Below are 57,671 nucleotides of genomic sequence, written 5' to 3'. Positions count from 1 at the left end.
TAAGATTATCGTACAAATGATTATCGCAAGCACCGCGCTTAAGTCCCACATGATGATCGAAGCTTTGACGTAGGGTATTTTGTGATGTGAGGAGTAAGGCCGCAAGACTTATACCTAGTTCTCTGTTTAGTTGGTCATAATTTTCCCAATCCCGCAGCAAATAACGCGGGGATTGCGGATTAGCTTCTATCTCTGCTACTTGGCGAGCGAGTGAGCAGAGCTCAGTGCGACAAGCGAGAGGAACACTTTGCTTAAATCGAGCTAATTCATGTTGCTCAAGAATTTTGAGCATTTCTTCAAAGCAGGTTTGAGTTTGCTCTTTAGCGATATATAAAACAGATAGCCATTGGTCGCGACTTGCTAATAAGTCACTGAACAAACTTAATAACTTATCTTGACGATTATCAAGGTGCTTTAGTAAATGCTTCAGTGGTTGATGAAATGCCTCATCAGCAAGTGCGTGGGCAAGACAAGAGCGCGCAGCAGTTTGGTAATGAACCTGGGGATTATCAGCAATTTGAGCATAAGGAATTTGTTTTTCTTGGAGAGGTATTGTGTGGCTAATTGTTTGGCATAAAGCATCCAAGGTCATTATTCGTAGGCGACCAGGTTGCTTTAAAAGTTGCCAATTTAGTTCTTGGCTGCGAGCCAAAGCTTCCTGGGCATAAAGAAAAGTTTGTTGTTGATGGGGTGAGGCAGGCTTTATGCCGCTAACAGCTTGTTTTAAAGCCAATAAAATTCGTTCGCGCATCTCGCTGGCTGCTTTGCGGGTAAATGTCAGGGCGATAATTTGTTCTGGCGCTGTAACGGTGCTTAATAGTCGAAGATAGCGTTGAGTTAATATTTCCGTTTTACCAGAGCCCGCCGGTGCTTGTACGATAAAAGATCGGCGGGGATCGGTTGCTTGTATGCGTTGTTGACTGTCCTTAAGCATGTGTTGTTAATCCAATGTAATTTCTTGCGCGGGAGCTCTGAGATTATAATGAGAACTCATGCAACGACCATAAGCACCTGTACTAGCAATTAAGATAACATCATTTTCATGGGTCTTTGGAAATAAACGATCGTAGCCCAGAGTATCTCCTGATTCACATATGGGGCCAACAACATGGGCAAATCCAGTTTTTTCATCATTTAAACGACTTAAATTTACAATTTCATGATAGGCACCATAAAGGGCAGGACGAACCAAAGAATTCATCCCTGTTTCAATGCCAATAAAACGGACTTTCCCTTTCTCTTTGCATTGAGTTACCTTAGCGAGAATAACGCCACTTTCAGCTACGAAAAAACGACCTGGTTCAAGCCAAAATGACAGTTGAGGATGTCCTGATTTTACTGCCAGGAGTGATTCATCCAAGGCCTCTAGATTCAAAGGTTGTTGACCTGGTTTTTCAACCACACCTAAGCCACCCCCAAGGTTGATGATTTTTACATCTGGGAAGCGACTGAACAAAGCTGTCAGCATTAAAGCAGTTTGTTGCCAAAGTTCAGGAGTTAAAATACCACTGCCAGAATGAGCATGTAAACCAATCACTTTGATTTGATGCTTTTCTATTAATTGGCTGACTTGAGGTAAGTCGCTTTGGGGGATACCAAATTTAGACTCATTGCCTCCTGTACAGACATATTTGTGGTGACCAGCACCGCAGCCTGGATCAATTCGTAATAAAATGGTCTGGTATTTAAAAATTTCCGGCCAATTTTCCAATGGATATAAATTATCAATCGTAATATAACAACCAATTGATAGGGCAAATTCATATTCCGTTCTTGCTGCAAAATTAGGGGTAAACAATAAACGATGTTTATCAATATCAGGAAATAGAGTTAAAACATGTTGCAATTCGTCAATCGACACACACTCAAATCCTACCCCTTTATTACAAAGATTTTTTAAGATATCTGGATGAGAATTTGCTTTAACAGCGTAATACAGTTGATCAATTGATTTCATTGCCAAAAGTTCATCAGTTTTGCGTGACTGAGTTGGAAGGTGATAAACGTAACAAGGTGAATTTGTTGCTGCGAGATCGAGAAGTTTGTCTCGTTCTTGCTCCCACCAGGGAGTATTTTTTAATCCTGGGTTTCCGAATTCTTCTTGCCAGCTTTTCGAGTAGTAAAAACTTTGAGGATTATTTTCAATGAGTAAATTATGCAGTTTTTGACATAATTTATCAGCCTGAGATTCATTGACCACGAAAGTTAGGTTCAAATCATTAGAAGCAAGAGACATTAAATAAACTTGTTGGGCATCAAATACTTCTAAAGTAGGGCCCAATTGTGGAAGTACGGTGCGGATGTGATGTCCAACTAAACTAACCGCACTGCAAGGCTCAATTAATTTAGCTCGACCAAAGCGATTTAAATCAGCTAATAACGCATCAAGAGTCCGACGATCACGGAGTTTAGCATTGCTATCTAAAGAAAGTGTTACGTTTGATTCTGAAGATGACAACAAATCAACAGAGAAGCCGTGTAGTTTAAAGGCGGCAAAAACATCGGCCAAAAAACCTACTTGTTGCCACATGTTAATGGTGTCAATCGAAATTAAGATAATACTATGTTTTACCTGAATCGATTTAATAGGGGGGGCGTTATCATCACTTTCTTTAGAAATTCTTGTCCCAGAATGCTCAGGCATTTGCGTGAATTTAACCACCATTGGAATTCCTGCACGGCGCACAGGTGGTAAACAATTCGGATGTAGAACTTTAGCACCCATGGATGCAATTTCTTGGGCTTCATCGTAGTTGAGTTGCTTTAATAAACGGGCATGAGGTATTAAATGGGGATTTGCCGTATATATGCCGGGAACATCTGTCCATATTTCGCAAGTTTTAGCTTGTAAAATAGCTGCCAGCAAAGCTGCCGAAGTATCTGAGCCACCTCGTCCTAATAAGACGGTATTTCCTTGCGGATCGGCTGCAAAAAAACCCTGGGTAATAATTGCTTGAGAACTATTGCTTGCAAGTTTTCTGCTAAGTTCGGGATTGGCTTCACTATTACAACGTGCAGCAAGAAAATTAACCGTGTCACCCCCAGGAATAGGCGTGGAAACCAAAGCTTCACGGACATCAAACCACAAGCAATTAATCCCCTGATTGCGTAAAAATGCATGACCTAAACGAGTCATCATTAATTCGCCAAGGCTTAAAATTTGCGCACGTGTTCTTGGAGAGGCTTCTTTTAAAAGCGCAATGCCAGTAAGCCATTGCTGCAATTGTGACAACTCTGCGGTGATAAGCTCCGCTGATACCTGCAAAGCTTTTGCCAATACCAGGTGGCTATCTCGAATGTCTGCTTCTATGTTTTCATGTTGATTAATGAGAGCGGCTTCAATTGCTTTTTCTAGCTTATTGGAGGCTTGTGTTAAAGCGGAACAGACAAGAACAGGTTGTACACCATTTGCAATATGCTGCTTGGTAATTGCAGCAATATTTTCCCATGTTTTCAGAGAAGAAACACTGGTTCCACCAAATTTAGTGACGACTTGTTGCATGATTAGTCCCGTGCAAAAAAAGTACACCTTATCATGGACTCGATAGATTTTACAAGCAAGCACCAGGAATAAAGAGTTGTCAATAATGACTCATAGTGTATTTTTTGAAATCACACTGGATTTCTGGTGGCTAGTTTATGATTATATGGAGAATTTTTTTGCGAGAGGCGTTTGAAATCCTCTTTAATTCATTTATTATCACTTGGTTTGCAATGTCTTGGGATGCATTTTAACGTAAGGAGTGTGAAGAGTATGCAAAAACCCATTAAAACACTAGTCAGCGTAGCAATATTTGCGTTGATGGCGGGTACCGCCAATGCAGGGAGTTTTTCCCTATACACAGAAAGCAATGGATCTGCCGTGGGCAATTTTGCTGCCGGTATCGCTGCTGAAGCCGCTGATGCATCAATTGGTTGGTATAATCCTGCCGGACTTGCATTGATTCGTAATCAACAGGTTGTTTTCGGTGGAGTTGGAGTATTCCCAACTTCTAAAATAACCGGTACAAGCACTTTTAGAACGACAGGAATTCCGTTTCCCTATGTTCAAACTTTTAATGATTTAGATGGTGCTCATGATGCGTTTGTTCCATCGTTTCATTATGCATTACCCCTAGGCGAAAGTGCTACCTTCGGTTTCAGTCTTGTATCTCCCTTTGGATTGAAGACAATATGGGGAGAAAGAAGTCCTGTGCGCTACGCTGCAACGTTAAGTGAATTGCAAACTATCACTGCTTCTCCTGAAATTGGCGGTAAGCTAAGTGACAATTTTGCATTAGGTGCTGGTATTGATTTTCAATATGCGCGTGTGAAGTTTAATCGCATGCTTGGTGCTCCGACCTTAATGCAATTTTATAATCTTTTTGGCGTCCCTGTGACTCCTAACTTTGTCGACTCAGAAAGCTATAACAAAGGTGATTCATTCGGGGTTGGTTTCCATGCTGGTATCATGGCTATGTTTAATGATAACCACACTCGCATTGGTTTAAATTACCAATCTGAGATGAGACAGAAATTCCATGGCTTTAGTCGCTTAAATGGCCGTTTAGCTTCACCTGGTCTGGATATTACTGACCCATTTTCTGTCCTTTTAGCAAATCCAAATGCTTTAGTGAAAACTAATACGTTATCGAGCAATAGTATTGATTTTCCTGATATCGTAACATTAAGTGGTTATCAAGATATTAATGAGAAACTCGCTCTGCTGGCATCTGTGGTTTATACCGGTTGGAACAGCATAAAAACAATCGAACTAAACAATGCACTGGCTTACGCTCCTCCTTCTGCAACATTTGCAGGTGGGCAGGTGCTTGTTAATTCAGTGTCTACAGAAAACTACAGTGACACTTGGCGTTTTGCTATAGGAGCTAACTATCGCTTTAACGAGCAGTGGATGTTGCGAGTCGGTGGTGGTTATGATGAGACACCAACAAACAATACCTTCAGAAGTATTCGTATACCTGATGCCAACCGTTGGGCACTTGCTATCGGTGGCCATTATCAAATGAGGCCAAATATTGGTATCGATGCAGGTTATACTCATCTATTTGCAGCTGAAGATCCGACCATTAATAGGACTGAGGTTGCTGGTAGTACGAGTACTTATAATGTTACTGCGCGTGGTAATGCTCATGCAGATTTAGTAGGTGTACAACTCACGTGGCTTATTGATCAACCTGTTCCCGTTCCAACGAAGTAAACAAGAAGTAAAGATAAGCCACGCTATGCGTGGCTTTTTTTCAGTTAATTTTTTGTCAGTGTTGCTTCACCTGGACCATTCACAGTCAGTGTATAGCCATTTCCAGTGACTTGCTTAGGTTGTATATCACCATTTTCTACATCCATGGAGACAGTACCTAATTCGATAGGTTTGTCGGTATTAGTTGCCATCTTAATTACCGCATGACAACGGCCACTCTTATCAACATGACCATAGCAAGCCATTCTGACAACCAGCCAGGATACTTTGCCGTCACTATTTGGTGCAGTAGGATGCGGGGCAGCGACTCCAGCAACGTAGGCATTCGATTCTACATTTGTTTTATTATGTGTAACTAAATAGGCTGGACTTGCTAAGGCAGTAGTAGTTGCCAAAGCTAAAGCAGAGGCAGTCAAGCTTTTAAACAATTGATTCATATAAATTTCACTCCATAATTAAGAAAAGTTGGTATGTAAGCCAGAATAATTTAGGAGTCCATTCCAACCGGTATTTACTATAGGATAATGCTCTCCTCGAGACAACCCCTCACTAATTTAAGCCGTGTTATCAAGGTTTCTTTCTGCGGCATATGAAAGGGGCATTGGTTTCTGGATCCCGCGGTTCGGGAATGCAGGTGCACTCTTACAGCGAAGATTGCTATAATATAATATTTAGGGTTTATAGTCTTCGATAACTATATAATCGTATGAGGAGCACCGTTAAAACCCGCTCCAATTTCTCCAGAAACGTAAGGATGAAATCTTTGCTTAAATGTAGTTAGGATTTTACCCGTTAACATTAAGCGTTTACTTTGAATTTTGTAACGATAACTAAAATTATCAAACTCAGAAATAGAAAATTGCCAGACATGACCTTGAGTTTTTATTTGAGTATTTCCATAAGCATTGTAATCCCCTCTAATTTAGCTTGGTACTAAAAAGGGAGGGTTTACAACCCTATTTTTGATTGATTTATGGTTTGCTTATAATTCTTATAGTACTCATTTAAACAAAAGCAGTATGCTGTTTAAGATGACAAACGGTTGAAGATCAAGAAGTCTAGATAGTTAGGAAGTAACGAATGATAACATGTTATTGGGTTTATATTTTACTTTGCGAGAATAATACCTATTACACAGGTATTACGAATGATCTGGAAAAACGTTATAAGTCCCATATTGACGGGACAAGTAAATGCAAATACACGCGCAGTTTTAGGCCGGTTAAAATTGCTCAGGCTTGGGAAATTCCAGAAGGTAAAGCAGCAGCCATGAAAGTTGAGCGCTATATTAAAAAATTATCTCGGTGCGAAAAAGAAAATATGATTGCAGAGCCATTGTCACTGCAATATCACACTATTCTCATTGATATAGCATGATTTTATTATTTTCCTAAACGAACTCCTGTGGCTCCTGCTTCCGAATCTGATCCAGCTTCTGGTGCTTTATGCACGTCTCCTGGTGGTTTTTTATATTTATCTTTAATAATTCCTAGTTTACTTAAATAGCGCTCTCTTACTATCCGTCCATGTTCTTGCTGCATTGCTGGATTGCTTACAGAAGGAGAAGATCCTGAACCAACTTTAGCTTTCGGGAGAGGGCCTTCTACTGCAGTTGCTGCTAAAGCGACTTTTTCTGCTTTTAGCGCCATAAGGGTATTTACTTGATTTGTTGTAGGGAATTGTTTTTTATCCTGTACTGAAAATGCCGTAACGTATCCAGCTGCAACTTTTGTTGTAACAGTTTCCATCGATGTAGCAAGAATGGCTTGGTCTGGAACTACCTCACCGGAATATTGTATGCCATTAAATGGGATTGGATCTTTTGATGAAGGTATAGGTGGAAAATCTACTGGTATAATTGCTGCTACAGTAAGAGCTTTTATAAATTCTTTTGTTGATTCTGCAGCCATAATTTCTTGACGAAGCAGGGGATACTTGTCCCAATCACCGCCGCCTAAAGAACAAGAAAGAGCCAGAGCCTCATCATTACCCATTCTGCGTATGAAGTTATCTGCATTACTACCCAGGTGTTTTCTAATTATCCCTTGAGCCTCCTCTGAAATCGTGGACGGGGTTGGCTTAACCATGTAGATCTGATTATTAAACGATGGGTTTGTTTTGTGTAATGGATGATGCTCGAAATAGCCCATCCATGGTGACCAGGTTTGATCGCTTTTGCTGTTACGTCCGGATGATTTGTAGAAGGGATAGACAACCCCGGAATTCCCTTGTATTACAACAAGATCTCGAGCTGGATTTGCATACACAGTAAGTCTGTTTGGATCATTTAACCGCAACATAAATCCTTCCCTGGTCTTTATGGTAGCTTCATTATAGTTCTAGACCAAAAAATAACTTTTTGTTTAATAATTGATTAGAAAAAGATTAAAAATGAACAAACTACAAATGTGCATTCTGGGGGCTGGGACTCCCCGAGAATGCATTTGTCAATGAGATAGGTTAATAGTCTTTGATGTGCAGAAAAGATCTTATTTTAAGATATTCTCAGGGCTCATGCTTTTATAAAAATCTGGCCAAAACCTAACAAAAAGCTCTAGATTCTCATTGTGAATAAGATCCATTTTCCCTATTGTTATATTAGGGTTTAAAGGATCGGCAGCCACAGGCTCCATGAGTCCTATTTTTTTGGAGTTGATATATTTGGTTATTTCTCTTTTTGAAAAAGAATTACCGCTTGGAGATATTACTGCATTATCAAAATGCTCAAAACTAAGTGAGTCAATGAGCTCTTCATCTATTTTATCCAACTCAATAGGTGATTGTTTTTGTGAGACGAGGTGACTAATAATATTTCTTAATACGATATTACTGTAATAATGCACTCCCTCTTTTAAATCAATATCCAATTCTTTGTATTGTGCAACTAAAACTTCGCGCTCATATGTTCTTCCATCATCTTTTAAAACAACTGGATCTTTCATAAGTGGTAAGGTTTTATGTAACCCTGTTTCTAGTTTCTTCTCTTTAGTCAATGGGCAAATTAAAAGATTGGCTATATAACTGGGCAATGAAAAATCCTCTCCTTTCTCTTTATGACAATCTTGTGCCACAACTTTTTTCTTCTCTTCCCAAAAAGGAGTAATGTGATTCTCAAAACTACAATTTTTCGTCTCAAGTATGTGTATTACTAAGCTCTCAATTAGCACGCTATCAATGCCTTCCTTTCCACCAGACCTCTCTACTATTTGAGCAAATTCAACTGACTGAGAAGATTTATTATTGATTACCCAACCTTGCTTCGAATTCATATAGCGAGTAGGGGTTTGAATTACCCATTGATCACTTGATTTATTGTAAACAATCGATTCAAAAGTAATTAGACCAGGAACACTACTATCCCGTAATAACCATAATTTATGCTTATCAGGAAGGTTTTCACCCTGTTGTTTAGCTGCTTTTTCTGCACAGGCTACTAGTAAAATTTTAGCCTGCTGTTCGTTCATTTTCTTATGAATGTAAATTACATTTTCCTGTTCTTGAGGTTGTTCGAATTTTTCGAGCATTTTTTTGTTACTCTCACTTAAGTTAAAGAATTAGGTACTGCTTTTACCTTGGGAGATAAGAGCAAAGGTTTTGAAAGATAAAATATTATCTAGTCTTTATGATAGATAATTCTTCTTTTTGAGCAGTTTAGCAACAATTTCTTAGGGAATTATTAAGTTTTTGTGGAAAAGGAATATTTCAGGTTTATGAGTGTATGAGTGGAAATGCAGAAGAGGCTAAGAGAATAGCTTGCCAATTAAGTTATAAGGCTACAATTAGGTAACCAAAGAAGTTAACAGTTTTATTATTCAAGGCCCTGTTTGCAAATATAAACTTGCTCTAAAGAGTTAACTGAAAACTAAGATAAAGCAAGATGTTCTAATACGGGCAACTAGAAGGGGCTGCAACAGGTTCAGGGATTATTATATCTAAATCCGCTAGGAAATGGTTTAACTGAGGTTTTTTAAAATCATTTAAGGCATTCAGTGTTTGATAGTAAGTAAATTCACCTGAGCATAAGTTACCTAAAATATTCAACAATTCTTTTAGGCTATTTATTTTTGAATGTTCTCCCGAAATATCCAACTGATCTGTAGAGCTGCTCGGAGGTAAGAGAAATGAAAGAGAACGTCTTCGTTTAGTAATTTCAGGGGGGTGTAAAAAACGAGGCATAACAAATGACAAGAAAATAAATTTTCAACAATGCAACATAATCAATCATCTTGGTCAAAATATTATTATCCGTTGAATGAATGGTTCGCTAAACGGTTTCATTTAGTGACTGAAAAAGTGAAGGAATTTCAAGATTCAGCAAATTAGAGATATCAGTCATGCGAAAAACCAGGGGTCGAATACGATTCTTGTTCAGGATCATCCTCTATCAAATTTTTTCCAAATGTAAAATCACTAACCAAAATTTTTGCGAACCTATACTCATCTGGGGTAATTGTCAGGGATTCTGTTACTCTTTGTATTTTGGGATTAAATGGAGAAATTATATTGGGAGAAAAAGACCTAGAATAAAAAGTTGCCTTATTATTTACTGAATAAAAGCTAATTGCGTCGATAACATTTTTTTTGTTTGCATCAAAAAAATAGTGATTATTCCATGGGTCAATATAGATAAATTGCAAAGAGTTATCGATTAAAAATTCAGCTTTCAAAAATACGTGATTGCCGGGCTCTACTTTACAAAAAGTAACTTTAGTTGCATCGGAATTTTCAAAAATCATATCCATTAAAACAGAGCACAATTCTCCACAATGAGCCACCTTTAGTTGCTTGGCAATAAAGGATATTATTATTTTTGTACAAACATCATGCATATGCTGATCTATGTAAATATGTTGTTCGCTTAAAAATAAGTTAAAGTCTCTCAAAGCTTTATCGATTTTGCCTCGACTATTGGCTAATTCTAAATTTAGGTCTTCGTCATTAATTTTTGCTACCTTATTAGGAATTAAAAATGCAAAGGAATTAATACGATCTAAAAACTCAATAGCCATCGAGCGTATATCTGTTTTTTTACCTTCATTACTTGGTTTAAATATCCTTAAATAAAAAACTTCATTTACAACTAGTGCTAGTTTGTTTGGAATTAAAAAAGATAAGGAGTTAAGCCACGCTAAGAGCATGCCAGCAAAAGAGAATATGGCAGGAGGTGAATTTCCAGAAGGGGGTAACTCAGCCTCAGTTTCTTTACTAAATGGCAGTTTTGCTAATTCGATTAGGAGGGATAAGGTTCTATCATGTTTTATTGTGTAATCAGGATTTACATATTCTTGAGAAATTTCATATAAGTGTACAGGTATTTTTCCCTCATTGTTTCGACGTTTACTTGATTCAATAACGATTTTTTTGCTGTTCTCTATTAAGAAATCAACTAAAGTCTTATAACCAAATTTGCAGGCTAAATGTAAAATTGTATTGCCGTCTTCATCTTTTTTTCTCACTAAAGAATCAAATGTTTTTTGATCTACGGAAGCTAGCAGTTTTTCAAAAAATGCTAGAGTAGTTTTTTCAGGAAGTTCTCTATCACTTAATTGCTTGATGACGGTGTGTAACATCCTGAGCTTTATTTTTTCACTATCGGACTGTCCCTTTAGAAACTCAACGAACTTATTGATATCGGGAGGATTTAAACAATCAAGCAAATTTATCTCGGGCATATTTATCACCAATTAAATTGGTTTAATAATTAGACATTATAGGCTATGTACAAGGTACTAAGTATTACAAACTCCTAGAAACTCCAAGCAGGTTCATAAACTATCGCTGGTAGTTTGGTATGCAAGGCATCTTTTGTTGCTCACTTAAGCAAATAAATCTTATTTGTAATAATCCAGGGTTATGGGAAAATCGCCAGCCACTATGGTTTTTTCGTCAGTTGGCATCGATCTAGGCAAAGAAATTTAGGATTTTTCTGTGTTTGAGCCTTTTTTCTTCTAAACTTTAACTAATTGACTTTATTTTCCTAAAGACAGGGTTTATTAGACTCATGTATTACCTACATAGGGATGGGAAATGCATTTTAAAAACAAGAGTTATGCTGATATAGCCTATGCTAATATCAGACCCTATTACTTAATTTATTCTATATCAATTGAGCTTCTTATTGTTTGTGTTTTTATCACCTCTTTCTACCTATTTAGCGAACTGTATTACTTAACTGCAGTTATTGGTGCTGCGGGAATCATTGCATTGTTAAATTTATATCTTCTTCATCGCAGTAAAAATACCTATTTATGCGGACACATAATTGCTTTAGTCCTGTTTTTAACAGTACTCGTCTCTAACTACTTGACTCGAGGAATAGGGACGTCATTTTCAGTTTCAGTATGGTTTTATGTAATCCCCGTTTTAAGTGTGGTATTAGTGGGGCGTGATGGGCTCTTTTTCTATGCCAGCTTATCGTTAATTGTCATAGTTGGTTGTAAATTGATTTCAATCCCAGCCTATTATTCCCTCCCTGCAAATCAGTTGATTATTATTGACTGGGTTAATCATTTATTTGCGTTTTTAATTATCATCAGCACATTGAATAGTTTTAAAAAGATGAGCGACCAATATGAACGGTTGTTAATCAGTAAAAATTATTCCCTGAAATGTGAAAAAGACAGATATAATCATTTAGCCCATTTTGATGCATTAACTCATTTACCCAATCGTAAATATTTTTTATTAAATTTAGAAGCTGCAATGGCTACCTTACCTAATGATCAGCGCTTAACTCTTTTCTTTATGGATCTAGACAACTTCAAGTTTATAAATGACTCTCTAGGGCACAGTGCAGGCGACGACTTACTAATAGAAACAGCAAAGCGTTTAAAAACCTGTTTTCGTGAGCAGGATTTTGTTGCCCGTTTGGGTGGCGATGAGTTTACAGCCTTTGTTAAACACTCAAGAGACGAAGATATTTCTCAAGAAATTATTAAACGCATTGAGCTAGCTTTTCAGCAAACATTTCATTTCAAAAATCAAGACTATCTTAGCTCTATCAGTGTCGGGCTAGCTAGTTACCCCGAACAGGTGAAAACGTTGGATGAGTTAATGGCCTTAGCTGATATATCCATGTATACGGCTAAAAAACAGAAAAATAAAGACAATCACGTTAAATTAATTTAGCGGCAAAATTAACTAGATAAGATTCACTGCATAGGCCCTATGGATCCAATAACCTGATTCCAGGATATTATCGTTTGTTAAGTAATCTTGCGATGTCTTTAGCAAAGTAGGAAATGATTAAGTCCGCTCCGGCACGTCGTATGGCCAATAAACTTTCTACCATAGCCTGCTCCTCATTAAGCAAACCCTGTGCGGCAGCATTTTTGAGCATGGAGTATTCGCCACTCACTTGATAAGCACCTAAAGGTATTTCAGGAAACTGTTGTTTAATCCTAAAAATAATGTCCAAATAATTCATGGCAGGTTTGACCATTAACATATCGGCACCTTCGGCAACATCAAGCGCTGCTTCCCTAAAAGCCTCATTGCCATTACTTGGGTCCATTTGATAAGTTTTTCTGTCGCCAAATTGAGGCGCACCTTGTGCTGCTTCCCTGAAAGGGCCATAGAAACTGGAGCTATATTTCACCGCATAACTCAAAATAGCGGTGTTAATATAACCTGCCTCATCTAAAGCCTGACGAATAGCAGTGACCATACCATCCGTCATGCTGCTGGGAGCTACCCAATCGGCACCGGCTTGTGCATGACTAACCGCCTGCTGTGCTAATGATGCTAATGTTTTGTCGTTATCGATGTGTTTGCCTTTTAAAATTCCGCAATGTCCATGACTAGTGTATTCACAAAAACAAACATCGGTAATAATTAACATATCGGGGTTAATATTACGTATTTTGCGGATGGCTTGCTGGATGATTCCCTCTGAATGTAAAGAGGCGCTTCCTTCGGTATCTTTGTGAGCAGGAATACCAAAGAGCAGTACAGCAGGGATACCTAATGCTGAAAGTTCATCTATTTCTGCAGGTAAGCATTCCAAACTTAATTGAAATTGTCCCGGCATGCTTTTGATTTCTTGTTTATCTGTCAAAACTTCGCTAATGAACACAGGCGCAATAAATTGCTGCGCATGCAAACGGGTTTCCTGCAGCATCAATCTAGCAGTTGACGTTCGGCGCAACCGTTTCAAACGCAGAGGAAGATCGTAATTTGTCATTGGCTATTCCTTCCGATGAGTATAGAGCAAATCAATGCCACTGCCTGCAAGACTGGAGTTGACTTGAACACTAAAAAATTTATTGAGCAAATAAGTTAGGGTAACCACATTGCTGTCTGTTTTTGCCAAACCATAATTATAACTTACATATAAACGTTTAGATAAAGATTTTCCAACTACTACTGAGGTTTGATCTGTTATTTGATTACTTTTCTCATCAAATTTAGGTGTGGTTTCCATACCTACATCTACACCAAGTGTTTGCTTTAGCTGTTCTACTAATTGCGTTCCATTAGCCCCTGAACCGAGATTCATGGAGGAAATGGCTGCAAGCAATAATTGTCCGCCTGCTTTATTTGCTTGGCGTGCTGGTCTACCAAGCAATAACATCGACAAAATATCAGCTTGGGATAAGGTGCTAGGAATGGAAAATAATTCCACTTTAGGGGCAGTTAAACGACCAGTGACGTCTATGCCGACAGTTGTTTTAGTGCCAAAATCAAGGGTTTGTAAATTCGCATTATTAAAATCTAGTAATTGATTTGAGCCAGCAAAGCTATTGGTTGCGTTTTTAAATTGACGAACCGCACGAACACGAATCCCAGGATTCAACACAGAGCCACCAGTAAATAAAAGCTGTCCTTGCTCAATTGCCAGATCTTGCCCATAAGCCTGATATTTTCCATCTTTAACATTGAGCTCTCCCGTGGCATTGAGAGGCTCTTGTGGTAATTGGTGTATTCGAATAGCGCCCGTCAAAAAGCCCTTCAGTCCTTTGACATCGAGTGATACATCATCCCCCATTTCCAAACGGACATCTGTATTTACATGCAAGGGGTTCACAGGACGTTCATTACCCTCAAAAACTACATCCTCTGATAGGCTTACAGAATTAGTGAATGATTGAGGTTTGATCTGTGCTTTAGGAATAACAATGGTACCTTTTACCGTAACTGCAGTAGGGTTAAATTCAACGAGCAATTTGGGTGAGATATGAACCAAATACTCAGGGGTGTTGAGTAAAGTAAAATTATTACCATCTAAATGGATTAATCCTGTTATTTGTGGCGCAAAAATTCCTTGACCTTCAAGCGCTAATGTATCGTTATTTGAAGCCAAAGAGCCATGAGCTTGCCATTCCTTATTACGACTTTGCATTTCGAATTGAATATTATGAAAATCAAGACCCCAGTTGGTCAGAGAAACTTGGCCCTTTTTAAGGGTAATGTTGCCTTCAACAATTGGTTTAGCGATGGTACCTTTGGTTTGAAGAATAGCGCTTAATTGCCCCTCGGGCTTGCTAATTTCTGGACTAAAACTTTGCAGAAAATTTAAAGAATTGACATCAAAACGCAAACCTCCTTGAATATCTTGATTCGCCAAACCTTTTTGCAATTGTAAATGAGGTAGCTTGAATGCCAGAGTCAGGCTTTTATCTTTATCGATAGTAAGCAAGCCATTTAAAACCAAATCCTCAGGTGTTAATGACGCATGCAGCTGGCCTCCTGCAAATTTTAAACGAGAAGTGTTCTCTTCCTCAAGCTGGTATTGTCCTGGTTTGATAAGTAAATTGGCCTTTCCTTTCATCGCATTGCTTAAGGTGAGATCTGCAGTGATTAACGTGTCTAATCCAGCCAGCGAAGGATAGAGTATGGCTGGCTTGGGGATAGTTGCTTTAGCTTGCCATCGATAGGGAAGGGTACCATTAATTTCTAATTGGTTGCTTCCTAAGCTAACCCGCCCTTTGAGATGCTGTTGCTGATAGTTAATATTGGCAAGCAAAGGATTATCAAAATAACGGGCATTTAAATGAGTGTCCAGCACGAGGCCAAGCAGAGAGTCTCCGGCAAATTGGGTATCGAATTTTAAGTCTTTGAGAGTAGGGTGCAATTCTTGAGAGTGAGTTGATTCTGCATGCAGGTTTCCTTTAATTTTTGGAGAAATTGCATTATCAAAATTAAAATTAAAGTTTAAATTAGCTTCACTCAGTTTAACTGTACCTGCAGCAGTAACTCCTTGTGCTAAAGTTTGTGCTTTAACGGCAATTTCGGATTGTAGGGGAGACGTCGTGTTTGAATAAAATCCAATAGTAATATTGGGGATAAAGCCGTCCGCTGTAATTTGACCTTTGGAGCTTGCCAGTTTGTTTTCTTTATCGATAGGCCATATAAATTCTTGCCACTGTGCTTGAGTATGAAGTTCATGCCCTTGTTTAAGTACACCATTTAAACTAAGACGACTTGGAGCTGTTAGTTCTCCTTGCCAATGATAGAGGAAAAAATTACCGCCTAACTTTAAAAGGCCATGCAGTTGGGAGTCATGGTTAATCTTACCTTTTAGCTTAACTTCTGCTGATAAAGCGAAAGGAATAACAGGCTGTGCGTTAAGAGTCGTGGCAAAATTAATATTGCCACTATCAAAATTTAACTGTTTGATTTGCCATTGCTGATTAGTAAGTTTTGCTTGAGCCTTAATATTTTGGATTTCGTAAGTAGTATTATCTTGGGTAAGTTGAGCTTGATTGATAAATGCTTTTTGCAGAGAAATTTCGAAAGGGAGTCTCGGAATCTCCATAGTAGTTTTGGTCTTGTCTACGCTATTGTTAGAGAACTTGACTTGATCAACGGTTAAAGCTTCAATAGCTAATCTATGCCGAAACAGCTCTGTAAGTTGCCATTCTAGTTCTACATTTTTCAGGATTATTGTAGTTGTTTTATCGCGATAGCTAAAATCACCTAATGAACAGTGACTTAATAATCGCCCATTAACATTGCTAACTTGTAGGTTGCCTGGTAATAAATAACTCGCTAATTTAAGTGTCAGAAACAAACCTGGTGTCGTGGTTGTACAAAAAATAGCGATGCTGGCCAATAGGATAAATGCCAGAAGCAGGCTATACATGACTGATTTAAGAATTTTAATAAGAAATCGCATTTATAAATCAGGACCCATATTAATGACGAGTTTTGGTTTTTTCTCGCTGCGATTGAAATGGTTATCCATTGCTTGCGCAACACCAACTTTAATAGGACCCACTGGGGATACCCACATTAGACCAATACCAGCGTCATACTTTAAATCCTTGGATATTGGCACGTAAACATCTCCACTGTCAAAAAAACTAACAAAATACCAGTGTTCGACAGTCTCTTTTTGAATTTCAAGGCCGTTATAAGTCAAAACTTTACCTGGACCAAGCGAATTGTAACTATATGCTTTTAGGTTATCAGACCCTCCGAGTAATAAAGCTAAAGATAAAGGCATTTGGTTAATGTCCTGGATGGCTGTGATGCCCTGAATAGAATGGAAGTAAAAACGAGTACGTAGTGGTTCAATAGTTAGCGCGGCTTTAATATTAATCGAAGCTTGCGCAAAATTAACCTCTGATAAAATTTTTCTGCTAGCGCCTAAGCCACTGATGGTTATATTATATCCAGAGCGAGAAAAAAGTTTATCTTCGGCGTTTAGCCAGGTAAAACTGGCTTTAGGGAATAACGTAGTTTTTTCTTCCCTGGGTTGTGCAGCATAAGTGTAGCGTTCATACAATCCGTTTAATGATAAGCTACGTTGGAATCGTGTATTGGTGTGTTGTTGAGCAACAGAGGTTAATACAGAATTACTTGAACCACTGTCATAATTTAAATGGGCGAGATTAGCGGTGATGTTGTATTGATCGGTAACCGGATTAGTTCCTGGTATCACGTATTGCGCTTGCAGTGCATTTTCTCTGAAGGAACCAAGGGCGACAGCGTTAAATTTATCACCCGCCGGATTAACAGGGACGATGTGGTAGCCAAGACGGCCACGTGGTCCTGTATCAGTACCAAACCCAAGTCCAAATGAATAATTAAATCTTGGAGCACGCTGCAAATGAACATCAACGGGGATATGGCGAGAACTATCTAGCTGTGGTTTTACGGAAACATTATTGAAATATCCACTAAATGCTAATTGATTATTTAACGCTAAAATTTGGTCAGTAGAGTAGGGTTGACCATATTTAAATGGCACATAGCGATGCAACAATTTAGGTGAAATAAAGGTAGGATCAAATCTTACCTGTCCGAAATAAAATTGGGGGCCTGTATCAAGGATGAGGCTAATTGATGCAGTGTCATTGTCCGGGTGAATAAGAATTTCTGCTTTTTCAAAAGCGGCTCGCATGAAACCTTGGTGTTCTGCCGTATTTAATAAATTTTGTTTGATTTCTTCGTATTTAACAGTGTTAAGAGGATCGCCTTTTTTGACAGGTAGAGGTTCTAAGACACGTTTGATAACAGGATTATTGGCTCCTTCTCCTTTAATTTTGATGCGAACATCTGAGATCAGCACTTGTGGCCCTGGAGCGATAGCAATCCGTAAAGGCTGATGACTCAAGAGAGTGATTTGTGGTTTAAAATAACCGTAGGGTTGCATTGCTTTAGCGATTTGCAGGCTAAGTTCGTCATCAGACACACTACTCAAAAGTTTGTCTTTGGCAAGTTCAGTTAGCCGTGCCTCAATATTAGCAGCAATCATTTTTTTCACACCTGTAATCTGAATAGTGGGGGTCGTTGCTGCAACAAGCAAGACAGAACTAATCATGATTAGTAGGAGGCGTAATTTCTTTTTCATATCATAAGGTTTACAGTTTTAGCCCAGGCGAAGGCGATGCGATATCCTGGGAAACTAGTTACAATTCGATCACTCATAGCGTTATTCGACCGCATGACTGGCTTCTATTGTTTTTAAGCGATAAACCAATTCTAGGGCTTCTCGGGGTGACAAATTATCAGCATTAATTTTTGCCAACTCCGTAAGTACTGGCGAACTCAATTTTGCAACTTGAACTGCAGATTGCTGCTTTTCTGATTGCTGCACAAGATTTAAGTGTGCAGAGGCAATCGTTAATACCTCGTGAGGAATGCCTGCCAATTGGGCAACTTCTAAGCCATAGCTGCGATTAGCGGCACCTTCTTCAATTCGATAGAGAAAGACAATCCGTCCTGTTGTTAAAGTTGCTTGCAAGTGAATATTCTTTATACAGGGAAATTGTGTAGGTAAATTTGTTAATTCAAAATAATGAGTGGAGAATAGCGTATAGGCTTGGATAGTGTTTGCCAAATAAGCACAGGTAGCATAAGCGAGAGCCATACCATCATAGGTGCTGGTCCCTCGGCCAATTTCATCAATAAGTACCAAACTTTGATTGGTTGCCTGTCGCAAAATATGTGCTGTTTCAGTCATTTCCACCATAAAAGTTGAACGACCAGAAGCGAGATCATCGCTTGCCCCAATGCGGGTGAAAATTTTATCAACGGGCCCTATGCGTGCTTGATTCGCTGGAACATAACTTCCAATATAGGCTAGAAGTACAATCAATGCATTTTGGCGCATGTAAGTCGATTTACCACCCATATTAGGGCCGGTAATCAATAAGATATTTTGAGTCTTATTCAAATTTAAATCGTTGGCGATAAACTGCTCTTGCAAAACCTGCTCAACTACTGGATGGCGACCTGCTTTTACATCGATACCAGGGGTTGAAATTAACTGCGGACGGCACCAATTTAAACATTGCGCGCGTTCTGCAAAAGTAATTAACACATCAAGCTCAGCAATGGCTTGGGCTAGTTGTGTTAAGGGGATAATAAATTGCAGGACTTCCTCTAATAAATTTTCATAAAGCCATTTTTCCCTCGCCAAGGCTTTCACTTGTGCTGATAGAACTTTTTCCTCAAAGACTTTTAATTCAGGTGTGATATAGCGCTCTACATTCTTTAAGGTTTGTTTGCGTTGATAATTGATAGGGGCTTTTTCAGCTTGGGCACGTGATAATTCAATGTAATAGCCCTGGACGCGATTATAGCCAAATTTTAAAGAGGAAAGACCAGAGCGTTGCTTTTCGGCGCTTTCCAGCTCGATGAGCTTTTCTGTAGCATTGTCATTTAGTCCTCTTAGCTCATCAAGTTCTTCATCAAAACCAGGTGCAATAACGCCTCCATCGCGAATTAGCATGGGTGGATTATCAACGAGAGCAGCGGCTAAAAGATCATATAAAACAGGTTGTGGTATAAGTTTACTGGCTAATTTTGTAAGCAAAGAAACCTTATTGTTACTGAGTGCCGCATTGAGAGCAGGTAGAAGAAATAAAGTCTCACGTAGTTGAACCAAGTCACGTGGCCGAGCAGATTTTAAAGCGACTCGGGAGGCAATGCGCTCAATATCACACATTTGTCGCAGTAATGCATAAAGAGTAGCATCCTGCTTTTTCTCGATTAATTCAGAAACAGCTTGCTGTCTTTCTTCAATTAATTTATGTTGACTTAGTGGTCTGCCCAGCCATCTTTTCAAGAGACGGCTTCCCATGGCACAGGCTGTGTGATCAAGAACCGCGAGTAGGCTATTTTCACGTCCGCCCTGATAGTTTTCAAATAGCTCTAAATGTTTTTGTGTTGCTGCATCAAGTTGCAGATAATCGGCATTTTGCTCCAAAGTAAGTTGGGTCAAGTGGGGGAGTGATTGACGTTGGGTGGTTTGTAAATAAGTTAATAAGCAGCCTGCCGCAGGGAAGGCTATTGCATAGTTCTTCTCACCGAATCCGGCTAAATTACTGACAGAAAATTGCTCACAGAGTAATTGGCGAGAGCGTTGGCGCTCAAATTCCCAGTCGGGACGAATTTTAACGGCATAATTTTCGCGTAAAACAGGTAGAAGTAAAGAGTTAGGCAGTAAAATTTCTGCAGGTTGCAAGCGATTAATTTCCGCAATTAGCTGGGCATCTTCCTCTACCTGTAATAGATGGAAACGTCCACCGCTTAAATCAACCCATGCCAAACCATATTGTTTTTGCTGGGAATGAATAGCAAGTAAGATATTATCGCGCCTTGCATCTAGCAAAGCTTCATCTGTTACCGTGCCTGGAGTTATTATACGCGTGACCTGACGTTCGACAGGACCTTTACTGGTTGCAGGATCACCAATTTGCTCACAAATAGCAACAGATTCTCCTTTTTTTAGTAGGCGTGCTAAATAGTTTTCTACAGCATGGTAGGGAACACCGGCCATTGGTATTGGTTTATCAGCAGACTGTCCTCGATGTGTTAGGGTAAGATCGAGCAATTGTGCTGCCCGTTTAGCATCATCATAAAAAAGTTCATAAAAATCCCCCATCCGATAGAAAAGAAGCATATCGGGGTATTCTGATTTAATGCGCAGATATTGCTGCATCATAGGAGTATGCGTTACAGACATAGCGTTCTAGTTCTAAAGGAATAAATTTTTAGGGATTCTAACAAATGCATCTAACCAAGTCAGTAAACTAGTTATCTTTCTCGTAACGCTTCTTGCTTGGCTTTAATCAGAGGTTTTAGCAGGTATTGGAGAAGGGTTTTTTCCCCTGTTTTAATATGCACTGTTGCTGTCATGCCTGGCATGATATAAAGCTTCTGTTGTTTGTTTCCTAAATAATTTTGATCAGTTCGGACATGGACAAGAAAATAATAATCTTGTCGAGCTTCTGGCGTTAGTTGTTCCTCTTTGATGGCATCAGCACTAATGTATTCCACTTTGCCGGACAGTCCACCGTAGATAGAGTAATCATATGCGGTAATCTTAACGGTAGCATGCTGTCCGAGCTGAACAAAGCCAATATCTTGCGGTCGAATTTTTGCTTGGATTAATAATTTGTCCTCTAAAGGAACAATTTCCATGATCACATCGCCAGGTTTGACGACACCACCCATGGTGACAAAATTTAGTTTTTTTACAATACCATTAACTGGTGAAACAAGTTGAGTACGTACCATCTTATCTCTAAGTGAGTTTAATTGTTCAACAACAATAGAAAGCTCTGCCTTATGATTATTTAAATTTGTTAAGGCTTCCTCACGAAATTTATCTTTTTGGTTTTCCATTTGAATTTTAATTTCATTCGCTGCTCGCACGCTACGAATGTATTCAATTTTTGAAGCATATCCTTTTTGCATTAGAGGAATGTACATTTGAATTTCTTGATTGATTAGATCATGGCTATGTTGCAATAAATTGAGTTGCTCTTGCAGCGCTTTTTTTCTAGCAGTAAAAAGATTAACTTCACGAGACTTTAGTTCGGGATTTTTGTTTAAACTCTCTGGAAAAATGATTGTATCCTGGTTGTTTACCTCAGCGTTAAAACGAGCAACCATTGCCGATAATGCTAAATATTTCTCAAAAGCCTGCGAAAAATCTGCTTTATAACGCACGTCATCGAGTTCCAGAAGAGGTTGGTCTTTTTTGACCATGTCCCCTTCTTTGATCATGATTTTTTCAATGATGCCGCCGTCTAGGCTTTGTATATTTTTAATCTGCGAAGAAGGGATAACCTTACCTTCCCCAACGGTAATCTCCTCAATCTCACCAAAATAGGCCCAGATTAATGCTGATAGAATCAATAGGATAGTAATGATTAGAACCCCATGAGCGAGAGGTGTGGATTTATTCAATAACGCTGATTTGCTATCTGTTATGAATTCTTCCTCTTCTTGAGACGGTGTAGTTCGTTTAAAAATTTTATTAAATACATTTTTCCATTTCATAATGCCTGCTTTTTAGATTGGATCTTCATAAGGGTGGCTAAGACTTTTTCTTTAGACCCATCAAGAACAATACGCCCATTGTCAATTAAGATAATGCGCGTTGCCAAAGCAAGCATTGAAAATCTATGAGTCACAAGAATCAAGGTCTTAGTCTGTAAATAAGGATTTATATTATTAATAAGTTCTTGTTCCGCCGCATCATCCATAGCGCTGCTTGGTTCATCCATTAGAATGAGGGGAGGGTCTCCAATTAAAGCACGAGAAATACTAATGAGTTGCCGTTGCCCCCCTGACAACCCTTCGCCACGCTCACCAATCTTTAAATTAAATCCTTCAGGATGTTGATCAATAAATTTAATTGCTCCGGAGATTTCGCTTGCGCGAATAATGGCGTTATCATTACTCCAGGGCATTGAGATGGCAATATTATCTCGTAATGTGCCTGAGAATAAGATTGTCTCCTGGGGAATATAGCCAATATTTCTGCGGATTTCTGCAGGATCAAGTTGATTAATGTCAACCCCGTCAATATAGATAGATCCTCTTTGTGGTTGATAAAGTTTTAGTAATAATTTTTGGATGGTGGTTTTTCCTGAGCCAATATGACCGAGTAAGGCAACACGCTCACCGGGGGTTATTTTAAAGTTAATGTTGTTTAAAGCTGGTGAAGATTGTTCAGAATATGAAAAAGTGACATCTTTAAATTCTATTTCGCCTTTGATAAAGGGACGAGATATAAAAGAGCGCACCTCATCAAATTCTGATTCAGTATTCATTAATTTATTTAAATCATGCAATGCTGTTTTTGCTTGCTGAAAGCGAGTAATGATATTGGCGAATTGTCCTAGAGGGGCAATTACTCTTCCTGCCAACATACTGCAGGCAATGAGTCCTCCTAATGACAGGAGCCCTTTTTCAATTTGATAAACGCCAACAACCACTGTAAGAATAATCACTAATTGTTGAATAAAATACGTGATATTGACCATGGAGCCGGATAGAAAACGAGATTTTAAATTTAAACGTGAGCTTATAGCGACGATATTCTCCCATTTTCCTTGAGCAACACCTTGGGCATTGAGACTTTTAATAGTTTCAAGACCTGATAAATTCTCAAATAAGATGCCGTTTTTTTTTGCTGAGGCATAGTTTGCTTCTTTGACAACTCGGCTAAGAGGCTTTTCAATAATCCAGGCTAGTGCAAATAAAATGGGTACAGCAATTAATGAGACTAAAGCTACGGGAAAAGAAAGGTAGCAGATAAACGCAAGGAAGATGAGTATAAACGGTACATCAATCAAGGTGGTTAAAGTCGAGGAAGTAATAAAATCACGTATGAATTCAAACTCTTTTAAAGTGTTGACCAGCTCACCTGTGGACTTAGGTTTTTTTATGAGCTGTAGGTTTAAGACCTGAGTAAATAGTTTGCTAGTAATAACAATGTCTGTTTTTTTCCCGTTAACATCAATTAAATAGGCCCTCATAAAACGGAGTATTAGGTCAAAAAATAAGAGGACTAGAATGCCAATGGTCAATACCCATAATGTTAAAATTGCATTATTAGGTACAACCCGATCATAAATATTCATTACAAATAAAGGGCTGGCTAGAGTAAACACGTTAATTATTAATGCGCCTGCTAAAACATCATAGTAGGTAGAGCGATATTCCCATAATGTTCCCCAGAACCAGGAACGGGTATGGTTGAGGGTAGGCCTCTCATAGTTAGCAACACGTTGGATGAATATTGTAAATCCAGTATATTGCTGTTCTAACTCAGTCAGCGGGATTGTTTGTAAGTGTTCTGGCATTTCTGATGAATAAATTTCAGCTGTTTTATCCGTTCGCTTCATTAGAATACAGGCGTTAGAATCCTTTAATAATAAGATAACGGGTAAAACCAAAGGAGATATTTTGTAGAGATTTTTATCCTTAATCTTTGCAACAAATCCACTACGCTCAGCTGCCCGAACAAATAATTGGGGACTAAGACGATTGTTAACTAATGGCAAACCCGCAATTAAGTTTTGCGAGGAAGCTGGTATGTGATTCAGCTCGCATAATTTCAGCAGGATTGTTAATAAATGATCGGTGTTGTCCATATTATTCCCAATTGTATTTAGTATTGTCGCAATCCTGCGAGATTTGGTTCCTTTATATTATTCAATTTGATAAATACTTAGGCAAATCTATCACTATTATAGTGGATATATGGAACAACGATTGTGACTGGGTGAACTCAGTGCGAGAAGTAGCGGAAATTGTTTTTTCAAGAACAGCATCATAGATGCCGTGCATAAAACACGGCACGTCGATATAAAAATGAGAATGCTTACCTTAGCTGGGCGAGTTTCATTCAATAGGGAATGAAACTCTTACTCTAATTGAGAAGATTATTTTGCAATTGCCTATCCAGTTCTTCAGCTGTCGTCACAGCAACGGCAGGTTTTATTGAGAAAAATCCCTGACTATAGCCCAAACTGAATCCATAGACGATTGTGTTAGCAATATGTTTAGCAAGATTTGTTAAATAATCTCCCCAACCTAAATCTTTTTGAAGGATTGGTTTTGCCTTATTAATTAAACGATTTGCTTCCAAGGCAAATTGCTGCATTTTTACTGAGTCAGGGGCAATAAACGCAAATATCATCGCATCCACCAAAGACAGGTGTAACTTTTCAGCTTCCTCCTTTGCTTTTGGGGAGTACTGCCCAATATTATCAATCTCTTTTTTAAATTCGGATAAAATCCTCTCAATCTGTTCTAGTTTAACTTTAAAAGCTTCCTTCTTATCTTCAGTATTTGGAGGTCGATGTCCCATTGAAGCCCCATTTTTTGCTTTTAGATAAACTTCCTCTGGTATCCCATGATGCGGACAACGATCAGTTTCTATCGATAAATAGGGGTCTAAAATTTCAATGTTTAATCTAACTTTTTCAGCTTCAAGAAAAGGAATGCAATATTCTATATTCGATGGGTAGGTGTAAATTTTTTCAATCTTATGAAGTTTGCATACATTCTTTAATGTATTAAAAAGATTAGCATCTGCCCAGGTTTGAGCAATGATTGTTGTATGTCTAATGATCGATAAAACATAATCAAGTCCATGCTTATCTATCAAAGTTGACATAAATGTAACTGGATTTTGATTTTCATATACAATGTTAGGCATATACTCATTAAGAGCATTGTCTTCAATTTCAAGATATAATTCTTTGTTTGTCGATAAAAGCATTTCAAAATTAGCAAGAAAATGTGCTTTGTTGTCAAAATTAGACTTTTCAACAAGTGCGCGAAGTTTTCTCCAGAACTTGATAACGTTGTCACTGTTGTCAATAATGATGAGTTTAGGTGTGTTTTCTTTGTTCCCCAGTTCAGCTATTAAGTCTATTGAGCGTAAGCCTGAAGTACCAATTAAGGTAATTTTACCTTCTTTAGTTTTATGCTCTTCTGATAAGTGTATCTTAGGGTCATTTCCTACTAAAAATGTTTTGTATTCAGTCAATTCTTTTGTCGAGGTTTGCTGGAATCGATAATTTTTTCTGGTTTGCTTTCCTCTCCAAAGGCGCTGTGCCAGAATGACTGCTTCTTCTTGAGTGTATGACTTGACCATTTAATCCACCATCGCTAACAAAAAGTGACTAAATTTTATCTATCAAATCTTAAGGGCATATTAGCTTTTCAAATTTTATTTAATTTTTTTCTTACTGAAAAAGCGTAGACAATCGCATAGAAAAAAGGACAGTATTATTTAAAGCGATAGTGAAGCTACTAAAAAGTTGCAAAAAAAATAGTTGTTGCGCTCTTAATTTGAACTGCCGAAGAGTTTATTTGCATCTATCTTTTGTAAGTCCTTCACTTAAGGTAAATTTTTGCTAGACTAATGAAGGGAAGTTAAAAACCTATGAACAATTACGGAGAATGATTATGAAACGTCTGGCTCTTCTAGCTGTAACCGCATTCGTGGCAGTATTACTGTCTGCTTGTGGTGAGAACGCAGAAAAAAAAGCTGAGAACAATGCTGCAACTACTGTAGAGCAACAGGATCAAAGCAAACCTGCAGATACTACTGGCACTACTCCTGATACTACTAAGACTGAACAAACAGGCCAGTAATTCAGAGTAAGAGTTTTAAACCCCGCGGTATGCGGGGTTTTTTTTGCAGTTCTTATTTAGGCAAAATATGAATAACCTGGCGATTTTAGTTCGTAAAGTAACGGGTAGTTTGCGGGCACTGCATTTGCAAATTGCCACAGCTGAGTCATGTACTGGTGGCTTAATAGCTGGACTATTAACAGATTTGTCAGGTAGCTCTAATTGGTTTGAAAGGGGTTTTGTAACCTATAGTAATTTAGCTAAAGAAGAAATGTTAGGAATTAAATCAGAATTGATCCAATTACACGGTGCTGTAAGTGAGCAAGTAGCAGAAGCCATGGTACTTGGGGCTTTGGAGTATAGTGCGGCTGACGTTGCCCTTGCTGTGACAGGGATTGCTGGTCCTAACGGCGGTAGTGATGAAAAACCTGTGGGTACGGTTTGGTTCGCTTGGGCTATGCGTGATCAACCTGCCGTAACAAAAGGTTGTTATTTTTCCGGGGTATCTCGAAAAAAAGTACGTCAATTGGCTTGTACCCGTGCCTTAGAAGGAGTACTTTCCTTATTAAAACCATCTTCCAAGTAATTCTGATTAGGAATACTTGTCATATTAACCATAAATCCCCCAATCTTCTTGCTCCAGAAATAAAAACTTGCGTCTTCATAAAAAGAAACCCTTTGATATTATTCTTGTTTGGACAACCAGGATTATTGCTCTATTTTTAGCGAATTCTTTAGCAAGCTCTAAGTTTGCTGCAGGCTCATATCTGTGTGATAATTTGCCCTTTGCACAAACGTGGGTGAATAATGGAAGACAATAAACAAAAAGCATTAAGTGCGGCACTCGCTCAAATCGAACGCCAATTTGGCAAAGGTTCTGTCATGCGCATGGGCGATAACCAGGCAGTGCGTGATATTGAAGCAATTTCAACAGGTTCTTTAGGTCTTGATATTGCTCTTGGCATTGGTGGATTACCAAGAGGAAGAATTGTTGAAATTTATGGTCCTGAATCATCAGGTAAGACAACGCTGACTCTGCAAGTCATTGCTGAATGTCAGAAAAAAGGTGGTACTGCAGCATTTGTCGATGCAGAGCACGCTCTTGATCCAAGTTATGCAGCTAAGCTTGGAGTGAATGTTGATGAATTATTAGTTTCACAACCTGACACTGGTGAGCAAGCTTTAGAAATTACAGATATGCTTGTCCGTTCTGCTGCGGTGGATGTGATCATTGTTGACTCAGTAGCTGCCTTGACACCGAAAGCTGAGATTGAAGGTGAAATGGGTGATACACATGTTGGTCTACAAGCCCGATTAATGTCGCAAGCACTCCGTAAATTAACAGCAAACATCAAACGTTCGAATACACTGGTAATTTTTATTAACCAAATCCGTATGAAAATTGGCGTGATGTTTGGTAATCCTGAAACAACCACGGGTGGTAATGCATTGAAATTTTATGCTTCGGTGCGCCTGGATATTCGTCGTGTCGGTTCAATCAAGAAGGGTGATGAGATTTTAGGTAGTGAAACACGCGTTAAAGTTGTTAAGAACAAAGTTGCACCGCCCTTTAAGACAACAGATTTTGATATTCTTTATAATGAAGGCATCTCTAGAGAAAGCGAAATTATCAACCTGGGTTCTCAATTAGGTCTCATTGAAAAATCAGGTGCCTGGTATAGCTACAACCAAGAAAAGATTGGTCAGGGCAAAGATAACGTTCGTTTATATTTGAAAGAAAATCCACAAATAGCTCAGACGCTAGAGCAGCAAATTAGAGCTGAGTTATTAGTGAAAAAATTAACAAATACTGAAAACATGGAAGAAGTATTAGAGAGTATAGATGACTAAAGCGTTTGACTGTGCAATGCGCCTGCTTACCAGGCGCGAGCACGGTGCTCAGGAGTTAGCTGACAAATTAGCGCAAAAAGGCTATGACCAAATGGAAATAGCTGAAGCAGTCGTTAAATGTCAGAATCTTGGTTTGCAAAGTGATGTGCGTTTTGTTGAATCTGTATGTGCCGTACGTATTCGTCAGGGGTATGGTCCTCTAAAGATCTTTCAGGAATTGCAAGCAAAACAAATTGCTCGGGAATTGATTGATGATGTCCTCAAACAGGAACAGAATAACTGGCTCAATTATGCACAAGCTGTTTGGGATAAAAAATATAAAAATCAAGAAACCTTATCCTATACGGAACTGCAAAAGGGACAGCGTTTTTTATTATATCGTGGTTTTCCGAGCGACATCATTGTCAAGGTTGTGAAGGAAGTTGATGTTATTCAATAATGGGTAGCACTCATGTAGAAAAATTCAGCAATAGTCTAACTTTATCCTGACAGGAAAGCTTAGTGGGTTACAAAAATTTTTCTATGGAAATGTTACAATTCGATGTTAAAAGGGCTTGATTTATCAAAATTGGCTCAAAACTAAAATGATAAGTGATGAATGATAAAATCATGAAAAGTTCAGAAATTAGACAGGCATTTATTGACTATTTTGCTCAAAAAGGACACCAAGTTGTTGAGTCCAGTTCCCTTGTACCGGGCAATGATCCTACTTTGCTGTTCACAAATGCGGGAATGGTACAGTTTAAGGATATTTTTCTTGGATTAGAGACTCGTCCTTATACGCGAGCAGTAAGTTCCCAACGCTGTGTTCGTGCAGGGGGCAAGCACAATGATTTGGAAAATGTGGGCTATACGGCAAGACACCATACATTTTTTGAGATGCTTGGTAATTTCAGCTTTGGTGATTATTTTAAACGTGAAGCAATTCGTTATGCTTGGGAATTTTTGACTGTTGTATTGAAACTGCCAGTCGAGCGTCTTTGGGTGACTGTGTATACAGAAGACGATGAGGCTGCTGATATTTGGTTAAATGAAATAGGCGTTTCAGCTCAACGCTTTTCACGTTGTGGGGAAAAGGATAATTTTTGGTCTATGGGGGATACAGGTCCCTGCGGCCCCTGCACGGAAATTTTTTACGACCATGGATCAGATATTGCCGGTGGACCTCCAGGAAGTCCAGATGCAGATGGCGATCGCTATATTGAAATCTGGAATCTGGTATTTATGCAGTTTAACCGCGATAAAGAGGGGCGTTTGCACCCTTTGCCCAAACCTTCTGTTGATACCGGTATGGGGCTTGAACGAATTTCAGCAGTGGTACAGGGGGTGCATAATAACTATGATATTGATAGTTTCCAGCATTTAATCCGTGGCATCTGTGAACTTGTTCCCAATGTTGATCCTCATCATGCTTCCTTAAAGGTGATTGCTGATCATATTCGCGCCTGTTCTTTTTTAATTGTTGATGGTGTAATGCCTGGTAATGAAGGAAGGGGTTATGTATTACGTCGCATTATTCGCCGAGCAATACGTCATGGGAATAAGCTTGGATTACCTACACCTTTCTTTTATAAGTTAGTAAAACCTCTAATTGATATAATGGGGGAAGCTTATCCAGAGCTTGCTACAAATCAGTCACAACTAGAGCGCATTTTAATTCAGGAGGAAAATCAATTCGCGCGGACTCTTGAACAAGGTCTACGTTTGCTACAAGAGCAAATCCAAAGCTTAAAAACAAAAGAGATTCCTGGTGATGTAGCATTTAAGCTCTATGATACTTATGGTTTTCCATTAGACTTAACAGCGGATATTGCACGTGAACAAGGGCTTTCTATCGATACCGAAGGCTTTAATCAATGTATGCAGCAACAACGTCAGTTATCGCAATCTGCGAGCCAGTTTACGACAGATTATTCAGCGTCGATAAATGTTGAAGAATCATCGGTGTTTCACGGTTATGAGAAGGTTAGCTTACAAGCCAAAGTTACCGCCATACTTTGCGATGGTGCGAAAGTTGAGAAATTATCTGCTGGTACCAATGCTGCAATTATTCTCGACAATACGCCTTTTTATGCAGAAAGTGGTGGGCAAGTAGGGGATCGTGGCCAGCTTATCCACAGCAATGCTCTATTTCAAGTGAATGATACGCAGCGAGTGGGCCAAGCCATTATTCACTACGGGCAATTACTCAAAGGTGAGTTCAAGGTTAATGAAGAAGTCAGTGCACAGGTCGACGTAGCTAGACGAGAGGCCATCCGTTTAAATCATACAGCAACACACCTATTGCATGCTGCTTTAAAAATAATTGTTGGGTCTCATGTGCAACAAAAAGGTTCTTTAGTCGATGCTGAGCGTGCACGCTTTGATTTTTCTCACTTTGAAGCGCTTACCCCCGTGCAATTACATCAATTAGAAATTCTTGTGAATAACCAGATACGTGCTAATGATCCAGTAGTGACGGAGTTAATGGATATTGAGGCTGCAAAACACAGTGGGGCTGTTGCCCTATTTGGGGAAAAATACAGTGACTCTGTACGTGTTCTCTCCATGGGGGATTTTTCAAAAGAGTTATGTGGTGGTACACATGCTTCACGTACAGGAGATATTGGGCTTTTCAAAATTATTGGAGAGTATGGCATTGCAAGTGGTGTTAGGCGTATCGAGTTGGTCACTGGGGCTTATGCCTTAGATTGGGTAAACCAGCAACTGGACAATTTAGATGCTGTTGCAGGCAAACTTAAAACATCGACTGCTAATGTGGCTGAAAAATTGTCACAATTTTTGCATGATGCAAAGCAACAAGAAAAAGAGTTAGGACGTTTACAAGCAAAGTTAACTGTGAAATCAAGTAGCGATTTGTTGTCTGAGGTGCAGTCAGTAAATGAGGTTAATTTGCTCGTTAAGCAATTGGATAATAGGGGCAGTCAAGCACTGAGAACAACTTTAGATCAGCTGAAATCTAGCTTGGATAATGCAGTTATTGTGTTGTTTGCTATTGCTGAGGACAAGATGAATGTTGTTGCTGGAGTGAGCAAAAGTCTTTTAGGTCGTGTACCTAGTGCTGCAGAGCTTGTTAAGCACTTATGTGGTAAAGGTGGTGGCAGGGAAGACATGGCTCAAGGTGGAGGACGTGTTCCGGAAGATCTGGAGGAAAAAATTTCCCAGATTAAAACAATGATCGTAGAGCACGCGGGTTAACAATAAAAAGACGGGGCGCTGAAATGGCATTATTAGTGCAAAAATTCGGGGGAACGTCGCTAGCTACGCTTGGACATATTAACCATGCAGCTGACATAGTGGCAAAAGCAAAGCAAGCAGGACATAGTGTAGTCGTCATTGTATCGGCAATGAGTGGTGAAACGGACAAGCTTATAGGATTTGCAAATAATATCAGTGAATATCCCGATGAGCGGGAGTACGCTGCATTAGTCTCAACTGGTGAGCAAGTATCCATGGCATTGATGGCCATGGCTTTAATTAATCGCGGAATCAAAGCTCGTTCGTATACTGGCGGACAGGCTCGAATTCAAACCTGTAATCAGTTCAAGAAGGCACGTATTCAAGCGATTGATACACAGCCTATATTAAAAGATATTGAACAGGGTACAGTTGTAGTGATTGCAGGTTTTCAGGGTATCGATAGGGATGGGAATATCACTACTTTAGGTCGTGGTGGTTCTGATACAACTGCAGTAGCCATTGCAGCAGCTTTAAATGCTGATGAGTGCCAAATTTATACCGATGTTGATGGGGTTTATACAACCGATCCCCGTATAGTACCTGATGCTAAGCGCTTGGAACAAGTTACATTTGAAGAAATGCTTGAGTTATCAAGCTTAGGAGCGAAAGTTCTACAAATTCGCGCTGTGGAGTTTGCGGGTAAATATAATATCCCATTACGAGTTCTATCTTCATCACAAGAAGGTCCTGGTACTTTAATTACTTACCAGCAAAAAAGTAGTATGGAGGCTCCTTTAGTAACAGGGATTGCTTTTAGTCGTAATGAAGCAAAAGTGACGTTATCAGGGGTTCCTGATTCTCCTGGAATCGCTTCAGGTATTTTAAGTGAAATTAGCGCTATTGGTGTTAATGTTGACATGATTGTGCAGCATTTGTCAGCACATAATAAGACAGACTTTACCTTTACTGTGCATCGTGATGAATATCAGTTGGCGTTAAAACAATTGCGCAAAGTTGCAAAAAATTTAAATGCTGAGGGGGTTGTGGGGGTAACTAGCCTTGCCAAACTATCTTTAGTAGGGGCAGGTCTTAAAAGCCATCCTGAAATTGCCTCAATCATGTTTAAAACCTTAGCTGCAAAAGGTATTAATATTCAATTAATTGCAACTTCAGAGATTAAAATTTCAGTATTAATTGATACGTTGTTACTTGATGAAGGAGTTCGCGCTCTCCATAGTGTGTTTCGTTTAGAGGGTGATAGCCGTGATGAATCACGCACCCTACCAATCGTTGCTGAGACAGATGCCTTGGCCGCTATCGGTAACATTAATACATAGGGATAAATATAAAATCCTGCGGTGAACAGCTGCTGGATTAATATAGGGCAGCAAACCAGGAATTAGTGCCATCGAGATAATAGGGAGTGGCCATGAGTTTTTTTAGCGAATTTAAACAATTTGCAATGCGTGGTAACGTAATGGATTTAGCTGTTGCAGTCGTAATAGGTGCTGCCTTTGGTAAAATTGTTTCTTCTCTTGTAGATGGTATTATTATGCCGCTAATTGGTTTATTACTGGGTGGCATAGACATTAGTAGTAAGGCGTTCAAAATTGGTGCCGCTGTGATAAAATGGGGCGCTTTTTTGCAAACGATCATTGATTTTACTATCATTGCCTTTTCAATTTTTGTCGCAATCAAATTTATTAACTTGTTACAAATTAAACGGGAAGAAGAGCCGGCAAAACTCACAAAGGAAGAGGCTATCTTGATTGAAATAAGAGATTTATTGCGCACAAAAACGAGTGATAAAAATGGTGGTGCTTAGTTAGATTGAAGGGAATTGCGAGTACTACAGATTTAGGTTTATTCAGGAAGCAAAGAGGATTTAAAAAATTCATGATGGGCAATTATTGATAAATATGATATTATTTGCGCAATTTTAAACCCTTGCTTTAGTTTGTCATTAAAAATAAGTAAGCTTCAACGCGTAACTTCTGATGAGAATTCCATTGATTAAAAAACAGTTTTTAGTTGTATTGCTTTTGTTAACGGTATTATCCACCTTAAGTTTTGCTCAAAAAAGAGAAATTGCAATCACTATCGATGATTTGCCTTTTGTAGGTGAAAGTCAAAACTTTCATTTGGATATGATCATCTCCACTCTTAAAAACAATGAGGTACCAGCGACCGGTTTTGTGATTGCTAAAGAAGTGACTCCCAAAAACATGAAAATGCTGCATAAATTTCACGATGCTGGCTTGGGGTTGGGTAATCATACTTATTCACATGTCAATTTAAACCACGTAAAGGCGAAAACTTATATTCAAGAAATAGATGCAGCTGACAAAATTCTTTTACCCGTTATGACAGAGCCTAAATATTTTCGCTATCCTTATTTAGCAATGAGTCAGGGAAGTAAAAAAGATGAAGTTCTCCATTTTTTAAACGCAAAGAATTATCAAATTGCCCCCATTACTGTTGATAGCAAAGATTTCTTATTTAACCAAATTCTATATGCGGTTCCAGAAAAGGAAAGACGAGGATTTTTAAGCGTTTTAAAAAAATGTTACATCGATTTTATTTGGCAGCAAACGTTAAAAGCTGAAGAACATAACCGTTTGGCCAATAAGCCTGACCAAGCGCAAATTTTGCTAATTCATGCGAACTTACTCAATGCCTATGTGCTACCTGATATCATTAATCTGTATAAAGAGAATGGTTTTACTTTTATCAGTCTAGAAGAAGCATTAAAAACAGCCGGCGAAAATCCCAAGCCCGTGATCAAAGAAGCTAGACCTAAATTTAAGCCACACCCAATACCTAAGCCACAACCTGTTCCACGTCGAGAATGGGTTAATCCTGATAATGTAGAGAACTACATGGAGTGGGATTAGATTCTGTTTCTCTACATTGATTTTTGGCGCCGGTGCTCAAAATCAATCTATTTAGCTCGAGCAAGTGAAATGTAGACTGACTTAAGATCAGAAAAGATTTAAATAAATTGTACTACACTAATAAGGAAGCTATTGATAGGGAATATTATGAGCGACCTACTGAATCTATTAGCCCTTATTATTGTTTTTGGGGTAGCTTTATGGTTAGTGAATGTGCTGATACCTATGCCTTCTGCCATTAAAACACTACTCAATCTGGTGGTTTTAATTATTTTAATTATTTATGTGCTGCAGTTTTTTGGAATAATACATACCGTACTGCCGCCCATAAGGCTTTTCCGCTAAAATTTCATCCTTTTATATACGGAAAAAGGCAATCGTGTAATTATTGCCATGATAAAACGCCAGAAAAAAGGGTGATAGATGAAGCGCTTGCCAGCCTTGCAGGCTCGCCAGCAGGCCTTAGCGCAAGCTTTGGGGGGAGAGGCGTAAAAAATTCCCGGACTACCATAGGTTTGGGCGGTATCAATAAAGCCTAATCGGGCAATAGTAATCTGCAGATTTTTTTTTGCGGCTTGCTGCAAACCTTCAAGGTATATCTCAATGGCCGCTTTGGTGCCCCCATAGAGGCTATTTTTACTTCGTCCACGACAGGCGGCGACAGAGCTTAAAAAAAATAAACGGTGCTGTGATTGGGGTTTTTGTAAATAAATGTGGATCAATTGCAAAGTGCTTAAGACATTGGTGTGAATTATATCTTCAATGGTTTTGAGGCTTAATTCATTATTTTGCAGGATTGCACTCTGTGCAATAAAAAGATCAAGTTCATTGCTTTTCCGCTGCAAAAATTCTAGCAAGGGGCTTATATCGCCTGAAAAATCAGTAAAGAACAACTCACAATTGACTTGATGTCGCAGACGAATATTGGCCGCTATGATTTCAAGCTGCTCCAGGTTGCGTCCCACGAGTATTAATTTTTGCTTCGCCTGTGCCGCTAAATGCGCAAATTCTTCAGCAATAACAGAGGTAGCGCCCAATATAAGCCAAGTTCTAGGAGAAGTCATGGAGTGATTCCTAATCGCTTACTCAGATCAGAAGACATAGGACTTTTGTAGTATGCTAGCAAATCAGTAAACTCCTCATGATGAGAGTACTGACAACGGAATTGTTCTTTAGTCAGGAATAAATCTTTAGCTAAATAACTTTTTCCTTCCATATTGGTAATGTATTGATTCATTGCACGAATTGCCGTTTGTGCTTGTGTGTTGTTAATAAAATCAATTGCTAAGGTAAATCCGGGCTGGGGAAAAGACAAGAGTCCGCAACCAGGTTGGGTAAAATATTTTAAGACGGCTAAAGTTGGAGTTGCACTTGCAGTCGTGATAATTGCTAATAATTCTTCGATAGTTTTCAGTGCGGTTTCTTGGTTAAAAACAGCTTGAAATTGTATTAGCCCTTTTTTACCGTATAAGCGATTCCAGTTATGGATTGCATCAAGAGGATTATTAAAATAATAAAGAGGTAATATTCGTTTTTGAGCTCGATAATGATTGAAATAATAGCGATTGAATAGTCGCATATTCCAATTGTTCACTAGCCGAAAAGGTATTTTGGGAATAGTCAGGTGATAGCGTGATTTAGAAGAAGTCTCTTCGGTATGATTGGCCATAGACAATAATGCACGTCGCTCTTGATTGAGCAAATCAAGCCAGGCCACTTGATAATCATACTGAATTCCCTGTAATTGCATTTGCTTAAGTAATGGCTCTAATTCAAAATATTTTTCAGTTTTTGTAAGTACGAAATGAGGTGCTTGACGCATATGAATAGCAAGGCGTTTGATAATACCTGTTAAACCTAACCCACCAATTGTCGCATAAAAAAGCTCTCTATTTTTTTGCGGACTGCAAAAAAAGGATTCATTTTCTAATTGTAACTCTATCCAGGCTATATGCTGACCAAAACTGCCGGCATGGTGATTGTTCTTGCCGTGGATATCATTGGCAATGCCGCCGGCAAGCGTTGCGCGTAAAGTTCCAGGAATTACAGGAGGAACATATCTGGGATTTACTGCAAAAAGATCAGCAAAACTTACTCCGCCTTGGGCAATTAAGATTCCTGTGGCTTCGTCAAAGGAAAGAAGATGGTTCAAGCGTGTGGTATCGACAATGACTCCTTCGTGATTAACACAACAATCTCCATAACTAGAACCATTGCCGCGGGCTAATAGTCTGGGGGCATGAGTAAAAACTTTCGAGATTTGGGCCTCATTGTCCGGACGCAAACAGCGGGAACTGGTTTTTATAGAGTTGCTGAAGTTTGAGAGTCGTTTAGTTCTACTGAGCATGTGTTTATCATAGTCCTTTTCTGTCTTCGAAATGGCAAGGACATAGCTTGAATCGAAGGTTATTGTCTCTTGGGAGAATTATTAAACTTCTACCTAAAAACCAGGCTTTAACATAAGTGTGGCATGTTTTTTTCAAAAACGAAAATAGGTTTTTATGCCATTGTTTTCGTCTTGCTCCTATTGTCCTTAGCGACCTATTGTTTTTGTAATGAGATTTGAACAAATGTAGAGTTGGCACGTCATTTGCTTTATGCATCTTGCATGGTCAGTATAGCAATAGCGGCTTGAGGCTCTTACAGGAAAGTTATGGCGGAAAAAGAAGTTTTATCACAGGAAGAAATAGATGCTTTGCTAAATACAGTTGATGAAGAGAGTTCTACCAAACAAGAAGGTGGTAATGCTTCAGATACAACGGAGTCATCTAACGTTGACCACAACCGTGATGAACATGTTCAGGTACTTAACTTCACAAGCCAGGAAAGAATTGTTCGTGGTGAATTACCGGTACTGGACAAGATTCATGATAGAGCCGCGCGCTTTTTCGCAAATGATATTTATCAACTTATGGCCAAGGATTTACAAATCAAACAAGAGGCATTATCGATTGTTAAACATCGGGAATTCCTAAGCAGTTTGCCTAACCCCACACTGATGACCATCCGACGTTTTAAGCCTTTACGAGGTAAGGCCTTAATCTTATTTGATAGCACTTTTGTTTATGACTTGGTTGATTATTACTTTGGGGGCAGCTCACAATTTTTAGCGCAAACTAGCAGAACAGATTTCACAGCGACAGAACTTAGAGTTATGGAAATTATCATTGAAAAGTTGGTTCATAATATTGAGCAAGCTTGGGCTCCCATAATTAAATTAGAAGCGATAAAAGTAGGTGATGAGACAAACCCCCAACTTGTTCACATCGGTGAGCCTAATGAATTGCTTTTAGTTAGTCGTTTTAATCTTGATTTTGGTAAAGAGATGGGTTCTTTTTCTTTCGTAATTCCCTATTCAATGGTTGAGCCTATCAAACAGCAATTAGAACTGGGTGCTGCTCGTCCTGATGACGAAATTGATCCGAATTGGGTTATGTCTTTAAAGGAAGAATTAGTGGATGTGGAGTTAACAGTAAGTTCTGTGATGGCGCAAACAAGTAGCACTTTAGGCAAAGTCATGGAATGGCAAGTGGGCGATTTTATTCCTATGGAAAGGAATGAAGAAGTCACCTTGGATATTGAAGGTACCCCCGGGTTTACGGCAACTATGGGAAGTGCTAATGATAAAAGAGCAGTAAAGATTATAAAAAAAATAAGTTATTAGGGGAGTTGAATGAGCGAGCAAATGGATCCAGCGTCTGCAAATGGAGCTGCAACACAAACAAATAATGTTTCACAAGATGCTGATGTGGAGAAAATGGAATTAATTTTGGATATTCCTGTCGCGGTAACCGTGGAAATAGGAAGAACCAAAATGACTATTCGTAATCTCCTACAACTTAATCAGGGTGGAATTGTAGCATTGGATCGTTTAGCGGGTGAGCCATTAGATGTATTAGTGAATGGGACTTTGGTTGCTCATGGAGAAGTAGTGGTGGTCAATGACAAATTTGGAGTGCGATTAACGGACATTGTTAGCAAAGCAGAAAGGATTAAGCGTTTACGATGAGAGGTCGGTTTTGTTTATTTTGGATGTTATTTCCAGTAACTGTATGGGCTAATAACAAAGCTGGCAATAGTCCTTCAATAACTAATGGTGAACTTTTACGAGTAATGGCAGGACTCCTGCTCGTTGTCGGTGTTATCGTATTTTTATCGTGGTTATTGCGGCGAGTTAACAGTGCTGGTTTAGGTAATACAAATGGATTTAAGGTGATCGTAAGCATGAGTTTAGGGACAAGAGAAAAAATAATGTTGGTTAATATTGGAAATCGTTTTTTGTTGTTAGGAGTTACCTCAGGAAGTATTAATACCCTTCATGATTTCGGTGAAGAGTTACCCGCAGGCTTTTTATCAGAGAGCAAAACTTCATTTACTGAATTTCTTAAAACGGCTCTCGGAAAATCATAAAAAATGAGAAAAATTATAATTCTTTTATATGCTATTTTTTTGCTTGCTTTTCCATGGTTTGTACAAGCTGCGACGACGTCGTTACCGGCAGTAACAGTTTTAGGGGAGCCTAATGGCGGTCAAACCTATAGTGTTAACTTGCAAATCCTGATTTTTATGACCTTGCTAAGTGTTTTGCCGGGATTGCTGATGGCAATGACGGCATTTACGCGCATTATCATTGTGCTATCTATCTTGCGGCAGGCAATTGGAATGGCGCAAACTCCTACCAATCAGATATTAATCGGCATTGCACTTTTTCTAACTTTTTTTGTGATGTCTCCTGTATTTACACAAATTAATCAACAAGCCCTGCAACCTTATTTGTCCGATGAAATAGAGTTTCCTCAAGCGATGCAAAAAGCACAAGCGCCTTTGCGTAATTTTATGCTGAATCAAACGCGTAAAAATGATCTGTCATTATTCGAAAAATTTAATAATAACTCCCCGGGTACACTTAATGATGTTCCTATGAGTGTATTAATTCCCGCTTTTGTGACTAGTGAATTGAAAACGGCTTTTCAGATTGGCTTCATCCTTTTCCTACCTTTTTTAATTATCGATTTAGTGGTTGCTAGCGTATTAATGGCAATGGGGATGATGATGCTATCACCATTAATTATTTCTTTGCCTTTTAAAATTATGTTGTTTGTCATGGTGGATGGTTGGACGTTGGTATTGGGCTCACTTGCATCGAGTTTTGCTACATGAAGAGTTAAGGAATTGGTCATTTTTGCTAGGAATGACAAATTTAGTTACGGACAATAAATACAGGAATAGTTAAGCGGACACTTGAGCTTAATACTCTTAAACCTAAGGAGAGGGGATGACACCTGAAACAGTCTTGTCGTTATTTAGCGAAGGCACTTACGTGATGATACTTATGTTGACTGTTTTAATTATTCCGGGGCTTATTGTTGGTTTATTGGTGGCAATGTTTCAGGCAGCAACCCAAATTAACGAAATGAGCTTAAGTTTTATCCCCAAATTGTTGATTACTTTTTTCGTTTTGGTGTTTGCAGGTCCCTGGTTGTTAAAAACTATTGTGAATTACACTGATTCTTTAATTAGTAATATCCCTTATTTAATAGGTTAAGTATGAACATCAATTACCCCGAGATGATTAATCTATTTAGTAAAGTAATCTGGCCTTTGCCGCGAATCAGTAGTTTGTTTCTTACAATGCCTCTAATTTCTTCAGTGATGGTACCTGCACGAATCCGTATCATTTTTGCCATGGTTTTGGCTTTTTTATGTGCACCGATAATCGCTGACAATTTATCTTTATTACATTTTAATGGTCGCTATGTCGCTTTTCTTACCTATGAAATACTACTTGGGATTTTGATGGGTTTTATTTTGCAATTGGTATTTCAGATTTTTATCCTAGGGGGACAAATCGTTGCAATGCAGGCAGGTCTTGGTTTTGCTGTCATGGTTGATCCAGCAAGTAAGGCTACTGTGCCTTTAGTAAGTCAATTTTATTTAATGCTTATTAGCTTGGTTTTTCTCAGTCTAAATGGACATCTAGCTGTTTTAAATGCTTTGCTTAATAGTTTTCGTGAAATGCCTGTAGGGCAAGTAGATATTAGTTTGTCGGCCTTGGGTGGTATTTTGACATTTTCAGGATGGATGTTTAAAGAAGCCATGCTAGTTGCTCTACCTGCCATTCTAGCGTTACTCATTGTTAACTTGGCTTTTGGGGTGATGACCCGCGTAGCGCCACAGCTTAACATTTTTTCCATGGGTTTTCCGCTGACACTTTTGATGGGTATGGTCATTATCCATATTAGTTTGCCTGGTGTATCGACACAGATTGCTGAGAGTCTTGAACAAGGGATGCAACTTATTATGGGACTTTTACATTAATGGCTGAAGAAGAACAATAATGGCTGAAGAAGAACAATCCCAGGAAAAAACCGAACAGCCTTCGCCCAAGCGACTTAAAGAAGCAAGAGAAAAAGGGCAAGTTGCACGCTCCAAGGATTTTAATGCCACCTTGCTGTTACTGTTTTCTGGCGGGGGAATTTTTCTTTTTGGGCATTATCTAGCAGAGCAATTTATGCAAATGATGCGTCAAGCTTTTGACTTTGATAGTACTATTTTAAGAACGCCATTGCTCTTGGTAGAACGACTTTATTTTCTAGTTCGTGAGGGATTCTGGGCTATTTTGCCGTTGCTGCTTGTCATTTTAGTGCTTTCCATATGTGCCCCATTATTGATGGGGGGATGGGTTTTTAGTTTGGAAGTTTTGCAGCCAAAATTTTCTCGCCTTAGTGTATTAAAAGGTTTAAAGCGCATCTTTTCACTCAAAGGATTCGTTGAGATGGTCAAAGCATTAGTGAAGTTCCTGCTAGTCGCGGCAGTGGCTATTGTTGTATTGAAATGGCAAATTCCATTTCTACTTAGCCTTGCAGATTTCTCATTGGCAACTGCTATAAGTAGTGGATTAGGGGCTGTCGCGCAATCATTTTTGATTATCAGTGCCAGTCTTATTCTGATTGCGGCAGTCGATGTACCATTTCAATGGCATGAGCATAATAAACAGCTGAAAATGTCTAAGCAGGAATTAAAGGATGAATACAAAGAAACAGAGGGTAAACCCGAAGTAAAAAGTCATATCCGTAAAGCCCAGCAGGAAATGGCTAGAAAACGAATGATGAGTGAGGTACCCAAAGCAGATGTTGTGCTTACAAACCCTACTCATTATGCGGTGGCACTTAGTTATAAAAAAAATGGGAATCGTGCCCCAGTAGTTATTGCTAAGGGGAAGGATTTAATTGCTTTACAAATCAATAAAGTCGCTTTGGCTAATAAAGTTCCTTTATTAACTGTTCCGCCCTTAACAAGAGCAATCTATTTTTCAACTGAATTAAATGCAGAAATTCCGCGAGGACTTTATGTCGCTGTGGCCCAGGTGCTTGCTTATATTTTTCAGCTTAAAGATAAACAAAATTACGATAAAAATCCGGATTTTTTGCAAAGTTTGCCAATACCCGATGAGTTAAAACGTGCTGAGGAGAGCGCATAATGAATGCGGCATTACAAATGATACGTCAATGGATGCGCCAAGGTTTGGGTACACCACTGATGCTTATCATCATGTTGAGTATGATGATATTGCCTTTACCGGCATTTTTTCTCGACATTCTTTTTACATTTAACATCGCGCTCTCTCTGATAGTTCTCTTGGCAGTAATTTATAGTGATAGACCCTTGGATTTTGCAGTATTTCCCACGGTTATTTTAATAGCTACCTTGTTACGATTATCACTCAATGTTGCTTCCACGCGGGTAGTATTGCTTCATGGTCATACTGGTACAGATGCCGCAGGTCAAGTTATTCAATCGTTCGGTGAAGTAGTTATTGGTGGCAACTATACAGTGGGACTCGTGGTATTCATTATTTTGGTAGTTATCAATTTTGTGGTGGTTACCAAAGGGGCTGGACGTGTATCTGAAGTCAGTGCTCGTTTTACCCTGGATTCTTTACCGGGTAAGCAAATGGCCATTGACGCTGATCTTAATGCAGGGCTAATTAATCAAGAGCAAGCTGTTAAGCGCCGTGCAGAAGTTGCTCAGGAAGCAGATTTCTATGGTTCGATGGATGGTGCTAGTAAATTTGTGCGTGGGGATGCAATTGCAGGTATTCTGATTTTGTTAATTAACGTGATTGGGGGATTAGTAATTGGTGTGGTTCAGCATGGTATGAGTTTAAGCGACGCGCTACACAATTATATTTTACTCACAATAGGAGATGGATTGGTGGCACAGGTTCCTTCTCTAGTTCTATCAACAGCAGCAGCCATCATGGTTACACGTGTTTCAAGCGCGCAAAATATGGGTAACGCTGTGGTAAATCAGGTCTTTGGCAATCCGCGTTCTTTAATTATTGCTGCAGCAATAATTGGCATCATCGGGTTAATCCCAGGAATGCCACATATCGCATTTTTGATCCTAGCAGTGGGTTTGGGAGGGATTGCTTACATGCTCATTAAACAACATAAACAAAAAGCTAAAGCAGAGAAAATTGCTGAATCAACGGCCAATACTGGTGCTGAAGCTAAAGGCAGCGAACTGTCTTGGGATGATGTTAATCCAGTTGATGTTATTGGTCTTGAGGTAGGTTATAGACTTATCCCTTTAGTGGATAGTACTCAAGGCGGAGTTTTACTGTCACGAATTAAAGGAGTACGTAAAAAAATATCGCAAGAACTTGGTTTTCTTATCCCGACAGTACACATTCGAGATAATCTCGATCTGAAGCCGAATCATTACCGCATTAGCCTTGCCGGTGTTGTGATGGGTGAGGCGGCAATCTTTAATGACAAATGGTTGGCAATTAACCCTGGACAAGTTTTTGGAGAATTAGACGGCCAAGCCACTAAAGATCCGGCTTTCGGGTTGGATGCTATCTGGATTAATGAGAATCAAAAAGAGCATGCGCATACTTTCGGATACACTGTGGTGGATGCTTCTACGGTTGTAGCTACTCATTTGAGCCAAATTCTTGAAGAGAACAGTTACCAGCTCTTAGGTTATGAGGAGACACAACAATTACTAGATAAATTAGCGGGAGCATCACCTAAATTGGTCAAAGAACTTGTCCCAGATGCTTTGTCTTTGGGGGCTGTCAACAAAGTACTACAGGGTTTATTGGTGGAGCATATTCCGTTATCTGACATTAGAACAATTGTCGAAACATTGGCAGAATCAGCTTCTAAGTCTAAGGACACAGAGTATTTAATAAGTCAGGTACGTGTGGCGTTATCACGTCTGATAACGCAAAAAATCAGTGGATTGAATCAAGAACTGCCGATTATTACCTTAAAACCCGAATTGGAACAGTTATTGCAAAACACAATTCAAAATAGTGGCGGACAAGGAGTTAGCTTTGAGCCAGGTATGGCTGACAAAATTCAGCAATCTCTGGTGCAGCTGGCAGCACAGCAGCAAGCCAAACAGGAATTGGCCGTTTTAGTAGTGCAACCTGGGATACGATCTGTTCTGGCACGGTTTGTGCGTAATATTTCAAGTAACTTACATGTTTTATCTTATCAGGAGATTCCTGATAACAAACAAATACGAATTATTGGTACAGTCGGTTAATAAGGTGGAGGCCTTATGAAATTAAAACGCTTTGTTGCGCCAGATACGCGAAGCGCAATGCAACAAATCAAAGCGACTTTCGGTCCTGATGCGGTAATTTTGTCAAGTAGCCGTGTTGAGCACGGTGTCGAGATTGTGGCTGCGGTAGATTTTGATGAGACTGTACTTACTGCTCAGGCCGCTATTGCTAGTGCTGAGCCTGTCAGTCAGAGAAATGAGAATCTATCTTCAGCATCGCCTTTAGATGATATGCGTGAAGAAATTCAGACATTGCGTGGCATGCTGGAAGCACAAATACGTGGGCAAGCTGGCTATGGAAAACAACCGCTTCATGCTTTATTGACACAAAAATTATTAGACTTAAGTGTTAGTCAACTCACTGCATCAAAGTTGGTGAGTCAGATTAACCCAAGCCTTAATCAACACAGGGCATGGCAACAAGTTCTCAGTCATTTTTCTGACGCTTTACCTATCCGTAACCTTCCACGCATCGAAGAAGGGGGAATTTATGCGTTTGTTGGTCCTACAGGAGTTGGTAAAACAACTACCTTGGCAAAAATAGCTGCACGTTTTGCCCTGCGTTTTGGAGCCGATAAGCTGGGTTTAGTAACGATGGATACCTATCGTATGGCGGCTCATGAACAATTGATGTTGTACGGTAAAATACTCGGTGTTCAAGTTTGCATTGCCCAAGATGATGTATCGCTTGCTCGAGTGATACGGCAATTAAGTGATAAAAAATTAATTCTTATTGATACAGCCGGTATGAATCCAGCGGATAGTCGCGTTAAAATTCAAATGGAGTTACTAAGCTCAAAACTACATTCCATCTCTACTGTTTTAGTATTGCCGGCAACAAGTCATTATCAGGTTCTAATGCATGCTATTACCCATTATGGCATTGAGCGTCTTGAACAATGCATTATTACTAAGTTGGATGAGTCTGTGGCGCTGGGTGGTGTTTTAAGTACTGTAGCAGAAACAGGACTTGAAACCAGTTATTTAACGCACGGACAACGTGTGCCTGAAGATATTAAAATGGCGACTCGCCATCAACTGATAGAACAATTTACTGAGCAAGAAAAATTACTTCAAGGTAATGAGCATCATTCGCAATTAGAGATTGCAAGGGGGCTGTATGTCGAAGAATAGAAATATTGCTGATCAAGCAGCAGGACTTCGCAATCTAGCTCGTTCAAAGCCAGTAAAAGTTATTGCTATTGCGGCTGGTAAAGGGGGAGTAGGTAAAAGTAATATCTCCGTCAATTTGGCAATTGCATTGGGGCAAAAAAATAAAAAAGTCTTATTACTGGATGCAGATTTAGGTTTGGCCAATGTGGATATTATGTTGGGCTTGCATGCGAAATATAATCTCTCACATGTTGTTCAAGGGCTCTGTCGACTCAGCGATATTATGTTGCAAGGTCCAGAGGGGGTGCGCGTAATACCTGCTTCTTCAGGTACTGACTACATGACTCAACTGAGTGCGGCTGAGCATGCTGGCATTATCGATGCTTTTAACGAGCTTACCGATGATGTCGACTACATGATTATTGACACTGCTGCTGGTATTTCCGATACCGTATTAAGTTTTGCTCGTTCTTCCCAAGAACTTATCGTCATTGTTTGTGATGAACCGACTTCTTTAACAGATGCCTATGCGCTTATCAAGGTAATGACTAAGCGCTATGAATGGAGCCATTTCCATGTTTTAGCAAATATGGTGCGTAGCATAAAAGAAGGGCGAGAGCTTTTTAACAAACTTTACCGTGTGGCAGAGCATTTCTTAAATGTACGTTTGGATTATATTGGCGCTATCCCTTTTGATGAGCGAGTACATGATGCGGTTAAAAAACAAAAGCCTGTACTTTTGGCATATCCTGATTCAAATGCAACAAAAGCAATTTTGCAACTTGCTACCAAGATAGAGGATTGGCCCTATAAACATGCATTAGGAGGTAATACCAGTTTTTTTCTTGAGCGTCTAGTTACTGGAGAACACTAAAGGGAATTACAGCTTGTCTCGATAAGGATTAGCCCCTATTAGGATTAGTCCTTGACGGAAAGACTAAGGAGAAATCGTGGATGCTTTGGCTGCGTATAGCAAAGTGAATCAACAGACACAGGAAATGCTGGTAAAAACCCATGCATTAATGGTGAAACGAATTGCTCATCATTTACTCGGACGGCTACCGTATTCTGTACAGCTTGATGATCTGGTGCAAGCGGGCATGCTAGGATTGCTGGAGGCAGTAAGACATTATGATGCGACGAAAGGCGCATCATTTGAAACTTATGCAGGAATTCGAATTCGTGGGCATATGTTGGATGAGGTTCGACGCAATGATTGGGTCCCACGTTCCGTTTATCGTAATGCACGTATGATTTCAGAGGCAGTCAAAAAAGTAGAAAATCGTTTAGGTCGTGATGCAAAAGATCATGAGGTGGCAAGTGAGCTTAATTTAAGCCTTGATGAATATTATGAGATATTAAAAGACTCCGCCGGAAGCCAGTTGTATGGTTTTGATGACCTCGGGGTTACTGATGACATTTTAAAAATTGATACTGGAAATGCTTCTACGGAGCCCCATATTAATGTATTGCAAGAGGATATGGTTAATCAACTTTCTCAAATCATAGATAGTCTGCCCGAGAAAGAACGCTTGGTACTGTCTTTGTATTACGAGCAGGATCTCAACTTAAAAGAAATTGGTGAAGTACTCGGTGTCAGTGAATCTCGGGTTTCTCAAATTCACAGCCAGGCAACTCTTCGCATCAAATCCCGACTACCGGAGTGATATCACTATGGATGGTTTGACATTACTTGGATTAATTACTGCTTTTTCAGCGATCATCGGGGGGCAAATGTTTGAGGGAGGCGAAATTCACTCTCTCTTTAATTTACCCGCTTTGCTTATCGTTTTGGGGGGGACTGTGGGAGCTGTAATGATTCAAACTCCTTTTCGCACGTTCAAGCGGGCATTCAGAATTCTTCCATGGATTTTTCGTCCACCAGAACAACCATTTGATAGGAGTCGTGAGCAGCTGATTGACTTGTCTCGACGAGCAAGGCAATTTGGTTTGCTTTCATTAGAAGAGCATATAGAGCGGGAAAAAAATCAATTAATGCGCCAAGGATTGGAATTGTTAGTGGTTGGTGTTGATAAACAAACAATAAGGCAAGTTCTTGAATCAGAGATTATACGGACTGAAGATCAAGACATGCGTGCTGCACATGTTTTTGAAAGTATGGGAGGCTATAGCCCCACCATAGGTATTTTAGGAGCTGTATTAGGCTTAATCCAGGTTATGCGTAATTTGGCAGATCCCAGTGAGTTAGGGATAGGTATTGCTGTTGCGTTCGTAGCTACGATTTATGGAGTAGGATTTGCCAATTTAATGTTTCTGCCAATAGCCAACAAAATAAAGAGTTGTATTGCTAATCAAATGCACCATGATGAAATGATTGTCGAAGGATTAGTCTCCATGGCAAGTGGCGAGAGTCCAAATATGCTAAACTTGAAATTAAATAACTACGGACATCACCATCAGAATGCACGGAAGAAAAAAGAAAGCGGATAGCCACGAAGATACTCACCGTTGGGTAGTATCCTATGCAGATTTTATTACGTTACTATTTGCCTTTTTTGTAGTGATGTATGCTATTTCTTCAATTAATGTTTCCAAGTATAAATCTATGGCACAAGGCATGCATTCAGCTTTTGCTAAAAAAGGGGATAAGAAGCCTGTTGTCGATGAGGCTAATCCTAAAGAGCCAATTAGTCCAACGGCGACCTCGACGCCTAAAGATCCTTTTGGTGAGCTTGTTAGATCATTAGCAAATCTTGAGGATTCTGATTATCAAATGAATCCACAAGATGGGTGGGTAGAGCTAGATATTAAAGCTGGGGCTCTATTTGAGAGTGGCAGTGCAGAGCTAAGACCGATTGCCTTTGTGAAATTAATGCAAATTGCTGATGTTATCAGGAAGCTTCCTTATCCAATTGCTTTAGAAGGTTACACTGATAATCTTCCTATTAGTACGTCTCAATATCCTTCTAACTGGGAGCTATCAGCAGCAAGGGCTGCTTCTGTTGCACGGATGTTAACAATGTTTGGGGTAGCCCAAAGTCGTATTACGGTAACAGGTTTTGGTGATCAATATCCCGTTGCTGATAACGCGACAGAAGATGGACGTGCTAAAAATAGACGGGTTAACATGATAATTGCCAAAGACAAAACAGTTCCGCGATTATTAAATCCAGCAATTATTATGAAAAATCCAAAGCTTACAATTGATGATGAGGAAGAGGATAAAGAAACCCCGAATAAATCAGATAAAATCAAGACAATTAAAAAAGCTGACACGAGTAAGGAACCATTATGACAATTGCTTTAATTACGATGTTATTCTTAAGTCTATTTTTTTTCAGTGTGATTCGCCGTTATCAAAAGTCTTTGGAAGAGTTAAAGCAGCATATCCAGGGGATAACGCAAGAGCTAAAGCAGCTTCAACGAAGTTACACTGTTTTAGTCAATGCTGACTTAGGATTTGCGAAACAAGCTGCAGAAATTAATCGTCAGCTTGTCAGTATGGATAACCAGTTACAAGCGTTAGAAAACAAGCGTGATAATGATGGAGGTTATCAGCATGCATTACGCATTCTCGAAATGGGTGGTGACAAAGAGGAAATTATCAACAGTTGTCACCTATCCAATGCAGAAGCTGAGTTATTAATGAATTTAAATGCCTATCGTACTGTTTTGAGAACAAATCCTAATTTAACGAATATATAAAATTGTTTGTTCTCACGATAAAAGGAGAAGACTATGGCTGTTTTTCTTAACCATACAATCATAGCTGCTCATGACAACCAAGCATCAGCAGAATTTTTAGCTGAAATTCTTAATCTTCCTAAGCCTACCCATTGGGGGCCTTTTGTGATGGTGCAGACTGGCAATGAAGTTAGCCTAGATTTCAAAAAAGCCAAGGGAGAGATCCATTCTCAGCATTATGCTTTTCTGATTAGCGAGACAGAATTTGATGAGATTTTTAAGCGAATCCAAGAAAAAAATCTCAGTTATTGGGCAGACCCCGAACAATCTAAACTTGGTGAAATTAATCACTGGGATGGCGGTAGAGGCGTTTATTTTGAAGATCCTAATGGCCATCTTATGGAGATTATTACCCGTCCTTATGGTTCGCGTAGTGCGCGTAGTTAATGTTATGATGAATTAAAAGTTGAGCAAAGAATCATGATTGATTAATTTTTAATCATAAAATAATATTTACTTATCGTGTTGAAATCAACGCAGAGTTTGCAAAAGATGAACTTTTGTCTGAACAGGAATATAATAACATCATCAATTTTAACTAATGCTTCTTATGGAAAAAATAAATCTACAAGATAAATTTGCTTTATTTCAGGAGTATTGGTCACCAAAAATTGTTGGTGATTTAAATGATTCTCATGTCAAACTTGCTAAATTTAAGGGTGAGTTTGTTTGGCATAAGCATGAGAATGAAGATGAGTTATTTTTGGTTGTCAAAGGTAAACTTCTGATCAAATTAAAGGATAAAGACATTCACCTCAGCGAAGGAGAATTTGTAATTATTCCTAAGGGTATTGAACATATGCCTATAGCTAAAGAAGAGGTTCATGTTATATTGATCGAACCTAAAGCGACTTTGAATACTGGTGATGTAACATCTGAGCTAACTAAAAATCAATTAGATAGACTATAGTGAAACGGGATATTAAAATTAAGTCGATTTGTCTACAATTCCCCTCTTATTCTCTTTTAAATAATTTGAGGCCATAAATGGATCAATTGCTTCATACTTTGGATACGGATAGTATAGATTCCTTGACTGTCGAGGCTAAGCAACAAGCGTTAGTTTCTCTGGAAGCAGGGCAGGTGATTTATCTACCTTTTTATTCGTTCCCTCTAGATGCTAACGAGCAAGACCAATTACTCTCCGATAAGATATTAGATGGTAAGCATAAAAATCTTAGCTTTGACTATCAAACAAAAAAATTGGGGGGAATTGACTCTCATCCTGATAACTCTGCGCTCATTGTATTGTTAAAGAGTTTTATGCAACGCTATGCCGAGTTTGCTAAAGAGCTGCTTATTAACATGTTACCTGAGTATGAAAATGGGCTTCTTTGGGGAAGAACCAGTTATAGGCCTGCGGAAATTAAGGGACGGAGTAGCTCAAGACGTAAAGACGATACTCGTTTACATGTCGACTCTTTCCCTGCAACTCCTGTCAATGGACAAAGGATTTTGCGTGTTTTTACAAATATTAATCCTTATGGTGAGCCACGAGTTTGGCATTTAGGTGAGCCTTTTGATAGGGCAGTTGCACGTTTTTCTTCAAGTATTCCACCATATAGCCGCACAATCGCTAAATTATTGCAATTAATTAAAGTCACTAAAACTTTGCGCTCGGCATATGATCATTATCAGCTTAATTTACATGACAGCATGAAATTAGATGAAGGGTATCAGCGAACAGTTAATAAACAACGCATAGAATTCCCTGCCCATAGCACTTGGGTGGTATTTACGGATCAAGTCTCGCATGCAGCTTTAAGTGGTCAATTTTTGCTGGAGCAAACGTTTTATTTGCCTGTTCATACTATGAGTAACCCCGAGTTATCTCCATTGAAACACTGGGAGAGAGAGAAAAAATTAGCTGTTTTAGCGTAATTGAATTTTGCTTGAAAATGGGGCTCCCGCGGTTAATGCTGCGGGATTTCGTAAACCATCTTAAACAATAACGATTTATACTATCGCACATCTCCACTGCAAAGACCCGGGAGCTATCTAGTTTTGCTAAGAATCCTATCTATGGTCAGAAATTAGCTTTAGCTGTACAATAATGCCCTTAATAAAAAACTGAAAGGGCACTCATGTTGGAAGTAAATCAAATCAATCTCACTTTGGCTGATTTGGATAAGCGAATTACAGCGCTTAGGAGGTATCTTTGACTTTGATCATAAACGTGAGCGTTTAGAAGAGGTAGTTCGAGAACTAGAATCTTCAGAAGTATGGAATAATCCTGAACATGCCCAAGCTTTAGGTCGTGAACGCGCCCAACTGGAAGCAATAGTGCACCAATTAGAACAGTTAGGGCAATCTATTGTCGATTTGACAGAGCTTTTCGAATTAGCGCGTGCAGAAGAAGACGATTCGATGGTTACTGATGTGGCTAACGAAATGGTGGCCATTGAGCAACGTGTCGCTGGTTTAGAATTTCGACGCATGTTTTCCGGTGAAATGGACTCTTCGAATGCTTATTTAGATATTCAATCGGGTTCGGGGGGAACGGAGGCACAAGATTGGGCAGAAATGCTGCTTCGTATGTATTTGCGCTGGGGAGAGCAGCATGGTTTTACAACTGAACTAATTGAATGCTCTGCTGGTGAGGTTGCGGGTATTAAGAGCGCGACAATTCATTTTACGGGTGAATATGCTTACGGTTGGCTACGAACTGAGACTGGTGTTCATCGTTTGGTGCGGAAATCTCCTTTTGATTCGGGGAATCGTCGCCATACTTCTTTCGCTGCCGTTTTTATTTCGCCTGAAATAGATGACGACATTGACATCGAGATTAATCCAGCGGATTTACGTATAGATACTTATCGTGCATCAGGGGCTGGTGGTCAGCATGTTAACCGAACTGATTCTGCGGTACGTATTACCCATGCTCCTAGTGGGATTGTTGTTCAGTGTCAGACTGATAGAAGCCAACATAAAAATAAAGATCAGGCAATGAAGCAATTGCGCGCTAAACTGTATGAAATGGAAATGCAGAAAAAAAATGCTGCGCAGCAAGCGTTGGAAGCAAGTAAATCTGATATTGGTTGGGGATCTCAAATTCGCTCTTATGTGCTTGATCAATCGCGAATAAAGGATTTGCGTACCGGAGTTGAAACAAGTAATACACAAGCAGTTTTAGACGGTGATTTAGACCAATTTATTGAGGCCAGTTTAAAGGCGGGAGTAGGGGAAGAATGACAGAAGAACATTTAGATGAAAGTGAAGTTTATCAAATTCGTAAACAAAAATTAGCTGATTTGCGTAATAGTGGGTTTAATTTCCCTAATAAATTTCGTCGCCATGATTTAGCGATTGATTTAATGAATCAATACGCTGAAATAGAAAAAGAAGCTTTGGCAGAGCGGCATATTAAAGCCACCGTTGCAGGACGTATTGTTCTACGCCGAATAATGGGTAAGGCTAGCTTTTTTCATATCCAGGATGTTTCTGGTCGTATGCAGATTTACATTCGTCAAAACGATTTACCTGAGCTTTATGAACAATTTAAGCATTGGGATTTAGGCGATATCGTTGGGGTGAGTGGTGAGTTATTTAAAACAAACACAGGCGAGCTAACGGTTAATGCTGAACATGTTGAACTACTCACGAAGTCTTTGCGTCCTCTACCTGATAAATTCCATGGTTTGGCTGATCAAGAAGTGCGTTATCGCAAACGATATGTTGATCTAATTGCGAATGAAGAGAGCCGTAAAACATTTTTATTGCGTTCAAAATTAATAAAAGCGTTTCGACAATTTATGGATAGTAAGCAATTCCTGGAAGTTGAAACACCTATGATGCACCCTATTCCTGGGGGAGCAATTGCGCGTCCTTTTATTACTCACCATAATACCTTGGATATGCAGATGTTTTTGCGTATTGCTCCTGAGCTTTATTTAAAGCGCTTGGTTGTGGGGGGGTTTGAGCGCGTTTATGAAATTAATCGTAATTTCCGCAATGAGGGTATTTCTACTCGTCACAACCCTGAATTTACGATGGTGGAATTTTATCAAGCTTATGCGGATTACAATGACTTAATGGATTTTACTGAAGAATTATTACGTTATTTATGTGATGAAGTTTCGAGTACACAACAAATCGTGTACCAAGATAAGGTAATTGATTTTTCAAAACCTTTTGCAAGAATGACGGTTAAAGAAGCTATTTTGCATTATCATCAAGACTTGGCTCATGGTCAACTTGATACAGAGGATGATTGCAAAGCAGTGCTGAATCGCTTAGGCATTGCTTATAAAGAGACTGATGGTTTAGGCAAGTTGCAGATGTTGATTTTTGAAGAAACTGTTGAGCATTTGTTAATTCAACCTACCTTTATCACGGCTTATCCAACCGAAGTGTCTCCTTTAGCAAGACGCAACGACATTGATCCGGAAGTTACCGATCGGTTTGAGTTTTTCATAGCAGGCCGTGAAATTGCCAATGGTTTTTCTGAATTAAATGATGCTCAGGATCAAGCAGAGCGCTTTCAAAAACAAGTAGAAGAGAAAGATGCTGGTGATTTAGAGGCGATGCATTTTGACAGCGATTATATCGAGGCTCTGGAGTATGGAATGCCTCCTACTGCTGGTGAAGGAATAGGGATTGATCGCCTAGTTATGTTATTTACGGATTCACCTTCTATACGTGATGTGATTTTGTTCCCGCATTTACGGCAAAATTAAGAATCCCGCAAAAAGGCAGCTAAGCTGCCTTAGCCTAAAAAAGCAGTTTGACCTCGAAAGTCTACTGCTTTTTTAGGTTTATTTTTTTCTGAAACATTTTTCGCTTTGCTTCTTATCTATAATAAATTTATGGACAAGGAGAATTTCATGGATACCGACAAAAAACTAGAGGAGATAGAGCAGCTTTTACGCAGTATGGAATATAAAATTGATGAGTTTATGTCGCAGCTTGATAGTATTGAAAATTTATTAGATGAACGATTTGATGAATTACTTACTAGAGCTCAAGAGAAACAATCGTAATTTTAAGCTTCTCTATGTCATTAGATGATTTAATATTTCCAGTAGAGTTATATACCTCTCAAAGTACTATCCATTGCTTTTTCAAAAAGTGGCATGCTAACCAATTCCAGTGACAAAATTTACAAAGATGAGACGTGTAATACCATGTACACCTCATTGTGGGCACGCACTGCTCGGGATAAAGATCTGTAATTCGTCAAACTTATAAAAGCTATGGGACAAGCAGTTGCACATAATGGTGTCATGAGTCTCTGGGATGTTATGACTTAGCGCATCATATATTTGGATGACCTTGCTACTACTCTTATTGCGTTTATGGAGCAATCGCTCCATGTTTTCACCAGAGTGACGTTGGCTGTTATAAAACAGAGCAATTCTATGGCTGCCATGGTGGGCCAATATTCCCGTTGTGACGAATCGTATCAACGATTCTAAGAACGGTATCATCATTGTGAATTAAAGAACCATTCGCCGCTATTTCTTCTAATGCCGGGAATGTTTCCTCAGGTAAGTTTGATGATTGCACTAATGCAATGATTTGCTCAATTTCATCTTGTGATTTTTCAATGACCATTGGTAAGTCTTTTGCTGGTGTCATTTAGTAACCATGCTTCATTTTGGGGCAGCAAGGTTAACTAGCATTCGTAATAAAATCAATAGGTTATTTGGGAAAATAATCATCCACTCTGTTTGCTGCAAAGTCACCATGGAGTAATAGCTTTACAAGGATCCTATTGAAATAAAATAATTTTTATTTCTCCATATCAGTGTTAAAGTTCGGTCATATTTTCGCCGCATTTATTCTAGAATGAGATGGGATAAAAATGAAATTACACGAACTTCGACAGATATTAAAAGAATACGATCAAACATGGTACGTGCGTAAATATTTTTATGGGGATCATGAACGGGCTAAGAAGTTTAGAAATTACGTACAAAAATTCAATACTTTTCAAGATGATTATGAGTTAACTGCTTCTGATATATTTAGGCTGCTTAAAAAAATACCTGAAATAGCTGCTGTTGGTAGTAACTTGCAATTTATCGAATCTATAAGCAATAAGCTTGGTGATAACTACTTATTCGAAATTTATACTATTTTAAATAGCGCTAAGCTAATTACTGAACATAATTTTCAAATTATTTATGGTCTTCCGCATCAAGGACGCTCTCTTTTACAGAACTTATTTTGTGGTTTGCCATCTCAGCGAATTGCTTTAAATTCTGAAATTCTTGCAACTGTTTTAGCAATCGCTTCACAGTCAACTTATTATTCTCAAGCAGCTGAGCAATCTTTAAGATTTTTGCATATCAGAAATCACCTTACTACAACTGCACTCAACTTACTTGTCGGAAAAATAAAAGAAATACATACTATTTTTCAGATACTCCAAGAACTTGATAAAGCAAAATGTTTGAATGATACATGCTTAGAATATTTTGCTCAGCGAGAATCTCTTTATTCAGTCGATACTTTAATTTCCTTGCTAAATCGCGCAAAAATTACTCTTAGTAATGAACTCATTAAATCAATATGCACGAATAGCAACATTCATTATCTCGTAGAGATTGTATCAACATTATTTGATTCTAAGGAATTTCTTTTAAAGATTGAAACCCTCACAATGCTCTTAAAGCAAGACTTCCAATTTTTCTTAGAAAAAAATTCAGCCTTAAAATTACTCCAGAAAAATGATTTGCTTGATGAAAAAGCATTTGATCATGTTTGTACTAATGATATTTTTTCATTAAAGCAAATATTAGAAATTTTATCAGATAAATCCTTGTTAAAGGAAAATAAAGAAATAATTAGTAAGGTAATTAATAAAGAGTTTGATGGCTATCGATTCTATAGAGCAATTGGCTATTTACAAAAAGCAAATTTGTTAGATCAAGACTCAGTTACTTCTTGTTTTAAATTAATTTTAATAAAACCAAAAGCTGAGTTATTTAAAACAGATGTTTTTAGTTTATTTGAGTTATTTGATAAGAGTAATTTTATTATTAGCAATGAAAAATTAAAGGCTCTCTTTTCTTTGTCTGATTCTAATCTTCAGCGATTTTATGGAATGGTATCGAGGCTTATAACAAATAAACTATTAGATCAAAATTCATTTGAAAAAGCATTTCAAAGAGTCACTGCAAAATTACCACCCGTTTTAGAGTCTACTGTAAGCAAAAATAGTAGAAAAAAAACAAATGCTCCACGTTCTGAATTTACGTTAGACAATAAAAATGGTTTCTTTATAGAACACAGTAAGCAATATGAAAGCGGCGGTTTTGGTAAGGTTAAAAAGGGTTATAGTTCTCCTGACTCAGCTGAGCCTATCTATGGTATTAAAAAGTTAAACGAATCAGATCCTACTAAAGCTCAAAATGCGGCCATCCGAGAAATTAAATATCATCGATTACTTGGACGACAGGCATTTTATTTTTCAAGAAACGGAGCAACAAGCATTGTTTCAGAATGGCAACATGAAAAAAGTGTAGATCAATATACTTCGAGTGAACTATTGCAAGTTTCAATAGAGAAACGACTCCGCTGCCTAAGCTCAGGCCTATCTGATCTTAATATTTTGCACCAATACTATCGAATTCATGGCGATGTGAAGTGTCAAAATTTTATTCTAAATTTAAACAATATATCTATGAAACTCATTGATTTTGGTACTTCACATAAAAGAGGTTCATCTAAATCTTTTGGGTGGACTACCGCATATAGTGATCCTCATACTTTTGGGGATCACTTCTGCAAAGATCTTTATGCTATGGGGATTGTAACCATGTATTTATTCCCAGAAATATATACAGTTTCTTTTGATAAAGATAAAGCAAATATCTCTGTTAATAAAACTAGTTTCACAATTGTGGAGCAATCTATTGTTAATCTTGTTAATTCAATGATGCATTCAAATATTAGTTCAAGATGTACCAGTGAAGATGCGTTACACTACTGCAACGAGTTAATTACTCATTTTAATCAAATGGATGAGAAGCTTTTAGGAACAATAGCAAACTCTACTATCAGTCGTGTTGTTCCAACGGTTGAGCATATGTTTCGTATGTAATTAGCAAATGGCTAGTATATGAATTACATATTAAAAGGTGAAGTTTCTGCAAACTTGCTGAAACTTCACAATAACTGTAACTCTTTTACAACTGATTAAAATCCAACCACCATTATAACTAGTCTGACTAGTTAATAAAGGGTATTTAAAATGCAATCTTGGCAACTGCAAGAAGCTAAAGCACATTTGAGCGATTTAGTAAAAGAGGCGAGCTCAGGAAAACCTCAAGAAATCACTTTAAGAGGTAAACCTACAGTTGTGGTTTTATCTACTGAACTTTATGAGAAACTAATCAAACCAAGACCCAATTTAGTTGATTTTTTACGTAAATCTCCATTGATGGATGTTGATTTAGAAACTGTTAGAGATAAAAGTGGAATGAGAGATATCGAATTATGAAATATTTATTAGATACTAATATTATTTCAGAGCTTGTAAAACCAAGACCTAACGAAAGGGTTGTTCAATGGGTTGGTGAAAAAGACAGCTCAATATTATATATAAGCGTTATTACTTTAGGAGAGATAAGAAAAGGGATAGGTGGAATAACTGATTCATTAAAATATGAAAAGATATCTCAGTATTTAGAAACTGAATTACCAAATTATTTTGAGGATCGAATTTTATCAATTGATAGAGATGTAGCTGGCACCTGGGGACAAATACAAAGTCAGTCCAAAAGCAAACCATTAACTGCCATTGATTCTTTAATTGCTGCGACTGCAAAAGTACATAATCTTAAACTTGTCACAAGAAATACGAAAGATTTCATCAATACCCCAATTGATTTACTTAATCCTTGGGAGTAACGGTACTGAATTAAAATGGGCATATCGAAACTTAAGATTCTAAAATAACTGCATCTTAAATCCTTTTTCAATCCTATTTAAAATAATGTCAGGTTCTTGTCGTTGTAGTGTCGTGTTTAAAAAAGCTCTAAGTTGGTAAATTGCTCCAGGTTATATGAGGAGATTTTAAAATGTATAATAATATGAATTTAGAAATTGTCCCAAAAGAACTGGGATTGGTTATTTCTTCTGATCGTCAGGAACGAGGTTGGAGTCAAGAAACATTAGCACAATTAGCTAAAATATCACCGCGAAGTTTGCAAAGAATGGAAAGTGGCAATGGAGCGAGGATGCAGACAAAAAGATGTTTAGCAATAGTATTTGAAATTGAAGATTTGAGAGTGTTCATCTAACTGTGTCACCTCATTGATTATCTAAGTGTCAGGTTCATACGGTCTTCAAAATAAATATGAAGCTGAGACGCG

Annotated in this window: 52 protein-coding genes (1 of these 52 running past the window's edge); 36 read left to right on the top strand and 16 right to left on the bottom strand. The window is 38.7% G+C overall.

Going from position 1 to position 57,671, the window contains the following annotated elements; genetic code table 11:
• On the bottom strand, nucleotides 1–934 hold the 5' portion of the coding sequence (locus tag Lbru_RS01880) for a UvrD-helicase domain-containing protein (RefSeq protein WP_058440490.1). 2,297 nt of this gene lie to the left of the window's left edge; only the first 934 of its 3,231 coding nucleotides appear in the window; it begins with the start codon at nucleotides 932–934; its stop codon lies beyond the left edge, outside the window.
• Between the two features lie 6 nt (nucleotides 935–940).
• Nucleotides 941–3,502, bottom strand: a complete 2,562-nt coding sequence (locus Lbru_RS01875) for a bifunctional aspartate kinase/diaminopimelate decarboxylase (RefSeq protein ID WP_058440489.1) — start codon at nucleotides 3,500–3,502, stop codon at nucleotides 941–943.
• Between the two features lie 243 nt (nucleotides 3,503–3,745).
• Here Lbru_RS01875 and Lbru_RS01870 point away from each other — a divergent pair, with 243 nt between their 5' ends.
• Nucleotides 3,746–5,200 (top strand): OmpP1/FadL family transporter, encoded by a 1,455-nt coding sequence (locus Lbru_RS01870; RefSeq protein ID WP_058440488.1) that lies wholly within the window; start codon nucleotides 3,746–3,748, stop codon nucleotides 5,198–5,200.
• Between the two features lie 44 nt (nucleotides 5,201–5,244).
• On the opposite strand, the gene Lbru_RS01865 is transcribed toward Lbru_RS01870, so the two are convergent.
• Nucleotides 5,245–5,637: a hypothetical protein gene (locus Lbru_RS01865; protein ID WP_058440487.1), complete on the bottom strand. Its 393-nt coding sequence runs from the start codon at nucleotides 5,635–5,637 to the stop codon at nucleotides 5,245–5,247.
• Between the two features lie 643 nt (nucleotides 5,638–6,280).
• On the opposite strand from Lbru_RS01865, the gene Lbru_RS01860 reads away from it, so the two are divergent.
• Nucleotides 6,281–6,577, top strand: coding sequence for a GIY-YIG nuclease family protein (locus Lbru_RS01860; protein ID WP_058440486.1), 297 nt, complete (start codon nucleotides 6,281–6,283; stop codon nucleotides 6,575–6,577).
• Between the two features lie 5 nt (nucleotides 6,578–6,582).
• Here the strand turns inward: Lbru_RS01860 and Lbru_RS01855 are convergent, their stop codons facing one another.
• From Lbru_RS01855 to Lbru_RS01840, 3 genes are all read right to left on the bottom strand, one after another.
• Complete coding sequence (locus Lbru_RS01855) at nucleotides 6,583–7,500, bottom strand: hypothetical protein (RefSeq protein WP_058440485.1); 918 nt, start codon at nucleotides 7,498–7,500, stop codon at nucleotides 6,583–6,585.
• A gap of 189 nt (nucleotides 7,501–7,689) precedes the next feature.
• Complete coding sequence (locus Lbru_RS01850; protein WP_058440484.1) at nucleotides 7,690–8,724, bottom strand: RING finger protein; 1,035 nt, start codon at nucleotides 8,722–8,724, stop codon at nucleotides 7,690–7,692.
• Nucleotides 8,725–9,528: 804 nt separating this feature from the next.
• On the bottom strand, nucleotides 9,529–10,656 hold the full coding sequence (locus tag Lbru_RS01840; protein ID WP_162262379.1) for an ankyrin repeat domain-containing protein: 1,128 nt from the start codon (nucleotides 10,654–10,656) through the stop codon (nucleotides 9,529–9,531).
• A gap of 571 nt (nucleotides 10,657–11,227) precedes the next feature.
• Between Lbru_RS01840 and Lbru_RS01835 the strand changes: the two genes are divergently transcribed.
• Nucleotides 11,228–12,328 (top strand): GGDEF domain-containing protein, encoded by a 1,101-nt coding sequence (locus Lbru_RS01835; RefSeq protein ID WP_058440481.1) that lies wholly within the window; start codon nucleotides 11,228–11,230, stop codon nucleotides 12,326–12,328.
• Between the two features lie 67 nt (nucleotides 12,329–12,395).
• On the opposite strand, the gene hemB is transcribed toward Lbru_RS01835, so the two are convergent.
• The 7 genes from hemB to Lbru_RS01800 form a co-directional block, all read right to left on the bottom strand.
• Entirely contained in the window at nucleotides 12,396–13,382 is a 987-nt protein-coding gene (gene hemB, locus Lbru_RS01830) for a porphobilinogen synthase (RefSeq protein ID WP_058440480.1), read from the bottom strand.
• Between the two features lie 3 nt (nucleotides 13,383–13,385).
• A complete protein-coding gene (locus Lbru_RS01825) occupies nucleotides 13,386–16,316 on the bottom strand; it encodes a translocation/assembly module TamB domain-containing protein (RefSeq protein ID WP_058440479.1) in 2,931 nt (976 codons plus the stop codon).
• Nucleotides 16,317–17,996 carry an autotransporter assembly complex protein TamA gene (locus Lbru_RS01820; RefSeq protein WP_058440478.1) on the bottom strand — a complete coding sequence of 560 codons (1,680 nt, stop codon included), beginning with the start codon at nucleotides 17,994–17,996 and terminating at the stop codon, nucleotides 16,317–16,319. It abuts the gene before it with no gap.
• An 81-nt stretch (nucleotides 17,997–18,077) separates the two neighbouring features.
• The gene (gene mutS / locus Lbru_RS01815) at nucleotides 18,078–20,615 is read right to left on the bottom strand and encodes a DNA mismatch repair protein MutS (RefSeq protein ID WP_058440477.1); all 2,538 of its coding nucleotides are present in this window, start codon (nucleotides 20,613–20,615) and stop codon (nucleotides 18,078–18,080) included.
• Nucleotides 20,616–20,686: 71 nt separating this feature from the next.
• Nucleotides 20,687–21,937: an HlyD family type I secretion periplasmic adaptor subunit gene (locus tag Lbru_RS01810; protein ID WP_058440476.1), complete on the bottom strand. Its 1,251-nt coding sequence runs from the start codon at nucleotides 21,935–21,937 to the stop codon at nucleotides 20,687–20,689.
• A complete protein-coding gene (locus Lbru_RS01805; RefSeq protein ID WP_058440475.1) occupies nucleotides 21,934–24,039 on the bottom strand; it encodes a type I secretion system permease/ATPase in 2,106 nt (701 codons plus the stop codon). Before Lbru_RS01805 ends, Lbru_RS01810 begins: the two co-directional genes overlap by 4 nt.
• Before the next feature lie 278 nt (nucleotides 24,040–24,317).
• Complete coding sequence (locus Lbru_RS01800; RefSeq protein WP_131793600.1) at nucleotides 24,318–25,442, bottom strand: hypothetical protein; 1,125 nt, start codon at nucleotides 25,440–25,442, stop codon at nucleotides 24,318–24,320.
• Between the two features lie 422 nt (nucleotides 25,443–25,864).
• Between Lbru_RS01800 and Lbru_RS01795 the strand changes: the two genes are divergently transcribed.
• The 9 genes from Lbru_RS01795 to Lbru_RS01755 all read left to right on the top strand — a co-directional run bounded on the left by Lbru_RS01795 (nucleotide 25,865) and on the right by Lbru_RS01755 (nucleotide 34,302).
• Nucleotides 25,865–26,053, top strand: coding sequence for a hypothetical protein (locus Lbru_RS01795; protein WP_058440473.1), 189 nt, complete (start codon nucleotides 25,865–25,867; stop codon nucleotides 26,051–26,053).
• A gap of 67 nt (nucleotides 26,054–26,120) precedes the next feature.
• Nucleotides 26,121–26,618, top strand: coding sequence for a CinA family protein (locus Lbru_RS01790; protein WP_058440472.1), 498 nt, complete (start codon nucleotides 26,121–26,123; stop codon nucleotides 26,616–26,618).
• 221 nt (nucleotides 26,619–26,839) lie between these two features.
• The gene (gene recA / locus Lbru_RS01785) at nucleotides 26,840–27,883 is read left to right on the top strand and encodes a recombinase RecA (protein ID WP_058440471.1); all 1,044 of its coding nucleotides are present in this window, start codon (nucleotides 26,840–26,842) and stop codon (nucleotides 27,881–27,883) included.
• A complete protein-coding gene (gene recX / locus Lbru_RS01780) occupies nucleotides 27,876–28,322 on the top strand; it encodes a recombination regulator RecX (RefSeq protein ID WP_058440470.1) in 447 nt (148 codons plus the stop codon). Before recA ends, recX begins: the two co-directional genes overlap by 8 nt.
• Nucleotides 28,323–28,492: 170 nt before the next feature.
• On the top strand, nucleotides 28,493–31,081 hold the full coding sequence (alaS, locus tag Lbru_RS01775) for an alanine--tRNA ligase (RefSeq protein ID WP_058440850.1): 2,589 nt from the start codon (nucleotides 28,493–28,495) through the stop codon (nucleotides 31,079–31,081).
• A 23-nt stretch (nucleotides 31,082–31,104) separates the two neighbouring features.
• Nucleotides 31,105–32,400, top strand: coding sequence for an aspartate kinase (locus Lbru_RS01770; RefSeq protein ID WP_065235409.1), 1,296 nt, complete (start codon nucleotides 31,105–31,107; stop codon nucleotides 32,398–32,400).
• A 92-nt stretch (nucleotides 32,401–32,492) separates the two neighbouring features.
• Nucleotides 32,493–32,888 (top strand): large-conductance mechanosensitive channel protein MscL, encoded by a 396-nt coding sequence (mscL, locus tag Lbru_RS01765; protein WP_058440469.1) that lies wholly within the window; start codon nucleotides 32,493–32,495, stop codon nucleotides 32,886–32,888.
• Nucleotides 32,889–33,060: 172 nt separating this feature from the next.
• Nucleotides 33,061–33,957, top strand: a complete 897-nt coding sequence (locus Lbru_RS01760) for a polysaccharide deacetylase family protein (RefSeq protein WP_058440468.1) — start codon at nucleotides 33,061–33,063, stop codon at nucleotides 33,955–33,957.
• Between the two features lie 147 nt (nucleotides 33,958–34,104).
• Nucleotides 34,105–34,302, top strand: coding sequence for a Thivi_2564 family membrane protein (locus Lbru_RS01755; protein ID WP_058440467.1), 198 nt, complete (start codon nucleotides 34,105–34,107; stop codon nucleotides 34,300–34,302).
• Here Lbru_RS01755 and Lbru_RS01750 read toward each other — a convergent pair.
• Nucleotides 34,299–35,021, bottom strand: a complete 723-nt coding sequence (locus Lbru_RS01750; RefSeq protein ID WP_058440466.1) for an SDR family NAD(P)-dependent oxidoreductase — start codon at nucleotides 35,019–35,021, stop codon at nucleotides 34,299–34,301. The genes Lbru_RS01755 and Lbru_RS01750 overlap by 4 nt on opposite strands.
• Nucleotides 35,018–36,304, bottom strand: a complete 1,287-nt coding sequence (locus tag Lbru_RS01745; RefSeq protein WP_058440465.1) for an FAD-binding oxidoreductase — start codon at nucleotides 36,302–36,304, stop codon at nucleotides 35,018–35,020. The genes Lbru_RS01750 and Lbru_RS01745 overlap by 4 nt, the downstream gene beginning before the upstream one ends.
• A gap of 306 nt (nucleotides 36,305–36,610) precedes the next feature.
• On the opposite strand from Lbru_RS01745, the gene fliM reads away from it, so the two are divergent.
• The 20 genes from fliM to Lbru_RS17030 all read left to right on the top strand — a co-directional run bounded on the left by fliM (nucleotide 36,611) and on the right by Lbru_RS17030 (nucleotide 53,330).
• Nucleotides 36,611–37,621: a flagellar motor switch protein FliM gene (gene fliM, locus Lbru_RS01740; RefSeq protein ID WP_058440464.1), complete on the top strand. Its 1,011-nt coding sequence runs from the start codon at nucleotides 36,611–36,613 to the stop codon at nucleotides 37,619–37,621.
• 21 nt (nucleotides 37,622–37,642) lie between these two features.
• Nucleotides 37,643–37,966 (top strand): flagellar motor switch protein FliN, encoded by a 324-nt coding sequence (gene fliN / locus Lbru_RS01735; protein ID WP_420795298.1) that lies wholly within the window; start codon nucleotides 37,643–37,645, stop codon nucleotides 37,964–37,966.
• Entirely contained in the window at nucleotides 37,963–38,367 is a 405-nt protein-coding gene (fliO, locus tag Lbru_RS01730) for a flagellar biosynthetic protein FliO (RefSeq protein WP_083500793.1), read from the top strand. Before fliN ends, fliO begins: the two co-directional genes overlap by 4 nt.
• A 3-nt stretch (nucleotides 38,368–38,370) precedes the next feature.
• The gene (fliP, locus tag Lbru_RS01725) at nucleotides 38,371–39,117 is read left to right on the top strand and encodes a flagellar type III secretion system pore protein FliP (RefSeq protein WP_083500792.1); all 747 of its coding nucleotides are present in this window, start codon (nucleotides 38,371–38,373) and stop codon (nucleotides 39,115–39,117) included.
• 115 nt (nucleotides 39,118–39,232) lie between these two features.
• Nucleotides 39,233–39,502: a flagellar biosynthesis protein FliQ gene (gene fliQ, locus Lbru_RS01720; RefSeq protein WP_058440462.1), complete on the top strand. Its 270-nt coding sequence runs from the start codon at nucleotides 39,233–39,235 to the stop codon at nucleotides 39,500–39,502.
• Nucleotides 39,503–39,504: 2 nt separating this feature from the next.
• Nucleotides 39,505–40,275 (top strand): flagellar biosynthetic protein FliR, encoded by a 771-nt coding sequence (gene fliR, locus Lbru_RS01715; protein WP_058440461.1) that lies wholly within the window; start codon nucleotides 39,505–39,507, stop codon nucleotides 40,273–40,275.
• A 19-nt stretch (nucleotides 40,276–40,294) separates the two neighbouring features.
• Nucleotides 40,295–41,437 carry a flagellar biosynthesis protein FlhB gene (flhB, locus tag Lbru_RS01710; RefSeq protein ID WP_058440460.1) on the top strand — a complete coding sequence of 381 codons (1,143 nt, stop codon included), beginning with the start codon at nucleotides 40,295–40,297 and terminating at the stop codon, nucleotides 41,435–41,437.
• Nucleotides 41,437–43,515 (top strand): flagellar biosynthesis protein FlhA, encoded by a 2,079-nt coding sequence (gene flhA / locus Lbru_RS01705; protein ID WP_058440459.1) that lies wholly within the window; start codon nucleotides 41,437–41,439, stop codon nucleotides 43,513–43,515. The genes flhB and flhA overlap by 1 nt, the downstream gene beginning before the upstream one ends.
• Nucleotides 43,516–43,530: 15 nt before the next feature.
• Nucleotides 43,531–44,667: a flagellar biosynthesis GTPase FlhF gene (gene flhF / locus Lbru_RS01700; RefSeq protein WP_058440458.1), complete on the top strand. Its 1,137-nt coding sequence runs from the start codon at nucleotides 43,531–43,533 to the stop codon at nucleotides 44,665–44,667.
• Nucleotides 44,654–45,520: a MinD/ParA family protein gene (locus Lbru_RS01695; protein ID WP_058440457.1), complete on the top strand. Its 867-nt coding sequence runs from the start codon at nucleotides 44,654–44,656 to the stop codon at nucleotides 45,518–45,520. The genes flhF and Lbru_RS01695 overlap by 14 nt, the downstream gene beginning before the upstream one ends.
• Nucleotides 45,521–45,596: 76 nt before the next feature.
• Nucleotides 45,597–46,313, top strand: coding sequence for an RNA polymerase sigma factor FliA (locus Lbru_RS01690; RefSeq protein WP_058440456.1), 717 nt, complete (start codon nucleotides 45,597–45,599; stop codon nucleotides 46,311–46,313).
• Nucleotides 46,314–46,320: 7 nt separating this feature from the next.
• Nucleotides 46,321–47,097: a flagellar motor protein gene (locus Lbru_RS01685; protein WP_058440455.1), complete on the top strand. Its 777-nt coding sequence runs from the start codon at nucleotides 46,321–46,323 to the stop codon at nucleotides 47,095–47,097.
• On the top strand, nucleotides 47,069–47,902 hold the full coding sequence (locus tag Lbru_RS01680; RefSeq protein ID WP_058440454.1) for an OmpA family protein: 834 nt from the start codon (nucleotides 47,069–47,071) through the stop codon (nucleotides 47,900–47,902). The genes Lbru_RS01685 and Lbru_RS01680 overlap by 29 nt, the downstream gene beginning before the upstream one ends.
• On the top strand, nucleotides 47,899–48,312 hold the full coding sequence (locus Lbru_RS01675; RefSeq protein WP_058440453.1) for a DUF2802 domain-containing protein: 414 nt from the start codon (nucleotides 47,899–47,901) through the stop codon (nucleotides 48,310–48,312). Before Lbru_RS01680 ends, Lbru_RS01675 begins: the two co-directional genes overlap by 4 nt.
• A 33-nt stretch (nucleotides 48,313–48,345) precedes the next feature.
• On the top strand, nucleotides 48,346–48,738 hold the full coding sequence (locus Lbru_RS01670; RefSeq protein WP_058440452.1) for a VOC family protein: 393 nt from the start codon (nucleotides 48,346–48,348) through the stop codon (nucleotides 48,736–48,738).
• 163 nt (nucleotides 48,739–48,901) lie between these two features.
• Complete coding sequence (locus tag Lbru_RS01665) at nucleotides 48,902–49,261, top strand: cupin domain-containing protein (protein WP_058440847.1); 360 nt, start codon at nucleotides 48,902–48,904, stop codon at nucleotides 49,259–49,261.
• 77 nt (nucleotides 49,262–49,338) lie between these two features.
• Nucleotides 49,339–50,232, top strand: a complete 894-nt coding sequence (locus Lbru_RS01660) for a Kdo hydroxylase KdoO (RefSeq protein ID WP_058440451.1) — start codon at nucleotides 49,339–49,341, stop codon at nucleotides 50,230–50,232.
• A gap of 203 nt (nucleotides 50,233–50,435) precedes the next feature.
• Nucleotides 50,436–51,543, top strand: a protein-coding gene (gene prfB / locus Lbru_RS01655) for a peptide chain release factor 2 (RefSeq protein ID WP_131793601.1) whose coding sequence is annotated in 2 segments (ribosomal slippage) — nucleotides 50,436–50,510 and nucleotides 50,512–51,543 — 1,107 coding nt in all. Because the reading frame shifts where the segments join, the coding sequence is not laid out codon by codon here.
• Nucleotides 51,540–53,027: a lysine--tRNA ligase gene (gene lysS / locus Lbru_RS01650; RefSeq protein WP_058440449.1), complete on the top strand. Its 1,488-nt coding sequence runs from the start codon at nucleotides 51,540–51,542 to the stop codon at nucleotides 53,025–53,027. Before prfB ends, lysS begins: the two co-directional genes overlap by 4 nt.
• A 147-nt stretch (nucleotides 53,028–53,174) precedes the next feature.
• A complete protein-coding gene (locus tag Lbru_RS17030; RefSeq protein WP_157061475.1) occupies nucleotides 53,175–53,330 on the top strand; it encodes a hypothetical protein in 156 nt (51 codons plus the stop codon).
• 376 nt (nucleotides 53,331–53,706) lie between these two features.
• On the opposite strand, the gene Lbru_RS01645 is transcribed toward Lbru_RS17030, so the two are convergent.
• Nucleotides 53,707–53,928: a hypothetical protein gene (locus Lbru_RS01645; RefSeq protein WP_058440448.1), complete on the bottom strand. Its 222-nt coding sequence runs from the start codon at nucleotides 53,926–53,928 to the stop codon at nucleotides 53,707–53,709.
• 226 nt (nucleotides 53,929–54,154) lie between these two features.
• On the opposite strand from Lbru_RS01645, the gene Lbru_RS01640 reads away from it, so the two are divergent.
• The 4 genes from Lbru_RS01640 to Lbru_RS01625 all read left to right on the top strand — a co-directional run bounded on the left by Lbru_RS01640 (nucleotide 54,155) and on the right by Lbru_RS01625 (nucleotide 57,599).
• Nucleotides 54,155–56,398 (top strand): protein kinase domain-containing protein, encoded by a 2,244-nt coding sequence (locus Lbru_RS01640; protein WP_058440447.1) that lies wholly within the window; start codon nucleotides 54,155–54,157, stop codon nucleotides 56,396–56,398.
• Nucleotides 56,399–56,548: 150 nt separating this feature from the next.
• Nucleotides 56,549–56,797 carry a type II toxin-antitoxin system Phd/YefM family antitoxin gene (locus tag Lbru_RS01635; protein ID WP_058440446.1) on the top strand — a complete coding sequence of 83 codons (249 nt, stop codon included), beginning with the start codon at nucleotides 56,549–56,551 and terminating at the stop codon, nucleotides 56,795–56,797.
• Nucleotides 56,794–57,207 carry a type II toxin-antitoxin system VapC family toxin gene (locus tag Lbru_RS01630; RefSeq protein ID WP_058440445.1) on the top strand — a complete coding sequence of 138 codons (414 nt, stop codon included), beginning with the start codon at nucleotides 56,794–56,796 and terminating at the stop codon, nucleotides 57,205–57,207. The genes Lbru_RS01635 and Lbru_RS01630 overlap by 4 nt, the downstream gene beginning before the upstream one ends.
• Nucleotides 57,208–57,377: 170 nt before the next feature.
• Complete coding sequence (locus Lbru_RS01625) at nucleotides 57,378–57,599, top strand: helix-turn-helix domain-containing protein (protein WP_058440444.1); 222 nt, start codon at nucleotides 57,378–57,380, stop codon at nucleotides 57,597–57,599.
• Nucleotides 57,600–57,671: the final 72 nt, after the last annotated feature.

Origin of the sequence: Legionella brunensis (assembly GCF_001467025.1) — a bacterium.
GTDB lineage: Bacteria > Pseudomonadota > Gammaproteobacteria > Legionellales > Legionellaceae > Tatlockia > Tatlockia brunensis.
The sequence above is the reverse complement of the archived record's forward strand: the minus strand, read 5'-3'. Positions and strand labels throughout refer to the sequence as shown.

Coding starts and splice junctions, on each gene's coding strand:
- Lbru_RS01875 (WP_058440489.1), bottom strand. CDS start 3,502: ATGCAACAAGTCGTCACTAAATTTGGTGGAACCAGTGTTTCTTCTCTG.
- Lbru_RS01865 (WP_058440487.1), bottom strand. CDS start 5,637: ATGAATCAATTGTTTAAAAGCTTGACTGCCTCTGCTTTAGCTTTGGCA.
- Lbru_RS01860 (WP_058440486.1), top strand. CDS start 6,281: ATGATAACATGTTATTGGGTTTATATTTTACTTTGCGAGAATAATACC.
- Lbru_RS01855 (WP_058440485.1), bottom strand. CDS start 7,500: ATGTTGCGGTTAAATGATCCAAACAGACTTACTGTGTATGCAAATCCA.
- Lbru_RS01850 (WP_058440484.1), bottom strand. CDS start 8,724: ATGCTCGAAAAATTCGAACAACCTCAAGAACAGGAAAATGTAATTTAC.
- Lbru_RS01835 (WP_058440481.1), top strand. CDS start 11,228: ATGCATTTTAAAAACAAGAGTTATGCTGATATAGCCTATGCTAATATC.
- hemB (WP_058440480.1), bottom strand. CDS start 13,382: ATGACAAATTACGATCTTCCTCTGCGTTTGAAACGGTTGCGCCGAACG.
- Lbru_RS01825 (WP_058440479.1), bottom strand. CDS start 16,316: ATGCGATTTCTTATTAAAATTCTTAAATCAGTCATGTATAGCCTGCTT.
- Lbru_RS01820 (WP_058440478.1), bottom strand. CDS start 17,996: ATGAAAAAGAAATTACGCCTCCTACTAATCATGATTAGTTCTGTCTTG.
- mutS (WP_058440477.1), bottom strand. CDS start 20,615: ATGTCTGTAACGCATACTCCTATGATGCAGCAATATCTGCGCATTAAA.
- Lbru_RS01810 (WP_058440476.1), bottom strand. CDS start 21,937: ATGAAATGGAAAAATGTATTTAATAAAATTTTTAAACGAACTACACCG.
- Lbru_RS01805 (WP_058440475.1), bottom strand. CDS start 24,039: ATGGACAACACCGATCATTTATTAACAATCCTGCTGAAATTATGCGAG.
- Lbru_RS01795 (WP_058440473.1), top strand. CDS start 25,865: ATGAAACGTCTGGCTCTTCTAGCTGTAACCGCATTCGTGGCAGTATTA.
- Lbru_RS01790 (WP_058440472.1), top strand. CDS start 26,121: ATGAATAACCTGGCGATTTTAGTTCGTAAAGTAACGGGTAGTTTGCGG.
- recA (WP_058440471.1), top strand. CDS start 26,840: ATGGAAGACAATAAACAAAAAGCATTAAGTGCGGCACTCGCTCAAATC.
- recX (WP_058440470.1), top strand. CDS start 27,876: ATGACTAAAGCGTTTGACTGTGCAATGCGCCTGCTTACCAGGCGCGAG.
- alaS (WP_058440850.1), top strand. CDS start 28,493: ATGAAAAGTTCAGAAATTAGACAGGCATTTATTGACTATTTTGCTCAA.
- Lbru_RS01770 (WP_065235409.1), top strand. CDS start 31,105: ATGGCATTATTAGTGCAAAAATTCGGGGGAACGTCGCTAGCTACGCTT.
- mscL (WP_058440469.1), top strand. CDS start 32,493: ATGAGTTTTTTTAGCGAATTTAAACAATTTGCAATGCGTGGTAACGTA.
- Lbru_RS01760 (WP_058440468.1), top strand. CDS start 33,061: ATGAGAATTCCATTGATTAAAAAACAGTTTTTAGTTGTATTGCTTTTG.
- Lbru_RS01755 (WP_058440467.1), top strand. CDS start 34,105: ATGAGCGACCTACTGAATCTATTAGCCCTTATTATTGTTTTTGGGGTA.
- Lbru_RS01750 (WP_058440466.1), bottom strand. CDS start 35,021: ATGACTTCTCCTAGAACTTGGCTTATATTGGGCGCTACCTCTGTTATT.
- Lbru_RS01745 (WP_058440465.1), bottom strand. CDS start 36,304: ATGCTCAGTAGAACTAAACGACTCTCAAACTTCAGCAACTCTATAAAA.
- fliM (WP_058440464.1), top strand. CDS start 36,611: ATGGCGGAAAAAGAAGTTTTATCACAGGAAGAAATAGATGCTTTGCTA.
- fliN (WP_420795298.1), top strand. CDS start 37,643: ATGGATCCAGCGTCTGCAAATGGAGCTGCAACACAAACAAATAATGTT.
- fliO (WP_083500793.1), top strand. CDS start 37,963: ATGAGAGGTCGGTTTTGTTTATTTTGGATGTTATTTCCAGTAACTGTA.
- fliP (WP_083500792.1), top strand. CDS start 38,371: ATGAGAAAAATTATAATTCTTTTATATGCTATTTTTTTGCTTGCTTTT.
- fliQ (WP_058440462.1), top strand. CDS start 39,233: ATGACACCTGAAACAGTCTTGTCGTTATTTAGCGAAGGCACTTACGTG.
- fliR (WP_058440461.1), top strand. CDS start 39,505: ATGAACATCAATTACCCCGAGATGATTAATCTATTTAGTAAAGTAATC.
- flhB (WP_058440460.1), top strand. CDS start 40,295: ATGGCTGAAGAAGAACAATCCCAGGAAAAAACCGAACAGCCTTCGCCC.
- flhA (WP_058440459.1), top strand. CDS start 41,437: ATGAATGCGGCATTACAAATGATACGTCAATGGATGCGCCAAGGTTTG.
- flhF (WP_058440458.1), top strand. CDS start 43,531: ATGAAATTAAAACGCTTTGTTGCGCCAGATACGCGAAGCGCAATGCAA.
- Lbru_RS01695 (WP_058440457.1), top strand. CDS start 44,654: ATGTCGAAGAATAGAAATATTGCTGATCAAGCAGCAGGACTTCGCAAT.
- Lbru_RS01685 (WP_058440455.1), top strand. CDS start 46,321: ATGGATGGTTTGACATTACTTGGATTAATTACTGCTTTTTCAGCGATC.
- Lbru_RS01680 (WP_058440454.1), top strand. CDS start 47,069: ATGCACGGAAGAAAAAAGAAAGCGGATAGCCACGAAGATACTCACCGT.
- Lbru_RS01675 (WP_058440453.1), top strand. CDS start 47,899: ATGACAATTGCTTTAATTACGATGTTATTCTTAAGTCTATTTTTTTTC.
- Lbru_RS01670 (WP_058440452.1), top strand. CDS start 48,346: ATGGCTGTTTTTCTTAACCATACAATCATAGCTGCTCATGACAACCAA.
- Lbru_RS01665 (WP_058440847.1), top strand. CDS start 48,902: ATGGAAAAAATAAATCTACAAGATAAATTTGCTTTATTTCAGGAGTAT.
- Lbru_RS01660 (WP_058440451.1), top strand. CDS start 49,339: ATGGATCAATTGCTTCATACTTTGGATACGGATAGTATAGATTCCTTG.
- lysS (WP_058440449.1), top strand. CDS start 51,540: ATGACAGAAGAACATTTAGATGAAAGTGAAGTTTATCAAATTCGTAAA.
- Lbru_RS17030 (WP_157061475.1), top strand. CDS start 53,175: ATGGATACCGACAAAAAACTAGAGGAGATAGAGCAGCTTTTACGCAGT.
- Lbru_RS01645 (WP_058440448.1), bottom strand. CDS start 53,928: ATGACACCAGCAAAAGACTTACCAATGGTCATTGAAAAATCACAAGAT.
- Lbru_RS01640 (WP_058440447.1), top strand. CDS start 54,155: ATGAAATTACACGAACTTCGACAGATATTAAAAGAATACGATCAAACA.
- Lbru_RS01635 (WP_058440446.1), top strand. CDS start 56,549: ATGCAATCTTGGCAACTGCAAGAAGCTAAAGCACATTTGAGCGATTTA.
- Lbru_RS01630 (WP_058440445.1), top strand. CDS start 56,794: ATGAAATATTTATTAGATACTAATATTATTTCAGAGCTTGTAAAACCA.
- Lbru_RS01625 (WP_058440444.1), top strand. CDS start 57,378: ATGTATAATAATATGAATTTAGAAATTGTCCCAAAAGAACTGGGATTG.